At 67.8% G+C, this 44,818-nt stretch carries 36 protein-coding genes and 2 pseudogenes; 21 read left to right on the top strand and 17 right to left on the bottom strand.

The genetic code is table 11. The features are described from left to right. Positions 1-502, bottom strand: a pseudogene (locus IEY69_RS19175) (IS4 family transposase); the annotation flags it as partial. Positions 503-1,233: 731 nt separating this feature from the next. Here IEY69_RS19175 and IEY69_RS19180 point away from each other — a divergent pair. Beyond that, positions 1,234-2,919, top strand: coding sequence for a hypothetical protein (locus tag IEY69_RS19180; RefSeq protein WP_189074748.1), 1,686 nt, complete (start codon positions 1,234-1,236; stop codon positions 2,917-2,919). Positions 2,920-2,963: 44 nt separating this feature from the next. Here the strand turns inward: IEY69_RS19180 and IEY69_RS19185 are convergent, their stop codons facing one another. Continuing rightward, positions 2,964-3,983 (bottom strand): DsbA family protein, encoded by a 1,020-nt coding sequence (locus IEY69_RS19185; RefSeq protein ID WP_189074749.1) that lies wholly within the window; start codon positions 3,981-3,983, stop codon positions 2,964-2,966. A 200-nt stretch (positions 3,984-4,183) separates the two neighbouring features. Here IEY69_RS19185 and IEY69_RS19190 point away from each other — a divergent pair, with 200 nt between their 5' ends. Together IEY69_RS19190 and IEY69_RS21845 are read left to right on the top strand one after the other, a co-directional pair. Next, on the top strand, positions 4,184-6,400 hold the full coding sequence (locus tag IEY69_RS19190; RefSeq protein ID WP_189074750.1) for a DUF11 domain-containing protein: 2,217 nt from the start codon (positions 4,184-4,186) through the stop codon (positions 6,398-6,400). Between the two features lie 799 nt (positions 6,401-7,199). Beyond that, a pseudogene (locus tag IEY69_RS21845) lies at positions 7,200-7,523 on the top strand (C1 family peptidase); the annotation flags it as partial. 474 nt (positions 7,524-7,997) lie between these two features. Here the strand turns inward: IEY69_RS21845 and IEY69_RS19195 are convergent. Both IEY69_RS19195 and IEY69_RS19200 read right to left on the bottom strand, forming a co-directional pair. Next, positions 7,998-8,771 carry an IS982 family transposase gene (locus IEY69_RS19195; protein WP_189074776.1) on the bottom strand — a complete coding sequence of 258 codons (774 nt, stop codon included), beginning with the start codon at positions 8,769-8,771 and terminating at the stop codon, positions 7,998-8,000. 393 nt (positions 8,772-9,164) lie between these two features. Continuing rightward, entirely contained in the window at positions 9,165-10,382 is a 1,218-nt protein-coding gene (locus IEY69_RS19200) for a saccharopine dehydrogenase family protein (protein ID WP_189074751.1), read from the bottom strand. A gap of 44 nt (positions 10,383-10,426) precedes the next feature. Here IEY69_RS19200 and IEY69_RS19205 point away from each other — a divergent pair, with 44 nt between their 5' ends. After that, positions 10,427-10,855, top strand: coding sequence for a hypothetical protein (locus IEY69_RS19205; protein ID WP_189074752.1), 429 nt, complete (start codon positions 10,427-10,429; stop codon positions 10,853-10,855). 120 nt (positions 10,856-10,975) lie between these two features. After that, the gene (locus IEY69_RS19210; RefSeq protein ID WP_229784133.1) at positions 10,976-12,595 is read left to right on the top strand and encodes a catalase; all 1,620 of its coding nucleotides are present in this window, start codon (positions 10,976-10,978) and stop codon (positions 12,593-12,595) included. A gap of 152 nt (positions 12,596-12,747) precedes the next feature. Here IEY69_RS19210 and IEY69_RS19215 read toward each other — a convergent pair whose 3' ends face one another. Next, a complete protein-coding gene (locus IEY69_RS19215) occupies positions 12,748-13,182 on the bottom strand; it encodes a response regulator (protein WP_189074753.1) in 435 nt (144 codons plus the stop codon). Positions 13,183-13,287: 105 nt separating this feature from the next. On the opposite strand from IEY69_RS19215, the gene IEY69_RS19220 reads away from it, so the two are divergent. After that, on the top strand, positions 13,288-13,977 hold the full coding sequence (locus tag IEY69_RS19220; protein WP_189074754.1) for an HAD family hydrolase: 690 nt from the start codon (positions 13,288-13,290) through the stop codon (positions 13,975-13,977). Positions 13,978-14,164: 187 nt separating this feature from the next. Here IEY69_RS19220 and IEY69_RS19225 read toward each other — a convergent pair whose 3' ends face one another. Beyond that, a complete protein-coding gene (locus IEY69_RS19225) occupies positions 14,165-16,648 on the bottom strand; it encodes a glycoside hydrolase family 3 C-terminal domain-containing protein (RefSeq protein WP_189074755.1) in 2,484 nt (827 codons plus the stop codon). A gap of 135 nt (positions 16,649-16,783) precedes the next feature. After that, positions 16,784-17,209, bottom strand: a complete 426-nt coding sequence (locus IEY69_RS19230; RefSeq protein ID WP_189074756.1) for a hypothetical protein — start codon at positions 17,207-17,209, stop codon at positions 16,784-16,786. A gap of 131 nt (positions 17,210-17,340) precedes the next feature. On the opposite strand from IEY69_RS19230, the gene IEY69_RS19235 reads away from it, so the two are divergent. The 9 genes from IEY69_RS19235 (at position 17,341) to IEY69_RS19275 (ending at position 28,943) form a co-directional block, all read left to right on the top strand. Further along, a complete protein-coding gene (locus IEY69_RS19235) occupies positions 17,341-18,309 on the top strand; it encodes an NAD-dependent epimerase/dehydratase family protein (RefSeq protein WP_189074757.1) in 969 nt (322 codons plus the stop codon). Beyond that, entirely contained in the window at positions 18,306-19,124 is an 819-nt protein-coding gene (locus IEY69_RS19240; protein ID WP_189074758.1) for an MBL fold metallo-hydrolase, read from the top strand. Before IEY69_RS19235 ends, IEY69_RS19240 begins: the two co-directional genes overlap by 4 nt. Next, positions 19,121-20,443 (top strand): F390 synthetase-related protein, encoded by a 1,323-nt coding sequence (locus IEY69_RS19245; protein ID WP_189074759.1) that lies wholly within the window; start codon positions 19,121-19,123, stop codon positions 20,441-20,443. The genes IEY69_RS19240 and IEY69_RS19245 overlap by 4 nt, the downstream gene beginning before the upstream one ends. Then, positions 20,440-21,438, top strand: a complete 999-nt coding sequence (locus IEY69_RS19250; RefSeq protein ID WP_189074760.1) for a 3-oxoacyl-ACP synthase III family protein — start codon at positions 20,440-20,442, stop codon at positions 21,436-21,438. Before IEY69_RS19245 ends, IEY69_RS19250 begins: the two co-directional genes overlap by 4 nt. A 439-nt stretch (positions 21,439-21,877) precedes the next feature. Continuing rightward, a complete protein-coding gene (aroA, locus tag IEY69_RS19255; protein ID WP_189074761.1) occupies positions 21,878-23,203 on the top strand; it encodes a 3-phosphoshikimate 1-carboxyvinyltransferase in 1,326 nt (441 codons plus the stop codon). Positions 23,204-23,311: 108 nt separating this feature from the next. After that, positions 23,312-23,590, top strand: coding sequence for a YiaA/YiaB family inner membrane protein (locus IEY69_RS19260; protein ID WP_189074762.1), 279 nt, complete (start codon positions 23,312-23,314; stop codon positions 23,588-23,590). 249 nt (positions 23,591-23,839) lie between these two features. Further along, positions 23,840-24,958, top strand: a complete 1,119-nt coding sequence (locus IEY69_RS19265; protein WP_189074763.1) for a PQQ-dependent sugar dehydrogenase — start codon at positions 23,840-23,842, stop codon at positions 24,956-24,958. Positions 24,959-25,187: 229 nt separating this feature from the next. After that, positions 25,188-28,550: a DEAD/DEAH box helicase gene (locus IEY69_RS19270; RefSeq protein WP_189074764.1), complete on the top strand. Its 3,363-nt coding sequence runs from the start codon at positions 25,188-25,190 to the stop codon at positions 28,548-28,550. Between the two features lie 150 nt (positions 28,551-28,700). Continuing rightward, positions 28,701-28,943, top strand: a complete 243-nt coding sequence (locus IEY69_RS19275) for a hypothetical protein (protein WP_189074765.1) — start codon at positions 28,701-28,703, stop codon at positions 28,941-28,943. A 62-nt stretch (positions 28,944-29,005) separates the two neighbouring features. Here IEY69_RS19275 and IEY69_RS19280 read toward each other — a convergent pair whose 3' ends face one another. Beyond that, positions 29,006-33,625, bottom strand: coding sequence for a DNA-directed RNA polymerase subunit beta' (locus tag IEY69_RS19280; RefSeq protein WP_189074766.1), 4,620 nt, complete (start codon positions 33,623-33,625; stop codon positions 29,006-29,008). 105 nt (positions 33,626-33,730) lie between these two features. Next, positions 33,731-37,186 carry a DNA-directed RNA polymerase subunit beta gene (gene rpoB / locus IEY69_RS19285; protein WP_189074767.1) on the bottom strand — a complete coding sequence of 1,152 codons (3,456 nt, stop codon included), beginning with the start codon at positions 37,184-37,186 and terminating at the stop codon, positions 33,731-33,733. Positions 37,187-37,533: 347 nt separating this feature from the next. Here rpoB and IEY69_RS19290 point away from each other — a divergent pair, with 347 nt between their 5' ends. The 6 genes from IEY69_RS19290 (at position 37,534) to IEY69_RS19315 (ending at position 40,882) form a co-directional block, all read left to right on the top strand. Then, positions 37,534-38,325, top strand: a complete 792-nt coding sequence (locus IEY69_RS19290) for a hypothetical protein (RefSeq protein WP_229784135.1) — start codon at positions 37,534-37,536, stop codon at positions 38,323-38,325. Then, on the top strand, positions 38,322-38,831 hold the full coding sequence (locus IEY69_RS19295) for a hypothetical protein (RefSeq protein ID WP_189074768.1): 510 nt from the start codon (positions 38,322-38,324) through the stop codon (positions 38,829-38,831). Before IEY69_RS19290 ends, IEY69_RS19295 begins: the two co-directional genes overlap by 4 nt. Positions 38,832-38,848: 17 nt before the next feature. Continuing rightward, the gene (locus IEY69_RS19300) at positions 38,849-39,253 is read left to right on the top strand and encodes a hypothetical protein (RefSeq protein WP_189074769.1); all 405 of its coding nucleotides are present in this window, start codon (positions 38,849-38,851) and stop codon (positions 39,251-39,253) included. Positions 39,254-39,331: 78 nt separating this feature from the next. Continuing rightward, positions 39,332-39,883, top strand: a complete 552-nt coding sequence (locus tag IEY69_RS19305; RefSeq protein ID WP_189074770.1) for a DUF2239 family protein — start codon at positions 39,332-39,334, stop codon at positions 39,881-39,883. Positions 39,884-40,016: 133 nt separating this feature from the next. Continuing rightward, a complete protein-coding gene (locus IEY69_RS19310) occupies positions 40,017-40,322 on the top strand; it encodes a GIY-YIG nuclease family protein (RefSeq protein WP_189074771.1) in 306 nt (101 codons plus the stop codon). Between the two features lie 32 nt (positions 40,323-40,354). Beyond that, complete coding sequence (locus IEY69_RS19315; RefSeq protein ID WP_189074772.1) at positions 40,355-40,882, top strand: hypothetical protein; 528 nt, start codon at positions 40,355-40,357, stop codon at positions 40,880-40,882. A gap of 48 nt (positions 40,883-40,930) precedes the next feature. Here IEY69_RS19315 and rplL read toward each other — a convergent pair whose 3' ends face one another. The 8 genes from rplL to IEY69_RS19355 all read right to left on the bottom strand — a co-directional run. After that, the gene (rplL, locus tag IEY69_RS19320; protein ID WP_174367989.1) at positions 40,931-41,293 is read right to left on the bottom strand and encodes a 50S ribosomal protein L7/L12; all 363 of its coding nucleotides are present in this window, start codon (positions 41,291-41,293) and stop codon (positions 40,931-40,933) included. Between the two features lie 66 nt (positions 41,294-41,359). Continuing rightward, positions 41,360-41,854 (bottom strand): 50S ribosomal protein L10, encoded by a 495-nt coding sequence (gene rplJ, locus IEY69_RS19325; protein WP_058977763.1) that lies wholly within the window; start codon positions 41,852-41,854, stop codon positions 41,360-41,362. 228 nt (positions 41,855-42,082) lie between these two features. Continuing rightward, the gene (gene rplA, locus IEY69_RS19330) at positions 42,083-42,784 is read right to left on the bottom strand and encodes a 50S ribosomal protein L1 (protein ID WP_189074773.1); all 702 of its coding nucleotides are present in this window, start codon (positions 42,782-42,784) and stop codon (positions 42,083-42,085) included. Next, the gene (rplK, locus tag IEY69_RS19335) at positions 42,777-43,211 is read right to left on the bottom strand and encodes a 50S ribosomal protein L11 (protein ID WP_189074774.1); all 435 of its coding nucleotides are present in this window, start codon (positions 43,209-43,211) and stop codon (positions 42,777-42,779) included. The genes rplA and rplK overlap by 8 nt, the downstream gene beginning before the upstream one ends. A gap of 191 nt (positions 43,212-43,402) precedes the next feature. Then, on the bottom strand, positions 43,403-43,975 hold the full coding sequence (nusG, locus tag IEY69_RS19340) for a transcription termination/antitermination protein NusG (RefSeq protein WP_062157467.1): 573 nt from the start codon (positions 43,973-43,975) through the stop codon (positions 43,403-43,405). Further along, positions 43,972-44,151, bottom strand: a complete 180-nt coding sequence (gene secE, locus IEY69_RS19345) for a preprotein translocase subunit SecE (RefSeq protein WP_189074775.1) — start codon at positions 44,149-44,151, stop codon at positions 43,972-43,974. Before secE ends, nusG begins: the two co-directional genes overlap by 4 nt. A 78-nt stretch (positions 44,152-44,229) precedes the next feature. Then, positions 44,230-44,397, bottom strand: coding sequence for a 50S ribosomal protein L33 (gene rpmG, locus IEY69_RS19350; RefSeq protein WP_022800165.1), 168 nt, complete (start codon positions 44,395-44,397; stop codon positions 44,230-44,232). Positions 44,398-44,744: 347 nt separating this feature from the next. Beyond that, on the bottom strand, positions 44,745-44,818 hold a 74-nt coding region (locus tag IEY69_RS19355; protein ID WP_229783786.1), incomplete at its 5' end, for an EF-Tu C-terminal domain-related protein.

Raw genomic sequence — 44,818 nt, forward strand, 5'->3', positions numbered from 1 at the left:
ATTCCCGGTCTGCGACCAGCACCTTCCAGCGCGCCGCTGGAAGGTGCTTCAGCAGGCGAGCGACCAGTCGCTCGCGTGTGGATGTGTTGCTGTTGCCACTGTGGGGAATGGCTTCCCAGACGAGAGGAAGCGTGAATCCCTGCAGGACGACACCCAGCACCAGAAGGTTCAAGGGTTGGGTGCCATGCTCCCAGTTCGTACGGTCCATGGCGAAAACCAACTTGCCTGGGGGGAGGAGAGGAAGGAGGACGTCGAGAAACACCTCGCCCGTCAACTGTTGATCCTGAAAGCACCGTTGTAGTCGCATTTTTCTGGCTTCTGGCGACACGTCGCTGGGCAGGAAAGCCCCCAAGCATCTGTGGCATGTGGATTGAGCCTGAATCAGCGCTTCAACAACGTCTGAGACACGCTGAAGCGTGTCTCGGCGGAGGAAGGGCAGTCGGGCTTTCAACAGATCGGGCAGAAGGGTAGGCTGTTCTGGAGCGGCATCGTGGATCGTCACAGACCGGTGATGCCGCTCTTTTGCTGCTTCGGATGTGACCCAGAGCAGGACTCCGCGAACTGCGTCTCAGGCGATCAGAATCGAAGATGTCCGGTACTGAACGCTTATGCCACGAGCTGAGCTTTGACATGACGCAGTAGCTTGAGGACAGGCATGAGTTCTCCCGACGTCATGGCTGAGAACACGAGAGAATCAAGGTGCGGGTGAAGCTGAGACAGGTGGGCTGAAGTCAAACCGGGGTGGGCGATGAGAGTCCGGAGGGTCTGTTCAGGGCAGCCGGGGAGTTCTGAATCTGATAGGAGAGGTGACTGGGACGTCATGCGTGGCATCCTATGGCGGCCATGCATGACAGAATTTTCCTTTCTGCGGTAAATCATCCGCAGCATAATTGGTTAGTCTATTCGACTCAGATAAAATGAGTTTTTCAGGACTAAGCTCATGTGAAATACTCATGTGGTGCTGAAGGTTCTGACAACTATTGTGATGCTGCTCATTCTATCGGCGGGTCAGGTTTACGGTCTCAGCGGTTGGCCCGCTCCCGCAGTTGACCCATGCCATTCCAATCCAGTGGGGGTGTGCTCTGACCCGGAACCATGGCTTGGTGGAAGTGGTACGAAAATCTAAGGGTACCGCAACTACAATCTGGATAATTATAAATATATTATCAACACTCATCGAGTGAGATAAGAAATGCGATTCTGTCAAAATTAATAACTGAGGTATGGGCTAGTATGCACACTCCCGAGAATCTTGATGATTTTGGACAATATGGCAGCTGGTTGGCCCAGTGTGAGGAGGAGAATATTGGATCAAATGAAATCGCCGATCTGCTTGCTGAATTAAACGACCCATTAGCTGATTTTAGAGCGGCGGTGATACTGCTGACCGTTCAGCCAGTAGACTCAGAGCGAATCTTTGCACTTCTGGAGTCCGCATCGCAACGTGGTGATGATTTACTCAGGACTCTCATTCGAGCCTGGCGCGTGTTCTCGGATGTGCACATAAATTATAGTAACAACACAATCACATCATCCTTTGTTCACGGTACATTCGAGATTTATGAGGATATATCCCAGAAATTACAGGTTTTCTCTGATCATCCCATGAAACGCGAGGCTGACCTTAAGGTTCAGCAGATGACTTTGGGATCTTACCAGATACTTGAAAACCCTGAGATGATTTTAGAATCGTCTAAGCGCGTCTACCAATCGGCCCTGGCTTTCGAAAATGCTGCTATTGAAGTGAGTTTTCGAGTTCTATACTCAGACTCATTCGCCATGCTGTCACGCTGGGGTGAAAGCGCAGTATTGCTCTCCCGTCCAACAGAGCAGAAAAACGCACCTATGCTTACTCAACGGCTCTCGGTGGCTCTTTTCAATCTCGGTAATATCAGCCGGGCGCAGGCGGTACTCAGTCGCTACCGTCAGGAAACTGGCACGAACGAACTGCTGAACATGGAGCAGATGATCGACTCAATGTATGGACGCGCGGATTTCAACCGGGCGAACCTGACCACAACCCACCGCCGCTATGGCTGGACAGTTGACGCGATGCTACTTATGGGACGGGCCTCTGCCGCGCCGCCCTACGGCAAGAGCCTGCAGGCGTCCAATGAGTCGTTGAGGGAAGTTCTGAAACTGTCAGAGGAAGCGCTGACCCGAGATGTGGGTGAGGGTGACCGACTGTACGTTGCCTGGGTGCGTGCCCGGTGTCGTCTGCTGTTGGGGGAATATGGCGTTGCTCTGTCCGAGCTTTCCGCATTGCCGACCGTAGGGCGGCAGGATCTGTACAATCGAGTGACGCTGTGCGCGCTGGAACTGGAGTGCCTGATGCTTCCCCTGAGTCAGGGACCATCGTCTCTAGCCGAAGTAGAACGCAAATTCAGGGAGATCTTCCAGGACGTCAGAACAATTCCATTCGCGGATGCGGATGGTCTGGTCGCCCTTGTGATGCGTTGGCATCCGATGGCGGCAGCCTACGCCGCGTTGATGCCCAACCCTCTGCGGGAATTCACCCCTGCCCTCGATCTGTTGCTCAGGGTGTCGGACAAAGCGACCTGGCAGGGTAACAGCGTTCCCCCACAGCTGATCGCTCATCTGATCAGGTGGCACCTGCGTGTTCCAGTCCTGAATACCGCCCTTTCAGGGAACGCAGCATATCAGGTAGCCAAGTTGATCAGACAGGTGGGGGAAGCGACGGTGTGGGGACCTGTCCTCCCGCTGCTCCCCATGATCGTGGCGCTCTCGCGGGGTGGTGACGCGCATCTGGAGGCGGCGCGCCGGGCGTGGCGGGACTTTGGGATGCTGCCTGGGTCGCACCGTGATCCACAACTGGCGGAAGTCGTGGAGGTCTGGCGCGCAGTGGTGGAGGGCGAGCGGCCCTTCCGGGAGGGGTTGCGGGCGCTTCAGGACCTCTAGGCTGTCGTGCGTGTGGTCATGCGCCCGCTCGTGAAGGGCTTGGGTCAGGGTTTCGTGGTGCCTTCGGTGGCGCGGACGAAGTCCACCAGTTTGAGGATGGCGGCAGCGTCGTACGGGTTGGGAACGCGGTAGGTGTTCACGAAGATGGACGGCGTGCTGTTCAGTTGCAGGGCTGCCGCTTCCCGGATGTTGGCGTCGACGTTGGCCTTGCCGAGGCCTTCGGCCAGGCAGGTGCGGAACGTGTCGCCGTTCAGGCCAGTGCTGAGTGCGGCGGCGATCAGGGCCGGGTTGGGATTGGCCTGAATCCAGCTGGAGTTGGCGAACAGCTGATCCTTATACTCCCAGAATTTGTTCTGCTGCGCGGCGCATTCGGCTGCTTCGGCTGCGGCTCGCGCCTGCGGGTGAATCTGTTCGAGGGGCAGGTGGTGGAATTCCACGCGGACGTCCGCTGGCAGGTTGGCCAGCAGTGTGGGCCAGGTCTGCCGTTCGAACTGCTGGCAGTACGGGCACTGGAAGTCACTGTAGATCCGCAGGATGAACGGCACTTTGCCTGGGCTTCTGGCGGGCAGGGCGTTGGCGGTCGGGATGGTCAGTCCCACGTTCAGTTTCGTGTACTGGACTTCCACGGTCAGGACGCCGCCCTTGGCGCGGATGCTCATCTGGTACGGTTCCGCGAAGGCCTGAACGCCGTCCGTGAGTTTGGCCGCGATGTCGGCGCGGTTCAGGTAGCCGGTGACGGCGTCGGCGAGGGCCTGACCATAACCGGTGTAGGCGCCGGCCAGTTCACCCGCGCGGGTTTTGGCAGCCTGTTGCCGGGCCAGCTGTGCGGGGGTGGGAACGGCGCTGGGCGTGACGTAGGGAATGAGGATGGTGGCTTCGAGCGCGTAGCCGGCGCGTGTGCGCAGGACCAGGCGGGTGCCGTCGTTCAGGGTGAGGGTGCCGGAGGTGCCGATGCTTGCCCCGGCGAAGGCTGGATCCGCGAGGACGGAACTGGTGGTGCGGCCCACCTGCGCCCCGGCCATTCCCAGCAGAAGTGCGGTGCACAGGCCTAGAAAACGCTTCATGCCCGTCAGCGTAGCCCGCGTGATCGCACGACATTGGCACAGGGGCACGCGCGGCCTGTCGGCACCACCCGACTGGGGGGGAAGCAGTCGAACAACCCCCTGGGGTAAGGGTGGTGTAAGAGAATGATCGGAAAGGTGAGTACACGATGATCTTCTGCCGCACAGCGCCTATTCAAGGGCTCGCCCGCCTGATCTGGGGGGTGGCCCTGCTGCTCCTCTGGCTGTGGGCGCCGGGTGCGGCGGCGCAGACGCAGTACGGTCCGGTGAACGTGGTGACCCGTTACGACCAGTCGTGTGCCGGCTTCCGGTACGGTGGCGTGCTGAACTGCACGGCGAAGGAATTCACGGTGAGTGCTGATCTGAACACGGCCGACGGCACTCCACCGTTCTGCGTGGCTGGCTCGACCATGATGGTCGACCTGACCCTCTCGCTGACCTCTTCAAACACGGACCGGTACGACTTCGGGATTTTCGTCGGCAAAGGTGGGAATGATCCCGGGAATTACTACGCGCCGAATCTGGCCAATCCATCCACGCTCTGTACCACGGGTGTGCTTCCCACGCCGCCACCCAGCGGTCAGCCTCTGATCTTCAATGCGCTGGCCGATACGTGTGGCGACCTGAAGAAGACGAGTTCGGCCGTGCAACTGCTGACCATGCGGAACGTGCCCGTGTTCTGCGACGGTGGTACGGGCCAGAGTGTGGGGGTGCCCTACCTGATCGCCTGGGGCCAGAACGAGGGGGATTACAGCAAGGTGGGTGGCTGCACGCCCGACAACGTGGAGGCCGGCGCCCCCTCCAAATGTCAGTCCGGTGTGGCGTCGGTCAGCGTGCGGGTCGGCACGGTGCAGATGCCCATCCAGGCGGGCGGTTACGTCGAGCTGACCAAACAGACCCTTCCCGACGGAGATCCGCAGACGTTCACGTTCACGGCCACAGCGCCGAACGGGACGTACCTGGGGTACTCGTACAAGGCCGCGGACGGCAGCTATTCCAGCATCACGCCCGTCGCGCCCAGCGCGTCCGGATCCACCTCCACGACCGTGACGCTCAAGGACGACCAGTCGGTCCGGGTCTATATGTCCGTGAGCAGCACCGTCCAGACCCTCAGCCTCACCGAGGCGGGCACCGCAGGCTGGGAGAACGGGGCAGACATCAGCTGCGCCAACGTGAAGGGCACCGTACCGATCACGAAGGTCGCGCCCCGGACCGTCACGGCTTCGCTCAGCACCACGAACGCGGCCGCCACCTGCACCTTCACGAACACCAAATCCGCGCAGGTGACGCTCGCCAAGAGCCTGCCCGCGCGGGTGAACGCCGCCGACCAGTTCACCGTGAGTGCCAGTAGCGCCACCGGCAGCATCGTCGGTCCGGCCTCGGCCACCACCAGTGGAACGGGAACCACGGCCAGCACGACGTTCCTGGTCACGCCCTACACGGCGGCCAGTCCCAACACCGTCACCCTGACGGACACCGTCGCGAGCGGCAACAGCGCCTCCGCGACCCACTACACGCCCAGCCTGACCTGCACGGGCAGCGCCGGAAGTTCCAACGGGACCCTGCCCACCAACCTTGCCGCCTCCACCGGGACGGTGCAACCCACCCCGGGAAGTACGCTGAGCTGCACGTTCACGAACCGGCTCCCGACCCTGACGATCACCAAGGCCGTGTCCGCCACCTACCTGAAGTACGACCGGCAGACCAGCGGGTCGTTCCAGCCGAAGCCGGGCACCCTGACGTATACGGTGACCGTCGCCAACACCGACGCGGTCGCGCGCACCGTGCAGATTACCGACACGCTGCCAGCCGGCCTGCAGAACATCACCGTGCAGGACAGCAGCGGAACGGCCGTGCCCCTCACCACCACGGCCGGCGCGACCCTCACCCAGCCGGTGGCGGGCTCGGCCACGACCGGCACCGACATCCGCTGGACGGCCGGCGACCTGAACGTCGGGGAGACCCGCACGTACACCGTCACCGCCACCCCCTCCACCCTGGGCAGTGCCCCCAGCCCAGGTCTGAGCGCCGTGCAGAACGTCGTCACGCTGAGCGCCGCCAATCAGGTGGGCACCAGGAGTGGTTCAGCCAGCACGAACGTGATCTTCCCGGTCATGACCAAGTCCGTGCAGAACCTGACGCAGAGCACCGCCGCGGGCACCAGCACCACCGCGCTGCCCGGGGACCGCCTGCGCTACTGCATTGAGGCCCGCAACGCCGGCTCGGTCACCCTGAACACCTACACCATCACCGACGAGTTCCCGGCCAACACCACCTTCGAGACCGGCAGCGCCAGCCTGACCGTCGTCCCCACCGCACCGGGCACCGTGACGTCCGGCGCCACCCAGGTCAGCGGAACGGTGGCCAGCTTGGCTCCGAACGACACGGCGACCCTCTGCTTCAACGTGAAGGTGAAGTGACCCGCGCAACGCTGATGTAACGGCGTCTCCCGTACCGTCAGAGCAGACATTCACTGCACAGGGGGCACGTATGACCAAGGGCACCGCACGGCACCGTTTCTTCCTCCACCTCTCCCTGGGGCTCAGTCTGGTCTGCGCGGCCAGCGCGCAGACCACCCAGTCCGGCCTCATGCCACGCCTGCTGCTGCCGGACGCCCTGAAACTGAAGTTGCAGACCGTCCCGAACTTCGGCGCGGCCCCCATCTTCCGCACGCTGGACGCCGCCGCCAGCACCCGCTTCCTGAACGGTAACACCCTGTGGCTGACCAGTCAGAGCATCGAGGCCAACCGCCAGGCCCGCATTCAGACGTTCAATGCCAGCCTCGCGAGATTGCAGCCGCTGGCCAGTCAACCTCGCGTTCAGGCGGTCCTGAAAGCGGCGGCGACACGGGGACTCGACGAGCCGGTGCTGAACGTCCAGACGAGAAGTGGTCCGATCACCGTGAAGCTCATGAGCGCAGACGTCGGCGCGAACCTCGCCGCGGCAGCCCTCGATCAGAACCCCGAAGCGAACGGGCAGACGGCCGCCACGCAGATGGCCCGGACATTCAAGGTCGACCCGGCGCAGGTGCAGCGTCTGGCCCAGGCACCCGCTGCGCAGCGGCAGGACGTGGCCGTGCGCGTGAACACGGAACTGTCACGGCTGTTCACGCGGCCCCTCACGGCCCTCAACCCGGCCGGCAGTGGCAGCGGCCTGGACGCCTCACCGGCCGGGTGCGCGCCCGCCGCAAGCGGCCTGGTGGCCCGCTACGACTTCCCCATGAAGAAGAACCTGCCGGCGGTGAAGAACCAGGGAGCGCGCGGCACGTGCTGGGCGTTCGCCACGGTCGGCGCGGCCGAAACCCTGATCCGCACCCTGTACGACCGGCGCGTCGACCTGAGCGAACAGGACTACGTCGCGTACTCGAAACTCCGCTACGGGACCCCCACCGACGGGGACGGCGCCGACCCCTACCGGATCATGCAGTGGAACGCAGCGAACAGCTACCGGTTCGCGTACGAGAACGTCTGGGAGTACAACCAGAGCGGCAGTCGCGTCGCCACCGAGACGCCCAGCAAGTCCGGGAAGTTCACGTACCAGAAGTCCTGCCAGGGCTACCCACACCAGGACCAGTGCGAGGACAGCGTCTCGCAGGCCGAGACCGGCTGCCTGATCACCGACGGCAAGACGGTCTGCGGAGCGCAGATCCCGTCCTCCCGCACGAACTACGGCCTGAACACCGACGCCCTGCGGGACTCCTGGAACTGGACCCAGAAGGACGGCGGGATGGGCTGGGCGGTGTTCGCGCTGGGTTTCGGCACGCCCGTGATGCTGCTGCACGACGCCCGCTACCTCCAGGCCGACTCGCGCGGCTTCGTGGGCGACCTGCCGTACGACGTGGTGTCCCACCCGGTCGAGCAGCCGAACGGCAGCGTCAAGCAGGAGAAGAACGCCGAGCAGGACGTGAACTGGTGGAACCACATCGCCCTGCTGGTCGGGTACATCGACAACGCGCGCCTGCGTCAGGTGATGCCCGGCGCGCCCGACGGTCCGGGCGGCGGCTACTTCATACGCCGTTTAGGGTTGGGCAAGGTTGTGAGCGAGTATGGCCAGGACGACACGGAGACGGAGCGACCGCAGCGTTTTCGTCTGCACGGAGCGAATCTGAGCCTCGACCAAACCAGAGAACACCGTTTCAATGCGTTTTCGCAATCGAGGGTGGCGGCCTGGCCGCCACCCCGTGTCATACCGGGTATTACTCTTCGGTGGGAACACGTAGCCCAGGCAGCAGTACCCCTTATCACCGATGATGCGTGGCCCGCCGAAGTCGGGCCACCGCCGGTTGAGCTCGTAGCTTACGGTCGTATCGTGCAAATTGGCTGGTCGGATCAGATACTGCACGATGGCACCTGAAGCGGTTACCCACGCGTGCAACTTGTATCCGTAGACGTCTCCCTGCGTGCCGTAACCCCAACGAGCACCGGGAAACGAACACCGCTTCCCCCGTTTGGGTCGGCAGACGGGCAGAGGCATGGAATCAACGATCACTTCCGTGCAGGACTGTAACGGGGTGGCGACCGCTTCAAGTCGTTCAAGCAATCGCTGTCCCCGGGTATACGCCTGCGTGTAGGAGGGAAGATCGTGTCGATCTTCCCTCAGGATGTTCCACCAGATGGACGGGAATGGATGTTTGAAGACCAGTCGGCTGAGCAACAGGGCGACCAGCAGGGCGTCACTCAATTTCTGGTGCGAACACCGCTTGAGATCACTGAAATACCGTTTGGCCCAGCGGTGAAGCTGACGGATGACGGCTCGTCGGCCTAAACTGTGATGGAGACGGTATCTAGCCATACCGTCTCCATTTTTTGCTTTCTGGGAGCCATTGAACAGGTCATAGCGCGAGCCCTAAACGAGGTTTCATCATGAAGAACTCCTGGAGTTCCTGCTGGGCCGACGGAGGATACATCTACCTGTCGTGGAACTGGGTGAAGAAGTACGCGGGTGGCCTGTACTTCGGGCAGCGCGTCACCCAGAACTGACCGTGGTGTCCAGTTGAGTCGAGGGGCCAATATCGTTCCATTCGACGGCACGGGAAACCGATGTGAGGAGCTCAATTCAGCGGCCCTGAGGGTCATCCGCACGTCCTGGCTGCGGTCAATACCCCCTGCAGGCGGCGTGCCGAACCAAGAGAAATAGAGGTGCGCCGCCCTGTGGCTGGGCGGCGCACGGTCCTGACGGTTCGGTTCAGTCCTTGACGAGTTCGATGTCGGCCAGTTCGCTGATGGGCAGGCCCCACTGGTTCATCGCGTCGAAGAAGGGATCGGGGTCGAGCTGCTCGACGTTCCACACGCCGGGCTGCATCCACTCGCCCTGGAGCATCAGCATCGCGCCGATCATGGCGGGCACGCCGGTGGTGTAGCTGACGCCCTGCGCCTGCACCTCGCGGTAGCAGTCGGCGTGGTCCTTGACGTTGTAAACGAAGTGCACCTTGGGCTGGCCGTCCTTGCCGATGCCTTTGGCCTGCACGCCGATGCAGGTCTGGCCACTGTACCCGGCGGCGAGGCTTTCGGGGGCGGGGAGCACGGCTTTCAGGAACTCGATCGGGGCGACTTTCATGCCGCGGAAGTCGATGGGTTCGATGCTGGTCATGCCGATGCCCTCGAGGACGTTCAGGTGCTTGATGTACGCCTCACCGAAGGTCATCCAGAAGCGGGCGCGCTTGATGGTCGGGAAGTGCTTGACGAGGGACTCGAGTTCCTCGTGGTACAGCACGAAGCTCTTGCGGGTGGCGACTTTGGGGTAGTAGATGTCCTGGCTGATTTCCAGGGGCTGGGTTTCGACCCACTGGCCGTTTTCCCAGTAGCGGCCGTTGGCGGTGATCTCGCGGATGTTGATTTCCGGGTTGAAGTTCGTGGCGAAGGCCTTGCCGTGGTTGCCGTTGTTGCAGTCCACGATGTCCAGGTAGTGGATTTCCTGGAAGTGGTGCTTGGCGTGGTGCGCGGTGAACGCCTGGGTGGCGCCGGGGTCGAAGCCGCAGCCGAGCAGCGCCATCAGGCCCTTCTCCTTGAAGCGGTCCTGGTACGCCCACTGCCAGGAGTACTCGAACTTGGCGACGTCCTTGGGTTCGTAGTTGGCGGTGTCGAGGTAGTGCACGCCGGTTTCCAGGCAGGCGTCCATGATGGTCAGGTCCTGGTAGGGCAGGGCGACGTTGATGACCATCTTGGGTCCGAAGTCGTTGATCAACTTGACCAGTTCGGGCACGTTGTCCGCGTCGACGGTGGCGGTGGTGAACACGGCCTTGCTGTCGGGCATGTGCTCTTTGATCTCGGCGACGATCTTGTCGGCCTTGGCGACGGTGCGGGTGGCGATCAGCACTTCGGTGAAGACGCTGTCGTTCTGGGCGCATTTCTTGGCGACGACGTTGGCGACGCCGCCCGCTCCGATGATGATGACCTTGCTCATGGGGGTCAGTGTACCCTGCCTGCCCGCGGCGCTAGGGTGAGGGGGTGAGTCCGCGTCCCCGCCCGCCCGTCAGACCGTCCGCCAAACCAGCTGCCCAGCCGTCTGCCCAGCCGGGGGGGCCGGGGTTGCGGGCCGCCGGGGAACTGCGCGAGGTGACGCCGGAGATGAGGGCGCGCAGTCTGCGGACGTTCGTGGCGGTGCTGGTGGTGTTCTTCGCGCTGGTGGGCGGGGTGGTGGCGACGCTGGCGTGGCAGGGGCGGGGCGTGCGGGACTACGCGGCGCGCGTGGCGGACGCTGTGCTGGCGGGGAAGCCGTCGCCGAACGTGGGGTTCACGCAGGCGTGCGTGGACGCCGTGCCGGGGCCGTTGCCCGCGCAGGCGCAGTCGTGCGAGGTGCGTGTGGAGGACGGTGCGGCGCGCGTGACGGTGGGCGTGCAGGGTGGGCGGTCGTACGTGATCGGCCGCCGTCCGTGAGAATGGCGTGAGGGTGGGCTTCATGGAAGTCTGACGTCCCCCTCACTTTATTGAGAAGCATTCCTATTAAGTTTGGGGGGTCCGAGCCTCCCCGCCACCTCTCTCCTCCAGGAGTGCGCCATGCCCGAGAAGAACCCCGCGTCCTACGCCCCCACCGAATCCCCCGACATGCAGACCACCATGCCCCAGGCCCCCGGCGCGCCCCTGACCAACCACTCCGGGAATCTGGTCCCCAGCAACACCAACAGCCTCACCGCCGGACAGCGCGGCCCCGTGCTGCTGCAGGACTGGCACCTGCTCGAACGCATGGCGCACTTCAACCGCGAACGCGTCCCCGAACGTGTCGTGCACGCCAAGGGCAGCGGCGCCTTCGGCACCTTCCGCGTCACGCGCGCCATCCCGGAACTCACGGTCGCCAAGATCTTCCAGAAGGAAGGCACCGAGTGCCGCATGCTGGCCCGCTTCAGCACCGTCGCCGGGGAGAAGGGCTTCGCCGACACCGTCCGCGACCCGCGCGGCTTCGCGCTGAAGTTCTACACCGAGGACGGCAACTGGGACCTCGTGGGCAACAACACCCCCATCTTCTTCGTGCGTGACCCCATCAAGTTCCAGGACTTCATCCACAGCCAGAAACGGCACCCCGTCACCGGGCGGCGCAGCAACGCCATGCAGTTCGACTTCTGGGGTCTGCGCCCCGAGAGCCTGCATCAGGTCATGTACCTGTTCGGCGACCGCGGCCTGCCCCGCTCCTTCCGGTTCATGAACGGCTACTCCAGCCACACCTACAGCCTGTGGAACGACAAGGGCGAGCGCTTCTACGTGAAGTGGCACTTCCACAGCCAGCAGGGCGTGCAGAACCTCACCGAGGACGTCGCCGCGCAGGTCGCCTCGAAGAACCCCGACTACCACTTCCAGGATCTGTTCGACGCCATCGAACGCGGCGAGCACCCCAAGTGGACCGTCAGCATCCAGGTGATGCCCGAGAAGGACGCCGAGACGTATCACATCAACCCCTTCGACCTCACCAAGGTCTGGCCGCACGCGGACTACCCGCTGATGCAGGTCGGGGAATTTGAGCTGAACGAGAACCCCCAGAACTACTTCGCCGAGATCGAGCAGGCTGCGTTCGAGCCCAGCAACCTCCCGCGTGGCTTCGGGGCCAGCCCCGACAAGATGCTCCAGGCGCGCCTCATGAGCTACGCCGACGCGCACCGCTACCGCATCGGCATCAACTACGCCGCGCTGCCCGTCAACAAGGCCGCCTGCCCGGTCATGACCTACCACCGCGACGGCCAGACGCGCTTCGACGGCAACTTTGGCGGCACGCCCGTGTACGAACCGAACTCCTACGGTGGTCCCGCCGTGGCGGACGGCACCCCGCAGGAGCCCGCCCTGCCGCTGGGCGGCCTCGCCGACCGCTACGGCTGGCCCGAGGACGACGCCGACCTGTACGGCCAGCCACGCGACCTGTACCGCGTCATGAGCGAAGGCGAACGCGGCCGCCTCGCCATGAACTTCGCGGGCGCCCTGGCCGACGTGCCTGCCTTCATCGCCGACCGCTTCATCGGCCACCTCGAACAGGTGTCCAGCGAACTGGCCGGGAACGTCCGGGACGGCATCAAGCAGAAGAAGGCCGAGGGGCACCCGGAACTCAGCGGCATCCTCACCGAGACGCACACCAACGCCGCCGGGGGCGACCAGACCCCCTCGCGCGAGATGGTCGTCGGCGCCGACGACTGACCCGCCCCGCCAGCAGGCCCCCGGATCGGATGATCTGGGGGCCTGCTGATGGTTACCGGCGCCCCTGAGGAATCCCGGGACACCACACCTGGGTTCAAGGGCGCGCTGCACAGGGTTGAGCTGCCGTGCGACTGCGGCCGCAGCAGGCCAGGTCAGGCCACGCTGCCCGCTCCGCGTTCCGAATCGCCCAGACGGGCCTCCCAGCGCAGCAGGCACGCCGTCAGCTGACCCATCAGCGCCGGGAAGCTCTGCTCCTTCACGAGGTACTCGTCAGCGCCCAGGCTGAACGCCCGGGCCAGATCGGACTCATGACTGGAATTGCTGAGCAGCACGACCGGCAGGTCCACGAGCGCTGATTGCGCCCGCAGCTGCCCCAGCACATCGTAACCGTCCAGGAACGGCATGTTCTGCTCCAGCAGCACCAGGTGCGGCGGCAGGGTGTGGCGGCTCAGCAGGCCGGGCAGCAGGGCCCGGCTGTCCGTGCAGCGGGCCAGCTGCCAGGGGCGCGCCGCCTGAGCCAGGGCGACCTCGATCAGTTCCGCTTCCTGGTCGTCGTGGGTGACCATGAGAATCCGCACGCCGCTCATGACGTCCAGTGTGCACAGTACCCGGCGCAAAATCTGGAAAAATCCTGCACCGGACATTCATCCGCCTGGGGGGTCCGCCGGAGGGGGGTGACATACAGTGCGGGCATGATTGCCGCCTTCCTGAATCCCGAGGGGACCCTGCTGCACGCCGGGTCCGACGAGCTGGACCGCGTCGCGTCGGGCCTGTCGAGCCTGCTGCGCGCCGCTGAGCTGATTCCCGTGACGGCGCTGGATGAGGAGGCGCTGCTGAACGTGCCCGCCGCGTTCACGTCCTGGCAGGTGCTGCTGCACGGCGCGGTGCTGCTCGACCCGGACGGCGCGGAGGACCCCGCGTGGCGCCGCCTGACCGTCGAGACGCTGGACGCCGCGCAGGGCGCGCTGGAACTGGCCGCGCAGGCCGCCGGGCACGTCAACGCCCTGGCGCAGCTGGACCTGGACCTGACCCGCACCGAGCGGCACGGGCGGCTGCTGCGCGTGGAACTACGCCACCCGTACGGCCTGCCCCGCCCGCTCGATCAGGCCGAGCGGGAACTGCGCGACTGGCTGGCCGAAGGACCGCTACGGGACACCCTGCGGCTGGAACGCACCCCGGACGCGCTGCGGCTGCTGCCGCGCGACCTGCGCCCGGAACTCGCGGTGAACTACCTGCTGTCGCAACTGGACGCCGAGTTCACGCTGGGCGTCAGCGCCCTGCCGGGCGACGCGGCGTTCCTCGCACTGTGCGACTACGCGATGGTGCCCGGCAGCGCGGACCTCCTCGACCCCGCACCGGCCGAACGGGACGACGAGGAATAATACGGACTCCGGTTGGATGGCTTGCAAAGCCGTTCAACCCGAGCGGATGCGAGTGGGAGCAGAACGGGTTCCGGGCGTGGAGTTGGCAACCCGGTGTTGTTCCGGGTTGTCAGCGAAGCAGACGGAACCCGTATGAACGGGAGGGGGCGCGGTTGCTGTGGGACTGCGCCCCCCCTCGCTGTGACCGTCAGTCGGTGTCGGGCAGCGTCTCGCGCCACTCCTGCGTCAGGGTCAGCGTGACCTGCGTGCTCAGGTCGGCGCTGCTCTGCCCGACGTGCAGGACGTACTCGCCGGGGTCGGCCACCCATGCCTGACCCGCCACGTCGAAGTACGCGAGGTCGCGCGGGGTGACGGTCAGCACGGCGTCCCCGGTCTGGCCGGGGTTCAGGTGCACCTTCGCGAAGGCGCGCAATTCCTTCAGGGGGCGGTCCACGCGGCCCTGAGGGGGCTGCACGTACAGCTGCGCGACGGTGCTGCCGGGCCGTTCGCCCGCGTTCGTGACCGGGACCGTCACGGTCGCCGTGCCCTGCGGGAACGCCGGGGCGTGCAACTGCGCGGTGCCCAGCGTGAAGGTCGTGAAGCTCAGGCCGAAGCCGAACGGGAACATCGGCGTGACGCCCGAGCGGTCCACGTGGCGGTACCCGGTGTACAGGCCCTCGCGGTACTCGACGCGGCCATCCTCGCCGGGGTACTGCACGTCCGGCGTGAGCGGGTGGGTGGGGTCGTCCGCCAGGGAGTGCGGGAACGTCTGCGGGAGGCGGCCCCCAGGTTCGGCCAGTCCGGTCAGGACGTCCGCGACGGCGTGCCCGACCTCCTGCCCGGCGAACCACGCCTGCATCACGGCGGGCACGCGGCTGAGCCACGGCATCTCGACCGGGCCGCCTGTCTGGAGGACCACCACGACGTTCGGATTGACGTCCAGCACGGCCCCCACCAGCGCGTCCTGATCGCCGGGCAGGGTGAGGCCCGCGCGGTCCACGCCCTCGGTCTCCCACTCGCCGGTCGTGCCGACGCACAGCACCACCCAGTCCGCCTGCGCGGCCAGGGCGACGGCGCGGGCCAGCCGGTCCCCGTCCGGACGGGCGCGGAAGCCCACCCGCACCGCGTTGAACGGCGTGATGCCGATGTCCATGACGTGCGGCGTGTACTCCACGCTCAGCGTGTGTCGCCCGGCACTCAGGTGAACGGGCGCGCGGCGCTCGCCGGACCCGAACGAGAAGTACAGCTCCCCGACCTGCCAGTCCTCCCAGTTGTTCACGGTCAGCTGCCCGTCCACCGACAGGCGACTCAGGCCCGCGCTGCCCAGGCTCACCTCGTACTGGCCGTCCTGTGGGGCGTCCACCGTGACAATCAGGGTCGCGTGGAACGCGTCGGGGTTCACGCCGTCCGGCAGGCCGAAGAACATCACCTCCGCCTGCGGGCGCGTGTCCTGCCCGATCACCGGGCCGCCCGCCTGATCGCGGTACTCGATGCGCGTCTCGACCTGCGGCACCGGCAGGTACCGCTCGTGCCCGGTGCCCTCGGCGCTGCCGACCACGCTCACGCGGCCCCCCTCGCGCAGGCCCTCGGCAGGGGAGACGCGGCGGTGGGCGTTCATCTGCGCGCTGCCGCCGCCCATTACCTGCGCGGCCTCGGCGTTCGGGCCGATCACCGCCACCCGCACCCCGGCGGGCAGCGGCAGTGCGGCGCCGCTGTTCTTCAGCAGCACCAGCCCCTCCGCCCCCGCGCGGCGGATCAGGGCGCGCGTCTCGGGGTACTCGGTGTCGCGCTCGTGATCGTCCGCGACGTCCAGCGGCTCGGTCAGGGTGCCGGTGCGCGCGAGCAGGTGCAGCACCGCCCGCGCCCGCTCACGCACGCCCGCGCGGACCTCCGGGTCGGCCTGCGCCTGCTCCAGCAGCGGCTTTCTGGCCACCGCCGGGCCGGGCATCTCCAGATCCAGGCCCGCCAGGACCCCCTCGGCCGCCGAGTGCGTGCCGCCCCAGTCGCTCATGACCAGCCCCGAAAAGCCCCACTCGCGCCGCAGGACCTTCTGCAGCAGCCACGGGTGCTGCGAGCAGTACGGGCCGTTCAGGCGGTTGTACGCGGTCATGATCGCCCACGGCTGGGCCTCCTTCACCACGATCTCGAAGGGCCGCAGGTACAGTTCCCGCAGCGTCCGCTCGTCGATCACCGAATCGATGGTGCCGCGCTGGAATTCCGACTCGTTCCCCGCGAAGTGCTTCGGCGTGGCGCCCACCCCGCCCGCCTGCAGGCCCTGGATGTACGCCGCCGCGAGCCGCCCGGTCAGGATGGGGTCCTCGGCGTAGTTCTCGAAGTTCCGGCCGTTCAGCGACGACCGGAACACGTTGATGGTCGGCGCGAGCAGCACCGTCGCGCCCTTGTCCCGCGCCTCGCGCGCCAGGGACGCCCCGACCTCGCGCAGCAGGTCCGGGTTCCACGTCGCGCCCAGCGCGATGCCCACCGGGTACGCCGCCGTGCGCCGCCCCCCGATCAGCGGCCCGCCGCCCCGCACGCCCGCCGGGCCGTCACTCACCTTCAGCGGGGGAATGTTGAGGCGCGGCACGGCGGCGGTGCGCCACGCGTCCGCGCCGGACAGCAGGGCCACCTGCTCCTCCAGCGTCAGCTGGTTCAGCAGGGCGTCGGGATCGGTCAGGACAGGCGTGTGGGTCATGGGGTACCTCGGGAGTGCAGGACAGGACGCTGAAACGGTTCAGTGATGTCCGGCAGCGTACACCCGAAACCGTTTTCACGAAAGCGGCCTGTCCGGACCACCCCACTCCCGCACCCGCCCCAGCCCGCCCCCGCGTCAGCGGCGGTTCGTCTTCCCGAACAGCCCGTCCGCTGGAGCCGGGGCCACCGCCTGCCCGATCACGTCCAGGATCTCCGCGAGGGTCAGGGTGAACACACCCGCCTCGCCCCGGTCGGCCGCCTCGCGCCACTGGCGGTAGCCGCCCTCGTCGGTGGGCAGGGGAGCGTTCACCTGGATCAGCTCCAGCACGCTGGCGCGCACGGCGTCCGCCGTGACCGGCGCGTGCCCCAGTTCCATCTGCACGCCGCCCGGCAGGTGCGGGTTGCCCAGCCGCAGCCCGTCCAGCGCCACGTGCAGTACCGTGCCGGTCGGTTCGTCGTCACGGCGCAGGATCAGCACGGTGCTCGTGTCCTCGCCGGGGCGGGTGCGGTACGTCCAGCGCTGACCCGCCTGAAAGTCGATGTGAACATCAGGAGTCGTCATGGAACGCAGCGTACCGGGATGCTTCCGCAGGTCGCCTCGCCCGAATGACGCAGGGGCGGGTACGTCCTCTGGCCTGCACGCCGTTCAGAATCGTGGTCAGGGCCTGCGTGCGCCGGGCATAATCGCGGGCGATGACCATTCTGGTGACGGGCGCGACCGGGTTCCTCGGCGGGGTGACCGCGCGGACCCTGGCCGCCGACGGATGGAAGGTGCGCGGCCTGGGCCGGGACGCACGCAGGGGCGCGGCGCTGGAACGGGACGGTGTGCGCTTCGTGGCGGCCGACCTGCGCGTCGCGGACTGGGACGCCCTGCTGGACGGGGTGGAGGGGGTGGTGCACGCGGCGGCCCGTTCGACCCTGTGGGGGCACGCGGCGGACTTCCACGCGGACAACGTGACCCCCAGCGCGGCGTTGGCGCGCGCGTGCGCGCGGCGCGGCGTGCGGCTGGTGCACGTCAGCACGCCCAGCGTGTACAACGCCACCGGTCACATAGAACAGGTGCGCGAGGACACCCCGGTCGGCCCGCGCTTCGACAGCCTGTACGCCCGCAGCAAATGGCAGGCGGAGCAGGCGGTGCGCGCTGCGCTGCCCGACGCGACGATCCTGCGCCCACGCGGCATCTACGGCGTGGGGGACACCAGCATCGTGCCCCGGCTGGCGACGGCTCTGCGCGCGGGCCGCCTGCCGCGCCTGACCCCTGAGGAGGTCTGGACCGACCTGACCGACGTGCGCAACGTCGCCCATGCGATCACGCTGGCCCTGACCCGCCCCGCGCCCGGCGTGTTCAACGTGACCGACGGGCAGGCCATCCCGCTGTGGGCGACGCTGGACCGGCTGGCCGACACGCTGGGCGTCCCCAGACCCACGCGGCGCGTGCCCGCGCGGCTGCTGGAGGGGGTGGCGGCGGCGCTGGAACTCGGCGCGCGACTGCACCCCGACCAGCCCGAGCCGCCCCTGACCGCCAGCGGCGTACGCCTCCTGACGCGGCCCATGACGCTGGACCTCACGCGGGCCCGCGAGCGCCTGGGCTACGCGCCGGTCGTCACGCCCGAGCAGGGTTTCGCGGACGTGTTCGCCGGGCTGCGCGGAGGGGCCGCGTGACCGTCCGGGTCGTCCCACTGCGGGCCGGGTCGTGCCTGAACCTCGCGGCGATCACCGAACGCGGCGCGCCGTGGCGGGTGCAGGCGTACCCGGCGGGCTTCACGCTGATCCTGCACCCCACGCGCGGCCCCGTCCTGTTCGACACCGGCTACGGCGCGGACGTCGTGACCGCCATGCGCCGCTGGCCGGGCCTGATCTACGGCCTGATCACGCCCGTGCAGTTCGGCCCGCACGACTCCGCCCGCGAGCAGCTGCGCGTGCTGGGTTTCCCCCCGGAGGAGGTCCGGCACGTGATCGTCTCGCACCTGCACGCCGATCACGTGGGCGGCCTGCGGGACTTCCCGCACGCGACCTTCCACCTCGACCGCCGCGCCTGGGAGCCCCTGCGGGCGCTGCGCGGAGTACGTGCGGTACGGCGGGCCTTCATGCCGGAACTCCTCCCGGACGACTTCGAGGACCGCTGCGCGTGGCTGGACTTCAAGCCGGGCGGGGACGCCCTGCACCCCTTCACGGAGGTCGCGGACGTGTTCGGGGACGGTCTGCTGCGCGCCGTGCCGCTTCCCGGTCACGCGCCGGGCATGGTGGGCCTTCTGGCGCAGGAGGAGGCGGGCCTGACCGTCCTGGCCGCCGACGCCGCCTGGAGCGTCCGCGCGGGCCGCGAGGAACGCCCCGTGCACCCGCTGGCCCGCGTGGCGTTCCACGACCCCGCCCAGGAGTCTGCGAGCGGCGCGGCCCTGCGCGCCTTCCTGCACGCGAACCCCGGAGCGAGGCTGCACGTCAGCCACGACGCGCCCGAAGGCTGGACCGCCCCATGAATCTGGACGGCCCCGTGAATACGGTGCTGACCCTGCTGGGCGCGCTGGACGACGCCCGCCTGACCTTCCGCCGCCGCGCGGCGCTGGACCGGCACCAGGACCGCCTCGCGCACGGGCACCTGCGCTGGGTGGCTGCGCACAGCCCCGCCGTCGCCGCCCGCTTCCGCGCCGCCGGACTCCCGCTGAGCCGCTGGCGCGAGCTGCCACCCACCGACAAGGCCGCCATGCTCGCCACGTTCGACACGCTGAACACCGTGGGCGTCACGCTGGACCGCGCGCTGGCGGTCGGACGGCAGGCGGAACGCACCCGCGACTTCACGCCCACCCTCACCACGCCCGCCGGACCCGTCACCGTCGGCCTGTCCACCGGCACGAGCGGCACGCAGGGCGTCTTCCTCGTCAGTCGCGCCGAGCAGGCCCGCTGGGCGGGCACGGTTCTGCGCCACCTGCTGCCCGGCGGCCTGTGGGGGCTGCTGCGCCCGCAGCGGGTCGCGTTCTTCCTGCGGGCCGACAGCCCCCTGTACCGCAGCGTCCGCCGCCGCCAGCTGGAGTTCCGTTTCTTCGACCTGCTGCGCCCCCTGCCCGAACTGGCCGCCGAGGCCCAGGCGTACGCGCCCACCCTGATCGTCGGGCCGCCCGGCGTGCTGCGCGCCCTGCACCACACCGGCATCCAGTTGAATGCCCGCGTGATCAGCGTCGCGGAAGTCCTCGACCCCGACGACGAGGCCGCCCTGCGCGGCTGGGGTGACGTGGTGCAGGTCTATCAGGCCACCGAGGGCCTGCTGGCCCTGCCGTGCCCGCACGGGTCGCTGCACCTGAACGAGGCGCACGTCCACTTCGACCTCGAACCGCTCGGCGATGATCTGCACCGCCCGGTCATCACCGACCTGCGCCGCCGCGCGCAGCCGTTCATCCGCCACCGCCTCGACGACGCCCTGCGCCTGCACCCCGACCCGTGCCCCTGCGGGCAGGCCGCGCGCCGCGTGCACAGCATCGCCGGGCGGCAGGACGACGCCCTGCACCTCCCCGGACCGGCAGGGGAGAGCGTCACCGTCTGGCCGGACTTCCTGCGCGGCGCCCTCGCTGCCGTGCCGGGCCTGCGCGAGTACCGCGCCAACCAGACCGGCCCCTACCAGATCACGCTGCACCTCGACCCGCACACCCCGGACACCCAGACCCACGCCCTGCGCGCCGTCCGGGACGCCCTGCGCCGCAGCCACGCCGACCCTGATCAGCTGACCCTCGACACCCGCTCCCTCGACCCCACCCCGCCCGGCACGAAACGCCGCCGCGTCACCCGAACCTGGAGGCCCGCATGAACCCACCCGACCCCATCCTCGGCGTGCGCCTCCTCGCCACCGCACACGCCCTCCCCGCACGCCGCGTCCCCACCGCCGAAGTCGCCCGGCTGTGCCACGTCCCCGAAGCCGTCGCCCTGAAACGCAGCGGCGTCCACGAACGACGCTGGCTCTCCGGGCAGGAAACCGCCCTGACCCTCGGCACGCAGGCCGCCCGCGAAGCACTGAACCGCGCGGGCCTGAACGTCAGCGACGTGGACGTCCTCCTGAACGCCAGCGGCAGCCAACTGCAACCCATCCCCGACGGCGCCGCCCTCTACGCCCGCGAACTCGGTCTCACCGGCGCCGCCACATACTCCCTGCACGGCACCTGCCTCAGCTTCCTCCTCGCCCTCCAGCACGCCGCCCTCCTCATGCACACCCGGCAGGCCCGGCACGTCCTCATCATCAGCAGCGAAGGCGGCAGCGTCGGCCTCAACCCCAAACAACCCGAAAGCACCCTCCTGATCGGCGACGGCGCCGCCGCCATCCTCCTCGGCCCACCCACCCACCCCCGACAGGGCCTCCACGCCACCCGCATCGAAACGCACCCCGCCGGAGCCGACCACACCCGCATCACCGGCGGCGGCACCCTCCGCCACCCCAACCACCCAACCGCCACCCCCACCGACTTCACCTTCGACATGCAGGGCCTCCAGGTCCTCAAACTCGCCAGCCGCGTCGTCCCGCCCTTCCTCGAACGCCTCCGGCCCGGCCTGAGTCAGGGCCTGCCCGGCATCACGCGCGTCATCCCCCACCAGGCCAGCCAGGCGGGCCTCGACCTGCTGCGCCGCTACGGCTGGCCCGAGGAGCAGGTCGAAGTCACGCTGCGCACCCTGGGGAACGTCATCGCCGCCAGCCTTCCCCTCACGCTGCATCAGGCGGTGGAAGCCGGGCGGCTGGGCGAGGGGGATACCGCGCTGCTCGTCGGCACGGGCGCGGGGCTGATCGCGGGCGGGGTGATCTGGGAGTTGTAACGGGGTTGGTCTGTGCGGTGCCCCACCCCCCAGCCCCCATCCCCAGGGGGGACGGGGGGGCTAACGTTGGCACTGGGCAAGAGATTTGACTTGGGCGGCGTGTTGGTGTCGGGCGGTGACGGGTCCGGCTTCGACGCCATCCTTCGCCCCCGTCGCGGGCCCGCGCGCTTCGCGCACGACGGCCGGTGGGAGTCGGCGGTCAGTCGCTGTGGCGGGACGCTTCGGGCCGCTGATCGACTTTTCTCGCCTTGGCAGAAGCGTGCTCTCCTGGCTCCCCTTTGAGGGGAGCTGTCGCCGTAGGCGACTGCCTGGCACAGCTGCGAAGCAGAGGGGTCCCGCTGCGCAGCAGCCTCCCTTCCCACTCCCCACTGCCCACAACCCACTCCCCCTCCTGTACAGCACCCCGGGCCGGTTCCTGCGTGCGGGCTACGCTGGCCCTATGAGTGCGGATGGCATGCCGGAGAAGTTTGACGTGATCGTGCATCCCGCCGCGGAGTTGCGGGGGGAGTTGCGGGCGCAGCCGAGCAAGAACTACACGACGCGGTACCTGCTGGCGGCGGCGCTGGCGGCTGGGGAGTCGCGGGTGGTGGGCGTGGCGACCAGCGAGGATGCCGGGGCGATGCTGCGTTGCCTGGAGGACTGGGGTGCGGGCGTGGAGTTGGTGGGTGGGGACGCGGTGATCCGGGGCTTCGGGGCGGGGCCGCGGGAGGGTGTGACGCTCAATCCGGGGAATGCGGGGGCGGTGGCGCGGTTCCTGATGGGCGTCGCGGCCCTGACGACGGGCACGGCGTTCGTGACGGACTACCCGGATTCGCTCGGAAAGCGGCCTCAGGGGGATCTGCTGGAGGCCCTGTCGCGCCTGGGCGCGCGCGTGCAGAGTCGGGAGGGCATGTTCCCGCTGTCCATCTCGGGGCCGGTGCGGGGGGGCGTGGTGGAGGTCAGTGCGGAGCGCAGCAGCCAGTACGCGTCGGCGCTGATGTTCCTGGGGCCGCTGCTCCCGGACGGGCTGGACCTGCGGCTGACGGGGGATATCAAAAGTCACGCGCCGCTGCGGCAGACGCTGGATACGCTGGCGGCGTTCGGGGTGCAGGCGTCCGCCAGTGACGACCTGAGTCGCATCACGATCCCCGGTGGGCAGGCGTACCGCGCGGGTCGCGTGCTGGTGCCGGGGGACTACCCGGGCAGCGCGGCGATCCTCGCGGCGGCCGCCACGCGGCCCGGTGAGCTGCGCCTGTCGAACCTCCGCGAGCACGACCTGCAGGGCGAACGCGAGGCGCTGAACGTGCTGCGCGAGATGGGCGCCGACCTGACCCGCGAGGGCGACACCGTGATCGTGCGCGGTGGGCGGCCCCTGCACGCGGTCACGCGGGACGGGGACGGCTTCACGGACGCCGTGCAGGCCCTCACGGCGGCGGCGGCCCTGGCAGGGGGCACGACCACCTGGGAGAACGTGTACACGCTGCGCCTGAAGGAATGCGACCGCATCAGCGACACGCGCCGCGAACTGGAGGCGCTGGGCCTGACCGTCACCGAGACGCAGGACAGCCTGACCGTCACGGGCACGCCCAGCCTCGCGGGCGGCGTCACGGCGGATGGGCACGGCGACCACCGCATGATCATGCTGCTGACCGTGCTGGGCCTGAGCGCGCAGGCCCCGATCCGCATCACGGGCGCGCACCACATCCGCAAGAGCTACCCCATGTTCTTCCGGCACCTCGAAGCCCTCGGGGCGAGGTTCGAGTACCCGGAAGCCACGCGCGCCTGAGCGCACCGCACGCCCCCTTCTTGCACCGCGTTCAGGATGGGGGGGCAGGGGGCGCGGCGTTTCTATGCTGTGGGTCAGCTCCACAAGACCTGTTTCAGGAGGCGCAGCATGATGCAAGGTTCCCCGGACATCGTCGGTGATTCCCCCGCCTGGCTGAGTTTCATCTGGATCGCGTTCACGACCGCGCTGGGCCTGATGATCCTGGGCATCTACTTCATTCCGGTGGACTGGTGGATCAAGGGGTACCTGTACATGGGCACCCTGTTCCTGACGGCCAGCACCCTGACCCTCTCCAAGAGCCTGCGCGACCGGCACGAGCACGAACGTCTCGTGAACCGCGTCAAGAGTGCCCGTACCGAGCAGGTGCTCAGCAAGTTCGACACCTGATCCAGAGCTGGCACGCACTGTGCGGGTCAGCCCATGATGGGCCTGGCCGTTCCGCCCCTCCCCCTTGAGGGGGGAGGCCGGGAGGGGGTGTGCAGGATCGGCGTTCCAGGGTGACGTTGTTGAGAGTGGCTTCCTCTGCTGCCTACGGGTGCGGACTCTGCATCGCCTGAGGTGGGCTATAGGCTGATCTCGGCCCGACGTTGATCCGGCTGGCATGCCCGCCTCATGAGCGGCTGGTCTGCTGGGAGCATGCCCTCAATCCGACTGGCCTTCCCGGCGGCGCTGGCCGCCACGACCCTCGCCCTGCTGGGCAATGGCTGCGCGCAGAGCAGTACCGGCGTCGCGCAGAGCCTCAAGGTGCCCGCCGGGTTCAGCGTGAACCTGTACGCGGACGGCTTCAAGAAGCCGCGCTTCATGGTGGTTGCCAGCAACGGAGACGTGCTGCTCAGCGACACGGGCGCCGGGATCGTGTACGTCCTGCCGGACCGCAACCGTGACGGGGAGGCGGACGGGAAGCAGGTGTTCGCCAGCGGGTTGAACCAGCCGCACGGCCTCGCCATCCGGGGCGGGTTCCTGTACGTGGCGAACACGGACGGCGTGGTGCGCTTCCCGTATAGGGCCGGGGACGTGAAGGCCAGCGCCGCGCCCACGAAACTGGTGGACCTGCCGGGTGGTGGCGGGCACTCCACCCGCACGGTGGAGTTCGGGCCGGACGGGCGGATGTACGTGTCGGTGGGCAGCACCTGCAACGTCTGCGAGGAGAGCGACCCGAAACGCGCCGCGATCTGGGTGTACGACGCGGACGGAAAGAACGGCAAGCCCTACGCGACGGGCCTGCGCAACGCGGTGGGCATCGAGTGGTTCGGCGGGCAGCTGTACGCCACGAACAACGGCCGTGACCAGCTGGGCGACGACCTCCCACCCGAGGGGTTCTACAAGGTCAAACAGGCTGGGTTCTACGGCTGGCCGTACTGCTACACCACCCAGCCCGGACAGGCGCAGGTGTGGGACAAGGACTTTGGGCGCAAGACCGCCGAGACCTGCAAGGCCGCCACGCCCGCCTTCGCGCTGACCACCGCGCACTCCGCGCCGCTGGGCCTAGCGTTCTACACCGGGAAGACCTTCCCCGCCGCGTACCGCGGGCAGATGTTCGTGGCGCTGCACGGCAGCTGGAACCGCAGCGAGAAGAGCGGGTACAAGGTCATCATCATCGACCCGCAGACCGGGAAGGTCACGGACTTCCTAACCGGCTTCCTGCGCGGGCAGAACGTCGTTGGGCGCCCGGTGGACCTCGCGGTGGCCGCCGACGGGTCGCTGCTGCTGACCGACGACGGCGAGGGCCGCGTCTGGCGCATCCAGGCCCGCTGAACTGCGCCGCCGGGCGGGGTGGAGGTGAGGTTCACCGTCCCGCCCGGCGCGCTGCGGGGTGGTGGGGACCGGACAGCTGTCCAGCCGACGCGGCGCTCTGTGCTGGACTTCGGATTCAGGATCAGGCGGGGCGCGGTACACTGGAGGGCGTGTTTGTTCCCGTCGTGATGGTCATTCCGTCCCGCCCGCAGGGGTGGACGCCTGACGCAGGTGTCCACGCGGGGGCCCGATGAAACTCAGCCGCCTGCCGCCCGGCTTCGCGCTCGACACCGCCGCGCAGGGCCTCGCGCTGCGCGAGGAGGCCGTCACCGACGTGCGCCGCGAGTGGACGGACGACGGCTGGCACGCCGAGGCGACCGTCACTGACGCGGGCGTCGCCTACCACGCCACGGTGGACCTGCTGCCCCCGCCCGATCCGCAACTGCGCGGCAGTTCCTGCACCTGTGGGCGCTACCGCTGCCGCCACGTGGCCGCGCTCGTGCTGGCGACCGACCCGCCCGCCGGGCCGCGCCCTGCGCCCCGCGACGCGGCCGACGGGGGAAAACCCGCCCCCGCCGAGGAACCACTGGACGCCCGCACGCAGCAGTGGCTGGCGTCCTTCACGGACACCCGCAGCCCCAGCCGCGGCCGTCAGTTCGAACTGCGTTACGTGCTGCGTTCCCTGCCGCCCGGCTCATCCGCGGGCGGGCGGCGCGTGGCGCTGCAACTCCTGCGCGTCCCGCTGCGCGGCGAGCAGCCGGACGTCAAGGGCGCCGAACGCTACCCGCTGCCCCGCAACCTCAGCAGCGCGCCCGCGTTCGTGCGCCGCGACTCGAACCTCCTGCGCCTGCTGGAGATGGCGACCACCGCCACGCACGAGCCGGGCCGCTGGCAGGAGGAACTGCACGCCCTCACCGACCACCCCGCCGCCGACCTGCTGCTGGAGCACCTGCTGGGCAGCGGCCGCCTGTGCTGGGAGCGGCCCGAGCAGCCCCTCACGCGCGGTCCGGACCTCAGCGGGCAGCTGGCATGGCTGAGCGACCCGCGCGGTGCTCAGACTCCCGCCGTGCACCTCCCGGACGCCACGGACGCGCAGCTGCTCCCGGTCGCGCCCCCGTGGGCGGTCCGGCCCGCCGCGCTGACCCTCTCACGTGTGCAGACCGACGCCCCGGCGGAAGTCACCGCCCGCTTCCTGTCCGGCCCGGTCCTGCCGCCCGCGCAGGCCGTCGCGCTGGCCCACGCGATCACCGCCTCCGGCCTGAACCTGCCCATCCCGCAGACCGTGCAGGTCCGCGAGGAACGCCTGCCCTACACCCCGCAACTGCACCTGCTGGCGCGCGAGGCCACCCACCACGCCTTCAGCGGCGCGCGGCACACCGTCACGCTCCCACTGGCGGAACTCCGGCACGCCTACGCGGGCCTCACCGTCCCCGACGAGCACGCAGGCACCGGCCCCGCCGTGTTCCGGAACGGCGTCCTGACCCGCGTCACCCGCGACCCCGAAGCGGAACGCGACGCCGCGCACACCGTCGCCCTGAGCGGCTTCATGCTCCTCGAGGACGCCTACGGCCACGAGTACACCGTCCCCGGCAGCGACCACCTCCTGACCCTCGGGGACGACGACGCCTGGATGGCCTTCATGCGCGCCGGGCGCGAGGACCTCGAAGCGCAGGGCTTCACCATCCACGTCCACCCGGACTTCCCGCTGAACTTCGCGGAGATCACCGACTGGTACGGCGAGACCGACGACTCCCACGGCGGCTGGTTCACCCTCGACCTCGGCATCGTCGTCGACGGCCAGCGCCTCAGCCTCATCCCCATCCTCGCCGACCTGATCGCCCGCCAGCCGCAGCTGTTCACCCCCGAAGCCCTCGCCGAACTACAGGACGACGAGGTCCTGCACGCCTCCCTCGGCGACGGCCGCCGCGTCGCCCTGCCCGCCGGACGCGTCCGCGCCATCTTGGGCGTCCTCGTGGAACTCAACCTCCGCGACCTGCCCCCCGGACCCCTGCGCCTCCCACTCCTCGACGCCGCCCGCGTCGCCCAGCTGGAAGAAGCCGTACAGGCCCGCTGGCTCGGCGCCGAACGTCTCCTCGACCTGGGCCGCCGCCTGCGCGACTTCCGGGGCGTGCAGGACATCACCCCCCCGCAGGGGCTGCGCGCCGACCTGCGCCCCTACCAGCGTCAGGGCGTCGCGTGGCTGCAATTCCTGCGCGAGTACGGCATGGGCGGCATCCTCGCCGACGACATGGGGCTTGGAAAGACCGTTCAAACCCTGTCGCACCTGCTGATCGAGAAGGAATCGGGCCGCGCGGACCGGCCCAGTCTGGTCATCGCGCCGACCAGCGTGATCGGCAACTGGCAGGCGGAAGCGGCGAAGTTCACGCCGGACCTGCGGGTGCTGACCCTGCACGGCAAGGACCGCCGCGCGCAGTTCGCGCGGATTCCCCAGCATGACCTGATCCTCACGACGTACCCGCTGCTGCCGCGCGACATCACGGAGCTGGGCGCGTTCGAGTACCACCTCGTGATCCTCGACGAGGCACAGAACATCAAGAACACCCGCACGGCCGCCGCGAAGGCCGCCGGGAGCCTCAGTGCCCGGCACCGCCTCGCGCTGACCGGCACGCCGCTGGAGAATCACCTGGGTGAGCTGTGGTCGCAGTTCAACTTCCTCGCGCCGGGCCTGCTGCACGACGAGAAGACGTTCCGCGAGCTGTACCGCACGCCCATCGAGAAGCGAGGCGAGGCGTCCCGCCGTCAGGCGCTCGCCGCCCGCGTGCGCCCGTTCATCCTGCGGCGCGAGAAACGCGACGTGGCGCGCGAACTGCCCCCCAAGACCGAGATCCCGGTCCGCGTCACGCTGGACGGCGACCAGCGCGACCTGTACGAGACGGTGCGCGTCACCACCGAGACCCGCGTCCGCGAGGAACTCCGCGCGCGCGGCTTGGCCCGCAGCACCATCGCCATCCTCGACGCCCTCCTGAAGCTGCGGCAGGCGGTCACCGACCCGCGCCTCGTGAAACTCGACGCGGCGCGCAACGTGCAGAACAACGCCAAGTTCGACTGGCTCCAGGCGCACCTCCCGCAGATGATCGAGGAGGGCAGGCGCGTCCTGATCTTCAGCGGCTTCGCCACGCTGCTGCGCCACCTCGAAGACTGGCTGCGCGAACAGCGCATCCCGTACTCCATGATCACCGGCAGCACCCAGGACCGACAGGGGCAGATCGACGCGTTCCAGAACGGCAAGACCCACGTGTTCCTGATCACCCTGAAAGCCGGGGGCGTCGGCCTGAACCTCACGGCTGCCGACACCGTCATCCACTACGACCCCTGGTGGAACCCGGCCGCCGAGGAGCAGGCCACCGACCGCGCCTACCGCATCGGGCAGGACAAACCGGTGTTCGTGTACAAGCTGATCGCCGCCGGAAGCGTCGAGGAACGCATCCTGGACCTGCAGGCCCGCAAGGCGTCCCTGGCGCGCGGCATCCTCGACGGGGGCCTCAGCGACGCGACGCAGCTCACATCCGCCGACCTGGACCGCCTGTTCGCGCCGCTGGAGGACGAGGACGGCGACCTGCCCGAACGCAGCGGGGTCGAGCAGGTCGGTTAAACCCGCGCCGTCAGTCCGGGAGGGAGTCGCCCCGCGCGGCCCCTCCCGTTTCCGTATCGTTGCGGTCGCGCGCCGGGCACGGCGTGGTCACGGGTGCGGGCGTGTCATGAGGCCCGACTCCGCATTCACGGAGCCTCGGGGGACTGATCCATGAGTACCGTCCTGACCGCCGCCGCCCTCCGCCTCGGGACCGCCGCGCTGCTGCTCGCGCCACCCACCTGGGACCGCCTCTGGCCGACCAATTGGACCGACCTGTTGACCGTGCCGGGGCAGCTCGTGTGGATGCTGGAGGCCCTGCCCGCCGACGACCTGCCTCCCGAAGATGTCCCACTGGCTGGTCAAATGGAGGACTGCCCTGCCGATGATTTCTGCGCCGGAACGGGGGAGAGGTAACCCCGCGTAGACGATGAAAAACCCCCCACCCACAGGGGGCAGGGGGGTTCAAGGTAGGGGCTTTAGTTCGTGTAGGTGACGTTCTCGTTGACGACGCCGGGGCGGGTGTCGTCGTAGCTGCGGTTGCCGGTCACGGAGTCCGTGCTGGTGCTGCCCTCGCCGTACTTCTCGAGGGTGCGCTCGTCGGCGACCTGCATGTCCCGCACCGTCTGGAGGCCCGTCCCGGCGGGAATCAGCTTCCCGAGGATGACGTTCTCCTTCAGGCCGATCAGGTCGTCGACCTGGCCCTTCATGCTGGCCTCGGTCAGCACGTGGGTGGTGTGCTGGAAGCTTGCGGCGGACAGCCAGCTCTTGGTGGTCAGGCTGCTCTTGGTGATGCCCAGCAGGACGGGCTTCCAGGAGCTGGGGGTCTGGCCTTCCTCGAGCAGGTCGTTGGCCTGGTCGACTTCCCAGCGTTCCACGGTCTGCCCTTCGAGCAGTTCGGTGTCGCCGCCGTCGGTGATCTCGACCCAGCGGAGCATCTGGCGCACGATGACTTCGATGTGCTTGTCGTGCACCTTCACGCCCTGGCTGCGGTATACGCGCTGCACTTCTTCCACCAGGTAGCGCTGGGCGGCGTCGGTGTCCTTGTACAGCAGGAGGTCGTGGGGGTTGATGGCGCCGCGCGTGAGGGGCTGACCGGCTTCGACGCGGTCGCCGTCCTTGACGATCATGCGCAGGCCCTTGCTGATCTTCATGGCGGTCTTGCTGCTGTACTGGTCGTCGTCGGCCTCGATGCGCACGAGGTAGCGTTCCTCGTCTTCCTCGATGCGTACGACGCCGTCACGGTCGGCCACGGCCGCGCTGGTCTTGGGCTTGCGGGCTTCGAACAGTTCGATCACGCGGGGCAGACCCATGGTGATGTCCCCGCCGCCGCTGCCGGCGACCCCACCGGTGTGGAAGGTACGCATGGTGAGCTGCGTGCCGGGTTCGCCGATGGATTCGGCGGCGACCACGCCGACCGCTTCGCCCATGCTGACGGGCTTGGCCTGCGAGAGGTCGTAGCCGTAGCACTTCTGGCACACGCCGCTCTTGACGCGGCAGTTCAGGGGCGTACGGATGAACACGCTCTGGAGGGCCTTGGCGTTCTTCGTGATCGCCTTGACGTCTTCCAGGCTTAGCATCTCGCCCGCTTCGATGGTGCGGCCGTCCACTTCCACGGCGTCGGACAGGGTCCGGCCGTAGATGCTGGTTTCGATCTCGCTGCTCTTGCGGGTGCGCCACTCGCCGGTGCGCTCGTCGGTGGCGCCCAGGGGCATGACGGTGTAGTCGGTGGTGCCGCAGTCCACGTCGCGCACGACGACTTCGTGGGCCACGTCGACCAGTTTGCGGGTCAGGTAGCCGGAGTCGGCGGTACGCAGCGCGGTGTCCGCGCCACCCTTACGGGCGCCGTGGGTGCTGATGAAGTATTCCAGCACCGACAGGCCCTCGCGGAAGCTGGCGCGGATCGGCACTTCGATGGTGCTGCCGTCGGGGCGGGCCATCAGGCCGCGCATCCCGGCGAGCTGCGTGATCTGCTGCGCGTTACCACGGGCACCCGACAGGCTCATGATCCACAGGGGGTTGAAGGGGTAGTTCTTGCCGAAGTTGTCGAACATGGCGTTCTTGACTTCGTCCTTCGTGTCGTTCCAGAGCTGCACGACCTGCTTGTAGCGCTCTTCTTCGGTCATGAAGCCGAACTCGAAGTTCTGCTCGATCTCGGCGACCTTGGCGTCCGCCTCGGCCAGGATCTCGGTCTTGGCGGGCGGGATGACGATGTCGTCGATGCCGATGGTGATGCCGGAGGTCGTGGAGAGCTTGAAGCCCGCGTCCTTCAGCCCGTCGAGCAGCCCGGCGGTCGCCTCGATCCCGAGGTGCTTGAAGCACGCCATGACCATGTCCTTGAGGTGGTCCTTCTCGTAGGCGGTCTCGAGGTTCACGAGGGTGTCCACGAGGTGCGCCTGCAGGCCCAGGGCTTCCTGCACGATCCGGCGGAACATCACGCGGCCCGCGCTGGTGTCGTAGGTGACGCCGTTCAGGCGGATGCGGACGTAGTCCTGATGGTCGATCTCGCCGCGTTCGACGGCCATGATGGCCTCGTCGGGGTTGGAAAAGACGTACTTCAGGCGGCCGGGGCTGGTTTCCTGACCGGCGACGACGATCGGGCTGTTCAGCGCGACCTTCCCGCCTTCGAGGGCGGCCAGGGCGGCCTGCTCGTCGGCGAACTCACTGCCCGCGCCGAGGTTGTCCTTGCGCAGCAGGGTCAGGGTGAAGATCCCCAGGATGATGTCGCGGCTGGGCTTGACGTTCGGTTCGCCGTTCGCGGGGGACAGCAGGTTGTGCGCGCTGAGCATCTGGATGCGCGCCTCGGCTTGCGCCTGGGCACTGAGCGGCACGTGGATGGCCATCTGGTCGCCGTCGAAGTCGGCGTTGAAGGCTTCACAGACCAGCGGGTGCAGCTGGATGGACTGGCCTTCGACGAGCACGGGCTCGAAGGCCTGGATGCCCAGTCGGTGCAGGGTGGGCGCGCGGTTGAGCAGCACGACCTTGTCCTCGATGACCTCTTCCAGGGCGTCCCAGACGCTGTCGCGGGTGTCGCGGTAGCGTTCGAGCATCTTGCGGGCCTGCTTGATGTTCGTGACCTCGCCCTTCTCTTCCAGGACCTTGAACAGGAACGGCTTGAAGAGTTCGAGCGCCATGCGCTTGGGCACACCGCACTGGTGCAGTTTCAGCTGCGGGCCGACCACGATCACGCTGCGGCCGGAGTAGTCCACGCGTTTCCCCAGCAGGTTCTGACGGAAGCGGCCCTGTTTCCCGCCGAGCAGGTCGGTCAGGGAACGCAGGCTGCGGTCGCTGCCGGGGTTGGTGACGGGGCTGCCGCGGCGGCCGTTGTCGATCAGGGCGTCCACCGCTTCCTGAAGCATGCGCTTCTCGTTGCGGATGATCATGTCCGGCGCGCCCTGGCTCATGAGCTTCTTCAGGCGGTTGTTGCGGTTGATCAGGCGGCGGTACAGGTCGTTCAGGTCCGAGGTCGCGAAGCGGCCGCCGTCCACCTGCACCATCGGACGCAGGTCCGGGGGCATGACGGGCACGGTGTTCAGGATCATCCAGCTGGGGTGGTTGCCGCTGCGCTTGAACGCGCGGGTCACTTCCAGGCGCTTGCGGGCCTTGGCGCGCTTGTGGCGGCTGGAGTCCTTCATCATCTCGTTCAGTTCGACTTCCAGCTCGTCGAGGTTCAGGTCGTCGAGCAGTTCCTTGACGGCCTCGGCGCCCATCTTCGCGTCGAAGTCGTAGGACTCGATGACGCGCACCTGCTTGCGCACGAGGTCGATCTCGATGCGGCCGCTGATCTCGCTGCGCAGGTCGCCGCCGTCGGCGAGTTCGTCACCGGGTTCGACGCGGTCGCCGTTCACGACGAGGGGCTCGTCGCTGTACGCGTAGACCTTCGCCTTGCTGACGATGATGCTGGCGGGGTTGTGCAGGGTGATGGTCCCGTCGGCTTCCGCGACGATCTCCTCTTCCTTGTCGATCGCGCCGACGACCTTCTGGCCCTTCTTGACCTCGCTGCCGTCGCCGATCAGGACGTGCATGGTGGGGTTGATGGGGTACTCGGCGCGGCGCGTCCAGTGCGCCTTGACCTGCACGTCGCCCTTCTTCTTGGGGAAGGTGACGCCACTCAGGCGGCTGTCGCGGCTGACGCGCAGGCGGGTGCCGCTCGCGGCGTCGGCCAGGGCGGCGCCGGCCTCGACGATCTCGCCGTGCACGACCTGCACGTTCATGCCGTGCGGGATGTACACGCGACTCAACACCTCACCGCTGGGGGTGCCTTCCTCGTCCACGCCCTCGCGCAGCTCGACCATGACGCTGTCCTCGCCCATCTCGTGCAGGACGACGGTGCCGTCCACGGGCGCGGTGATCGTGACGTCGCTTTCCAGTTCGGCGAGGATCTCACCGGCGCGGAACGCGTCCTGCTCGACCAGCGCCTCGGCGGGCACGGGCAGGGTCGCCTCGACTTCCTCGCTGTACGCGATGATCGCGCGGCGCGGGAAGCGGTACTGCGCGAGGCCGTCCATCTTGCTGACGACGTTCCCGCCCAGAATCTGGCCGCGCGTGACGTACTCGCCGTCGCGGATCTCGGCGTCGGTGCCGTTGGGGATGGAGTACGTTTCCTGACGGCCGAAGCGCAGTTCACGGTACTCGTCGTCGCTCAGCAGTTCGCCGCGCTTGAGGGGACGGCCGTCCTTCTGGGCGTTGCGGGGATCGGTGACCAGGAAGGAGCTGAAGTACAGCACCTTCTCCAGCTGACCGGCCGAGAGGTCGAGCAGCGTGCCGATCTTGCTGGGGGTGTCCTTCACGTACCAGATGTGCGCGGCGGGCGTCGCCAGGTCGATGTGACCCATGCGGTAGCGCCTGACCTTGCTGCTCGTGACTTCCACGCCGCAGCGCTCGCAGACCTTGCCCTCGTACCGCTGACGCTTGTACTTCCCGCAGGCGCACTCGTAGTCCTTCTGCGGCCCGAAGATGCGCTCGTCGAACAGACCCTCGCGCTCGGGCTTCAGGGTGCGGTAGTTGATGGTTTCGGGCTTTTCAACCTCGCCGAACGACCACTCGCGGATCTTCTCCGGGCTGGCGATGGCGATACGAACTTTGTTGAAATCTTTCATTCGAACTCCTTCGGAGTTGTTGATGGAGGATGGAAGATAGCTGATGGATTGACGCGTCTGTGGTTGTTCTGTCACCCATCAACTATCGACAGGCGCGCAGCGCCTTTAGCGCTTGGGCATCATGCCTTCGAAGATGTCGACGGCCTTGTCGCCGTTGTCGAGCACTTCGACGTCGAGGCCCAGCGAGTGGAGTTCCTTGACGAGCACCTTGAACGATTCGGGGATGGTGCTGCCCGACACTTCTTCGCCCTTGACGATGCTCTGGTACGCGGCGTCGCGCCCGTCGATGTCGTCGGACTTGATGGTGAGCATTTCCTGCAGGACGTGCGCGGCGCCGTACGCTTCGAGCGCCCACACTTCCATCTCCCCGAAGCGCTGCCCGCCGAACTGGGCTTTCCCGCCGAGGGGCTGCTGGGTGATGAGGCTGTAGGGGCCGGTGGAGCGGGCGTGCAGCTTGTCTTCCACCATGTGGTACAGCTTCATGACGTACATGGTGCCGACCACGACGGGGCCACTGATGGGTTCGCCGCTGCGGCCGTCATACAGGACGCTCTTGCCGGTGCGGCTGAGTTCCATCTGGGACTTCTCGTAGTCGCCGCTGGTGTCGCTGATCACGCCGAGTTTCGCGGCGCGGTCGAGGACCTGCTGCTCGCGCTTGTCGAGTTCGAAGCCGTCGTCCTTGTTGCGCTGGATGCGTTCGGCGGCGGCCACTTCGAGCATTTCCTTGATGGTCGCCTCGGTGACGGAGTCGAAGACCGGGGTCTCGAACTTCTGGCCGGTCAGGCGGGCCACTTCACCCAGGTGGGTTTCGAGGATCTGCCCGAGGTTCATGCGCGAGGGCACACCCAGGGGGTTGAACACGAGGTCGACGGGGGTGCCGTCTTCCAGGTAGGGCATGTCCTCGGGGGCCATGATCTTGGACACGACGCCCTTGTTCCCGTGGCGGTTGGCGACCTTGTCGCCGACCTGCAGCTGGCGCTTCTGGGCGACGTACACGCGGACCATCTCACGCACGCCGGGTTTGAGGTCCACGCCCTCGTCGCCGCGGCGGAAGCGGACGGTCTTCACGACGATGCCGCCCTGACCGGACTGCACACGCAGCGAGGTGTCCTTCACTTCGCGGGCCTTCTCACCGAAGATCGAACGCAGGAGGCGCTCTTCGGGGGTGGGTTCGCTTTCACCCTTGAAGCTGGTCTTGCCGACGAGGATGTCGCCGGGTTTGACTTCGGCACCCACGCGGACGATGCCGTCCTCGTCGAGGTCGCGCAGCGCGGCTTCAGACAGGCCGGGGATGTCGCGGGTGATCTTCTCGGGCCCAAGCTTGGTGTCGCGCGCCTCGATCTCGTCCTTCTCGATGTGCACGCTGGTGTAGAAGTCCTTGCGGACCAGACCCTCGCTGATGCAGATCGCGTCTTCGAAGTTGAAGCCGTCGAAGGGCATGATCGCGATCGTGATGTTCTGACCCAGCGCGAGGCGGCCCAGGTCGCTGGCGGGACCGTCGGCGATGACCTGACCGGCGCTCACCGTGTCACCGATGTCCACGATGGGGTGCTGGTCGAGGTTGGTGCCCTGGTTGCTGCGCGTGAAGCGCACGAGTTCGAAGGTGCGGACGTTGCCGACGCTGTAGCCGATGGCGGGCGCGTCCTCGGTCAGGGTGACCTGGATGTTGCGGGCGTCCACGTACGTCACGCGGCCCGTCACGTCACTGACGACGCTGGTGCCGCTGTCGGTCACGACGCGGCGCTCGACGCCGGTGCCCACGGCGGGGCTGTCGGCACGCACGAGCGGCACGGCCTGCGACTGCATGTTGGAACCCATCAGGGCGCGGTTGGCGTCGTCGTGCTCCAGGAAGGGAATCAGGGACGTGTTGATGGACACGATCTGCTTCGGGGACACGTCCATGTAGTCCACTTCTTCCGGGGTGTACCACAGCGGGTCGCCCTTGCGGCGGGCCAGCACGCGCTCGTCACTGAAGGTGCCGTCGTCGTTCAGCGGGCTGTTCGCCTGCGCGACGGTGTAGCGGTCCTCGATGTCGGCGGTCATGTAGATCACGTCGTCGCTGACGCGGCCACCCTCGACCTTGCGGTACGGGGCCTCGATGAAGCCCAGATCGTTCACCTTCGCGTAGGAGGCCAGCGAGGAGATCAGACCGATGTTGGCGCCTTCGGGCGTCTCGATCGGGCAGATGCGGCCGTAGTGGGTACGGTGCACGTCGCGCACGTCGAAACCGGCGCGTTCGCGGGTCAGACCGCCCGGCCCCAGCGCGGAGATACGGCGCTTGTGGCGCAGGTCCGACAGGGGGTTGGTCTGGTCCTTGAACTGGCTCAGCTGGCTGCGGCCGAAGAATTCGCGCATGGCCGCCACGATCGGGCGGTTGTTCACGAGTTTCGTGGGGGTCGCGGCGTCGGGGTTGCCGAGCAGCATGCGCTCGCGCACGCCGCGCGCCATGCGGCCCATGCCCACGCGCAGCTGGTCGGCGAGCAGTTCGCCCACGGTGCGCACGCGGCGGTTCCCGAGGTGGTCGATGTCGTCTTCCGCGACCACGACGTCATGCAGGACGCCGTCCGCGTCAGCCATGCTGACCGTCTCGCGGCCGTACTGCAGCGCCATCAGGTAACGGATGGTGTCCACCAGACCGGCGTCCGTGAACTTGCCGTCCTCGAAGTTCAGCAGGGTGCGTTCCTGACGCTGCACGCCCAGTTTGGTGTTCATCTTGAAGCGGCCGGGTTCGCCCAGGTCGTAGCGGCGCGGGTCGGCCAGCAGGCCGTACAGGTACTGGATGGCCTTGTCACGCTTGGGCGGATCGCCGGGGCGCAGCACCGTGAACAGGCGCAGCAGGGCCTCGTCGGCGCCCATGCCCGCGCTCTTGTCTTCGGGGAGTTCCAGGTCCGGCTCGAACTCCGTGAACAGCGCCTTGAGGCTGGCGTCGTCGTAGCCGAGGACGCGCAGCAGCATCGCCACGGGGAACTTGCGCTTGTTGACCTTCATTTCCAGGATGCCGCCCGCGAACTCCAGTTCTATCCAGGGGCCGCGCTTGGGCATGGGGATGATCGCGCCGGTGTACATCTTCTTGATGCCCTTGTAGGACGAGGTGAAGTACACGCCGGGGCTGCGGTGGATCTGGGAGATGATCACGCGGTCCGCGCCGTTGATGACGAAAGACCCGTCCTCGGTCATCAGGGGCAGGTCGCCCAGGAACACCTGGTCTTCCTTGATCAGGCCGCTGTCCTTGTGGATCAGCTGCAGCTTGGCGTACATGGGAGCCTGGTAGGTGACGTCCTTCTCGCGGCATTCCTCGGGGGTGTAGGGCGGCTCGCCCAGACGGTACTCCAGGAAGTCCAGCACCAGGCCCGTGCTGCGGCCCTTCTCGGTCTCGTCGATGGGGAAGACTTCCTTGAAGGCGCTCTGCAGCCCGACGTTCTCGCGCCCGTCGGGGGCCCGGTCGGCCTGCAGGAAGGCCCTGAAGGAGTTCACCTGAATCTCGGTCAGGTTGGGAAGCGGAATCACGTCCGCGATGTCACCGAATCGCTCGATGCGGGGTCCTTTACCGGTCAAACTCATGTCCACCTCGCACGCCCTCTTGTGGTTCCCGCGCGTTTCCGGGGTGGAGAAACGACGCGTCCGGGAATCGCGGCCCCCTCTGTATCGTGGGCGCGTTCCCTGGAAAATGAATTAGTTTTGCAGACCCGTTCGCCGCAAAGAACTCCTGGCCCGACCCATCATGGTCAGCACAGAGCAGTATACGCCCGTCCGGCATGACCGGTCAACGGGCGCCGCAACACGGGGCGGGCGCGGGTGATGGCGCGAAGTATGCCGCACATCCCCCCCCGGAATCAATCCACCCTGAACCTCAGCCGGACTTCACACAACGGGCAGAATTCTCCCTGGGGGCCTCGTAGCATGAAGGTGTGGACGCCCTCGCCCCCTACCTCCCGCTGATCTACACCATTCTGCGCGGTCTGGCCCTGATCGGCCTGATCCACGCGATCGTCACGCGGCAGCAGGTGTACTGGATCGTCATGCTGCTGTTCGGCGCGCTGTTCGGCGGCCTGTTCGGACTGGCGTTCGCCGCCGTGTACACCTTCATGGTCCTGATCCCCGCCGCGCGCGGGGGCAGCCGCGTGGCCGGGCAGGCGGTGGCGCGCGGCGTCGAGGCCCTCAAACCCCTCGACACCCGCATCCGCGAGGCGCACGAACGCCTGCTTGAAAGCGACACCCTCCAGCACCGCGCCGACCTGGCCGCGCTGCAGGCCCGCGCGGGCCGTCCGGACGACGCGCAGGCCACCCTCGCGCCCCTGCTGAGCGGCATCTACTCCGACGATCCGGTCGTGCTGCTCACCAGCGCCGAACTGGACCTCGCCCGCAGTGACTTCAGCGCCGCCGAGGGCAAACTGAACCGCGTGGACCTGCGCACCAGTGCCGCCACCCGCACCCGCACCCTGACCCTGCTCGCGCAGGCGCAGGACGCCCAGGGCAAACCCGACGCCGACCAGACGTACCGCGACGCCATGACGGCCGCCACCACCGAGGAACCCCGCGCCCGCTACGCCGCCTACCTGATCCGCCAGGGCCGATCCGCCGACGCCCGCGCGCTGCTCGACCAGATCGCCAAGACCGAATCCCGCGCCACCAACCTGTACAAACGCCAGGAACGCGAGTGGTTCCAGATGGCCGCCGGGCTGAGGAAGGACCTGAAGTGATCGCCGCGCCGGTCTACCTGTACGACCTGCCCAGCCCGCAGCGGCCCGCCCAGATCCGGCGGGTAGAAGGCAGCCAGACGGTGTGGACACTGCCCATTCCCGCCGGGCTGACCCGGCAGTCCGCGCAGCTGGGGTTGGGGCAGCTGTGGGTCAGCCTGTGTCCTACAGGCAGTGTCATCGCGGCGTCCGCGTGCGAGACGTGGCAGCTGAACCCGGACACCGGCGCGCGCCTGAACAGCTGGCCGGGCGAACTGTGGACCGCGCAGACCGACGCGGTGGTGCTCGTCACCGACCGCTCCAGTTCCTTCGACGCCCTGGACGTGTTCACCTTCCAGGCGACCGTCGTGCAGGCCACCGGGCCGCGCGCCGTGACCGGGCAGCTCAGCGCCCGCCCGAACTGCGGGGGCTTCGATGTGCTCGGCCTGCGCTGGATGGGGGAGACCCTGCGCCTGAGCGCCCGCGACGGCTGCGGCCTCTGGACGAAAGCGTTTGGAGGGACACCCTGACGACCCCGGAGCAGGGCGTGAGCGTGGTGACCGAGCTGAGTGCCGCCCGCGTGCCCGTCTGCGTGACCGGGACAGGGGAGTGGGTTTACCTCGCGCAGGGAAGCGGGTGGTCGTCACTGACGGACTCCGCCCCGATCTTTCTGGTCACGGTGTTGCAGCGGGGCGCCGCATTTCACTCCGAGCTGCGGAGTCGGCTGGTCGCCGTGGGCCTGAGCCCGGCGCTGGCCGATACTTTCCCGGTTGATTCGAGTGTCCGGCTGGGCCTGACCTGGCCGACGGAGGTCTGGCAGCAGGCGGCGCTGGACTGGCTGGAGCGGGAAGGTGGGGGCGAGGCGTGTCTGCCTGAACTGGAGACCCTCGTGCACACAGGCGCGACGCAGCGGATTCGTCATGCCGCCCGGCGACTGGGACGGGCGGCATGACAGCAGCCACGCGAATAGGCCATCTTTATTACCCGGATAATATTGCCTTCCTGTAATTTACCCGGATAAAATCGGGCCATGGATGCTGACGCGACCTTCACCACCTTCGACGGCCCCACCCGCCGCCTGACCGCGCCCCTCGCGGACACCCTCACCCTGCTGCACGCCCAGCCGCGCGCGGGCCTCCTCACCTTCGACGACCGCACGGGCCGCAGTGTGGACTTCGACCTGAGCGGCGCCCTGGACGAGGTCCTGGCCCGCCACCTGCCGCCCGAGCCGCGCAGTGGCCCGGGCCGCCCGAAGCTGGGCGTCGTGTCGCGCGAGGTGTCGCTGCTGCCCCGGCACTGGGAGTGGCTGGAACGCCAGCGGGGCGGGGCGTCCGCCGCGCTGCGCCGCCTGATCGACGAGGCCCGAAAGGCCGACCCGGACGGTGAACGCCGCGCGCAGGCGCAGGCGGCCACCGACCGCTTCCTGGGCGCGGTGGGCGGGGACCTCCCGGGCTTCGAGGCGGCGACCCGCGCGCTGTACGCCGGGCAGCGCGCCGCGTTCGAGGCCGCGCTGGCCGCGTGGCCGCCGGACGTCCGCACGCACGCCCTGTACCTCGCCGCGCCCGCGCTGGGAGACGCATGAAACGGATTCCGGGCGTGGAGGTGACAGATCGGAACGTCACCGATCTGCCACCTCCACGCCCGGAATCCGTTTCGCTCCTACTCGCATCCGCTCGGATGGAACGGTGTGGTCACACCAGTCCATCGGAGTCCTGATGAAGCACACGCCCCGCCCCGGCATCTACCGCGTGCGGCACGTCGTGTCGGGCCGCAGCCTGATCGGCGGCAGCGTGGACGCCCCCGCGTACCTGAACCGGGTCCGCTTCGAGTTACAGCTGGGATCACACCGCACGCCCGCCCTTCAGCGAGACTGGACGCAGGACGGCGAAGCCGCCTTCGCGTTCGAGGTGCTGGACGACCTGAAGCCTGATCTCGCGGGCCGCGTGGACTCGCACGACCTGGAGGAACTGCTCGCGTTATGGCTGGAGAGACTGGACCTGCCCCCGCACCAGCGGTACTGAACCCCCGCGCGCCCGCGCCTGAACTCTCGGCGTTGGCGGATCACCCGGACGCGACGGTCCGCGCGCAGGTGGCGCGGCACCCGAACACGCCCGCCGCCGTGCTGGGTGTCCTGGCGCCCGAGTTCCCGCAGGTCGTCCTGGCGAACCCGGCGCTGCCGCTGCTGCGACTGGCCGACCCGCACCTGCTGCGCGGCTGGCCGGACGGGGCCTTCCACGCGCTGCTGCGCCTGCCCGACGTGCCCGCGTGGATACGCACGCACCTGATCCGCCACGGCCGCACCGAACTCCTGATTCCGCTGGCGCAGCACCCTGCCCTGCAGGAACCCGAGGTCCTGTCCCTGGCGCGGCACGCGGCGTGGCTGGTCCGCGCCCGGATCGCCGCGCGGCCCGACCTGCCCCCGGACCTGCTGGCCGCCCTGGCCGCCGACCCGGATTACGGCGTGCGGCTGGCCGTCGCATCCCGCCCGTCGCTGCCTGCCGGGGTGGCAGCGCTGCTCCGTGAGGACACCTCTCGCTTCGTGCGGCAGGTCGCCGAGCAGGCCCACCCGGCGGGTCACTGAAAAAACCCCCAGCCGAAGCTGGGGGTTGCACTCCCGGTGAGGGGGGACTTACTTGAGTTCGACCTTGGCGCCAGCGGCTTCCAGCTGGCCCTTGATCTTCTCGGCTTCGTCCTTGCTGGCGCCTTCCTTCAGCACGCCGCCCTTCTCGCTCATGTCCTTGGCTTCCTTGAGGCCCAGGCCGGTGATGGCGCGGATTTCCTTAATGACGTTGATCTTGCTCGCGCCGGCGTCCACCAGGACGACGTCGAACTCGGTCTTCTCTTCGGCGACGGGGCCGGCAGCGGCGGCGGGGCCGGCGGCGACGGCGGCGGTGACGCCCCAGGTTTCCTTCAGACCGTCGATGAGGTCCGCGAGTTCCATGATGGTGAGGGTGCCGAGCTGGTCGATCAGAGCCTGTTTGTCGTAAGCCATGTTGTATTCCTCCGGAATTGAAGTGGGTGGTGCGTGCCTGGGCTCAGCCCGGGCAGAAAGGCAGGTTTAGGCCTGGCCTTCGAGTTTTTCTTTGTACGCTTCGAGGATGCCCACGAAGTTGCTGAGGTGGGCGCTGAGCACGCCGACCAGTTCGCCCTGCAGGCTCTGCTTGCTGCCGAGGCTGGCGAGACGTTCCACAACTTTCACGTCCACGCGGTTGCCTTCGACGAAGCCGGCCTTCACGGCGGGGATGCCCTTGTCATTGCCCTTGGCGGCGTCGCTGAGGGCCTTGGCCACTCCGGCGGGGTCGTCCTGAGCCACGACGATGGCGCTGGGGCCTTTCAGGGCGTCCGCGAAGTCGCGGCCGCTGTCCTGGAGGGCCAGGTTGATCAGGGTGTTCTTGGCAACGATGAGCTGCCCGCCCTTCTCGCGGATGTCTTTGCGCAGTTTACCCAGCTGGCCGGCGGTCAGGCCCTGGTAGTCGACGACGTAGAACGTCTCGACGCCCGAGAGGCTGCCTTTGAGGCTGCTGAGGGTCTGCTGGTTCTTTTCGTTCGCCACGCAGTACCTCCTTGGTGGGAACGAGGTCCAGGTGCACGGTCGCGCCCTGGCAACTCGGCGGGCTGTTTAAACCTGGCAAGGGTCCCCGCTGTCTTTGGTGCCTGAGAAGAAACGGATTGGAAAGGTGCGAGGTGCACCGGGGTGCCGATAAGAAGTGCTGATGGGTGAAGGTTGATGGTCAATGGTGTTTTCGATCAACCATCAACCTTTACCCATCAACGTGCCTGCTTAGGCGTTGCTGCCGCCGCTGAGGGTCAGCTGGATGCTGGGGCCCATGGTGGTGGTCAGGTACGCGCTGCGCAGGAACACGCCCTTGGCGCTGCCGGGCTTGGCGGCTTCGAGGGCACTGATCAGCGCGCTGTAGTTGGCGCTGAGGTTGCCGGGTTCGAAGCTGGCCTTGCCGATGGGGGCGTGCACGACGCCGGTCTTGTCGTTACGGAACTCGATGCGACCGGCCTTGAGGCCCTTGACCATGCCGGCGACGTCGGGGCCGACGGTGCCGCTCTTGGGGTTGGGGAGCAGGCCGCGGGGCCCGAGCAGACGCGCGAGCTTCTGGCCGACCTGGGCCATCATGTCGGGGGTGGCGACAACCGCGTCGAACTCCATGAACCCACCGGCGATGCGCTCGATCAGCTCGTCGCTGCCGACCACGTCGGCGCCAGCGGACTCGGCGGCCTGCACGTTGTCACCCTTGGTGATCACGGCGACGCGCACGGTGCGGCCGGTCCCGTGGGGCAGGGCGACGGTGCCACGCACGTTCTGGTCGCTCTTGCGGGGGTCGATGCCCAGACGGAAGTGCACTTCGACGGTCTCGTCGAACTTCGCGGTGGCGATGTCCTTGACCAGCGCGGCGGCTTCGTCGATGGTGTACTGCTTGCTGCGGTCAACCTTGGCGGTCAGTGCCGTGTAACGCTTGCCGTGCTTAGGCATTGGGGGCCCCCTCGATGGTCACGCCCATGGAGCGGGCAGTGCCGGCGACGGTGTTCGCGGCGGCTTCGACGCTACCGGCGTTCAGGTCGGGCATCTTGGTCTTGGCGATTTCCAGCACCTGCTCCCAGTTGAGCTTGCCGACCTTGGCCTTGTTGGGGGTCGCGCTGCCCTTGGCCAGACCTGCGGCCTTGCGGATCAGGTAGCTCATGGGAGGGGTCTTGGTGATGAAGGTGAAGGAGCGGTCGGCGTAGATGGTGATCTCGACGGGGATGATCGCGTCACCCTTATCGGCCGTCTGCGCGTTGAACGCCTTCGTGAACTCCATGATGTTCGCGCCGTACTGACCGAGCGCGGGACCCACGGGGGGGGCCGGGGTGGCCTTGCCCGCCGGGAGCTGCAGTTTGACAAGCCCTGCGACTTTCTTCATGTGATTCCTCCTTAGCTCCCCCGTGGGTCCGTGTGCGGCCCGGACGGGGTGCTGACGCTAAGTTCCGTCCCATTCGCGGCGCAGCGTGACGCCTGCCGTGAACGGACAGCAACTTTTCCAGTGTACTGCCTGCGGTTGTGTTTTGCCAGTCCCCGCAGGCAGCGGGGTGGGGGTGACCGGTGGGTCGGGGGTTACTTGGCGACCTGGCTGAAGTCGAGTTCCACGGGCGTCTCGCGGCCGAAGATGCTGACGAGCACCTTGACCTTCGCCTGGGGAATGTTGACCTCGCTGATGACGCCGCTGAAGTCCGCGAACGGACCGCCCGTGACGCGCACCATGTCGCCTGCCTTGAAGTCCACCTTGACCTTGGGGGCTTCTTCCTGCACGGGCTGCGTGGCGACGCCGACGCTGGCGAGCAGGCGCTGCACTTCCTCGTGCGACAGGGGCACGGGGCGGGTGGCGGTGCCGACGAAGCCGGTCACGCCGTTGGTGCCGCGCACGACTTCCCAGGATTCGCCCAGTTCGCCGGGCGCGTCGTCATCCTCGACGTCCATCTGCACGAAGACGTAGCCGGGGAACAGCTTGCGCGTGACCTCGACCTTCTTGCCGCCTTCTTGCAGTTCGACCGCTTTCTCTTCCGGCTGGATGACCTGGAAGATCTTCGTGCCTCGCATGCCGAGCTTGGTGGCGCGTTCCATCAGGTGCTGCTGCACGCGGTCTTCCTGACCGACGTACGTGTGCACGGCGTACCATTCGATACTCATTGCAGCACCAGCCTGATCAGGTTGCCGAACAGCAGGTCAAGGGCGTACACGATCAGGGTGAGGGCCACGACGAAGATCAGCACGGCCTGCGTGCCTTCCAGCACCTGCTGGCGGGTCGGCCACGACACGCGCGAGAGTTCAGCGCGCGAATCGCGGAAGTACTGAATCAAGTTCATGCGTTCACCTGCGACAGAGAAGAGAGAAGGAGTGATCCGGCCGGGCGGCCCCCGGACATCCAGGGGACCGCCGAGAGATCAGACCTTCTTCTCTTTGAAGACCACGTGCTTCTTGGCGACGGGGTCGTACTTGCGCAGCTCCATTTTCGCCTGCGTGTTGCGGCGGTTCTTGGTGGTCGTGTAGTAGAAGCCGGTGCCGGCGCTGCTTTCCATTTTCACGATGATGCGGGGGCCGTCTTTCGCCATGAGATGCTCCTTCGCAGAGGGCCGCTCTCCCCCTTGGGGGTCACGGCGTGTCTGCTCCCAGCCACCCCGGAGCGGTCTCCGGAGAGGTCCTTGCCCGCACGGTGGCGGGGTCGGACACGCTGGTAAAAGCCCGCCTTCTGGCGGGCAACATTCGAATTATAGGGAGTCCGGGAGCAGGTGTCCACTGTCCCCAGGATACTGGTCGGAAAAATATCGATGCCACGCGGATTTTCCGTGCATCGGCGCGGTGGGATACGGGCTGTTGCCTCGGAGGCGACCCGGTGCGGGACGGCAAGGAAAGGGGGGAGACCCGCAGGCCTCCCCCTCCTCGCGTCAGCGGGTCTCGATTACTCCAAGACCTTGGCGACGACGCCGGCGCCGACGGTACGGCCACCTTCGCGGATCGCGAAGCGCAGACCTT

The sequence above is a fragment of the Deinococcus sedimenti genome (genome assembly GCF_014648135.1).
GTDB lineage: Bacteria > Deinococcota > Deinococci > Deinococcales > Deinococcaceae > Deinococcus > Deinococcus sedimenti.

Excerpts from the sequence above, each read along its gene's own strand:
- IEY69_RS19215 (WP_189074753.1), bottom strand. The coding sequence starts at position 13,182 with ATGAGCGGCGTGCGGATTCTCATGGTCACCCACGACGACCAGGAAGCG.
- IEY69_RS19265 (WP_189074763.1), top strand. The coding sequence starts at position 23,840 with ATGCCCTCAATCCGACTGGCCTTCCCGGCGGCGCTGGCCGCCACGACC.
- IEY69_RS19245 (WP_189074759.1), top strand. The coding sequence starts at position 19,121 with ATGAATCTGGACGGCCCCGTGAATACGGTGCTGACCCTGCTGGGCGCG.
- nusG (WP_062157467.1), bottom strand. The coding sequence starts at position 43,975 with ATGAGTATCGAATGGTACGCCGTGCACACGTACGTCGGTCAGGAAGAC.
- IEY69_RS19260 (WP_189074762.1), top strand. The coding sequence starts at position 23,312 with ATGATGCAAGGTTCCCCGGACATCGTCGGTGATTCCCCCGCCTGGCTG.
- rplA (WP_189074773.1), bottom strand. The coding sequence starts at position 42,784 with ATGCCTAAGCACGGCAAGCGTTACACGGCACTGACCGCCAAGGTTGAC.
- secE (WP_189074775.1), bottom strand. The coding sequence starts at position 44,151 with ATGAACTTGATTCAGTACTTCCGCGATTCGCGCGCTGAACTCTCGCGC.
- IEY69_RS19280 (WP_189074766.1), bottom strand. The coding sequence starts at position 33,625 with ATGAAAGATTTCAACAAAGTTCGTATCGCCATCGCCAGCCCGGAGAAG.
- IEY69_RS19195 (WP_189074776.1), bottom strand. The coding sequence starts at position 8,771 with ATGGCTAGATACCGTCTCCATCACAGTTTAGGCCGACGAGCCGTCATC.
- IEY69_RS19235 (WP_189074757.1), top strand. The coding sequence starts at position 17,341 with ATGACCATTCTGGTGACGGGCGCGACCGGGTTCCTCGGCGGGGTGACC.
- IEY69_RS19310 (WP_189074771.1), top strand. The coding sequence starts at position 40,017 with ATGAAGCACACGCCCCGCCCCGGCATCTACCGCGTGCGGCACGTCGTG.
- IEY69_RS19230 (WP_189074756.1), bottom strand. The coding sequence starts at position 17,209 with ATGACGACTCCTGATGTTCACATCGACTTTCAGGCGGGTCAGCGCTGG.
- rpoB (WP_189074767.1), bottom strand. The coding sequence starts at position 37,186 with ATGAGTTTGACCGGTAAAGGACCCCGCATCGAGCGATTCGGTGACATC.
- IEY69_RS19200 (WP_189074751.1), bottom strand. The coding sequence starts at position 10,382 with ATGAGCAAGGTCATCATCATCGGAGCGGGCGGCGTCGCCAACGTCGTC.
- IEY69_RS19270 (WP_189074764.1), top strand. The coding sequence starts at position 25,188 with ATGAAACTCAGCCGCCTGCCGCCCGGCTTCGCGCTCGACACCGCCGCG.
- IEY69_RS19225 (WP_189074755.1), bottom strand. The coding sequence starts at position 16,648 with ATGACCCACACGCCTGTCCTGACCGATCCCGACGCCCTGCTGAACCAG.
- IEY69_RS19210 (WP_229784133.1), top strand. The coding sequence starts at position 10,976 with ATGCCCGAGAAGAACCCCGCGTCCTACGCCCCCACCGAATCCCCCGAC.
- IEY69_RS19220 (WP_189074754.1), top strand. The coding sequence starts at position 13,288 with ATGATTGCCGCCTTCCTGAATCCCGAGGGGACCCTGCTGCACGCCGGG.
- IEY69_RS19180 (WP_189074748.1), top strand. The coding sequence starts at position 1,234 with ATGCACACTCCCGAGAATCTTGATGATTTTGGACAATATGGCAGCTGG.
- aroA (WP_189074761.1), top strand. The coding sequence starts at position 21,878 with ATGAGTGCGGATGGCATGCCGGAGAAGTTTGACGTGATCGTGCATCCC.
- rplK (WP_189074774.1), bottom strand. The coding sequence starts at position 43,211 with ATGAAGAAAGTCGCAGGGCTTGTCAAACTGCAGCTCCCGGCGGGCAAG.
- rplL (WP_174367989.1), bottom strand. The coding sequence starts at position 41,293 with ATGGCTTACGACAAACAGGCTCTGATCGACCAGCTCGGCACCCTCACC.
- IEY69_RS19305 (WP_189074770.1), top strand. The coding sequence starts at position 39,332 with ATGGATGCTGACGCGACCTTCACCACCTTCGACGGCCCCACCCGCCGC.
- IEY69_RS19250 (WP_189074760.1), top strand. The coding sequence starts at position 20,440 with ATGAACCCACCCGACCCCATCCTCGGCGTGCGCCTCCTCGCCACCGCA.
- IEY69_RS19185 (WP_189074749.1), bottom strand. The coding sequence starts at position 3,983 with ATGAAGCGTTTTCTAGGCCTGTGCACCGCACTTCTGCTGGGAATGGCC.
- IEY69_RS19275 (WP_189074765.1), top strand. The coding sequence starts at position 28,701 with ATGAGTACCGTCCTGACCGCCGCCGCCCTCCGCCTCGGGACCGCCGCG.
- rpmG (WP_022800165.1), bottom strand. The coding sequence starts at position 44,397 with ATGGCGAAAGACGGCCCCCGCATCATCGTGAAAATGGAAAGCAGCGCC.